The sequence below is a fragment of the Clostridium guangxiense genome, assembly GCF_021043395.1.
GTDB classification, from domain to species: domain Bacteria; phylum Bacillota; class Clostridia; order Clostridiales; family Clostridiaceae; genus Clostridium_S; species Clostridium_S guangxiense.
On record NZ_JAJNKE010000019.1, the window covers coordinates 26,216 to 72,782 of the forward strand.

Annotated in this window: 39 protein-coding genes; 33 read left to right on the forward strand and 6 right to left on the reverse strand. The window is 29.3% G+C overall.

Annotated features, from left to right (window positions below; all coding sequences use genetic code 11):
• Window positions 1-297 precede the first annotated feature (297 nt).
• The 3 genes from LQK79_RS11965 (at window position 298) to LQK79_RS11975 (ending at window position 4,439) form a co-directional block, all read left to right on the forward strand.
• Window positions 298-1,143, forward strand: a complete 846-nt coding sequence (locus LQK79_RS11965; protein ID WP_231016710.1) for a hypothetical protein — start codon at window positions 298-300, stop codon at window positions 1,141-1,143.
• A gap of 150 nt (window positions 1,144-1,293) precedes the next feature.
• On the forward strand, window positions 1,294-3,078 hold the full coding sequence (locus LQK79_RS11970; RefSeq protein WP_231016711.1) for a tetratricopeptide repeat-containing glycosyltransferase family 2 protein: 1,785 nt from the start codon (window positions 1,294-1,296) through the stop codon (window positions 3,076-3,078).
• Window positions 3,079-3,209: 131 nt separating this feature from the next.
• A complete protein-coding gene (locus tag LQK79_RS11975; protein ID WP_198149949.1) occupies window positions 3,210-4,439 on the forward strand; it encodes a deoxyguanosinetriphosphate triphosphohydrolase family protein in 1,230 nt (409 codons plus the stop codon).
• Window positions 4,440-4,632: 193 nt separating this feature from the next.
• On the opposite strand, the gene LQK79_RS11980 is transcribed toward LQK79_RS11975, so the two are convergent.
• Window positions 4,633-5,058 carry a GtrA family protein gene (locus tag LQK79_RS11980; protein WP_231016712.1) on the reverse strand — a complete coding sequence of 142 codons (426 nt, stop codon included), beginning with the start codon at window positions 5,056-5,058 and terminating at the stop codon, window positions 4,633-4,635.
• 265 nt (window positions 5,059-5,323) lie between these two features.
• Between LQK79_RS11980 and galT the strand changes: the two genes are divergently transcribed.
• Window positions 5,324-6,313 (forward strand): galactose-1-phosphate uridylyltransferase, encoded by a 990-nt coding sequence (galT, locus tag LQK79_RS11985; protein ID WP_053241540.1) that lies wholly within the window; start codon window positions 5,324-5,326, stop codon window positions 6,311-6,313.
• A gap of 163 nt (window positions 6,314-6,476) precedes the next feature.
• Window positions 6,477-7,640 carry a galactokinase gene (locus LQK79_RS11990; protein ID WP_231016713.1) on the forward strand — a complete coding sequence of 388 codons (1,164 nt, stop codon included), beginning with the start codon at window positions 6,477-6,479 and terminating at the stop codon, window positions 7,638-7,640.
• A gap of 125 nt (window positions 7,641-7,765) precedes the next feature.
• Here the strand turns inward: LQK79_RS11990 and galE are convergent, their stop codons facing one another.
• Complete coding sequence (galE, locus tag LQK79_RS11995; RefSeq protein WP_053241539.1) at window positions 7,766-8,755, reverse strand: UDP-glucose 4-epimerase GalE; 990 nt, start codon at window positions 8,753-8,755, stop codon at window positions 7,766-7,768.
• 347 nt (window positions 8,756-9,102) lie between these two features.
• Here galE and LQK79_RS12000 point away from each other — a divergent pair, with 347 nt between their 5' ends.
• The 4 genes from LQK79_RS12000 to LQK79_RS12015 all read left to right on the forward strand — a co-directional run bounded on the left by LQK79_RS12000 (window position 9,103) and on the right by LQK79_RS12015 (window position 13,078).
• On the forward strand, window positions 9,103-10,119 hold the full coding sequence (locus LQK79_RS12000; protein ID WP_231016714.1) for a LacI family DNA-binding transcriptional regulator: 1,017 nt from the start codon (window positions 9,103-9,105) through the stop codon (window positions 10,117-10,119).
• 162 nt (window positions 10,120-10,281) lie between these two features.
• Window positions 10,282-10,926 (forward strand): polyprenyl diphosphate synthase, encoded by a 645-nt coding sequence (gene uppS, locus LQK79_RS12005; RefSeq protein ID WP_231016715.1) that lies wholly within the window; start codon window positions 10,282-10,284, stop codon window positions 10,924-10,926.
• A gap of 250 nt (window positions 10,927-11,176) precedes the next feature.
• Complete coding sequence (locus LQK79_RS12010; protein WP_231016716.1) at window positions 11,177-11,926, forward strand: HAD hydrolase family protein; 750 nt, start codon at window positions 11,177-11,179, stop codon at window positions 11,924-11,926.
• 21 nt (window positions 11,927-11,947) lie between these two features.
• Window positions 11,948-13,078 carry a glycoside hydrolase family 113 gene (locus LQK79_RS12015; RefSeq protein WP_053241535.1) on the forward strand — a complete coding sequence of 377 codons (1,131 nt, stop codon included), beginning with the start codon at window positions 11,948-11,950 and terminating at the stop codon, window positions 13,076-13,078.
• A gap of 104 nt (window positions 13,079-13,182) precedes the next feature.
• Here LQK79_RS12015 and LQK79_RS12020 read toward each other — a convergent pair whose 3' ends face one another.
• Window positions 13,183-13,938: a sulfite exporter TauE/SafE family protein gene (locus LQK79_RS12020; RefSeq protein WP_407928532.1), complete on the reverse strand. Its 756-nt coding sequence runs from the start codon at window positions 13,936-13,938 to the stop codon at window positions 13,183-13,185.
• A gap of 89 nt (window positions 13,939-14,027) precedes the next feature.
• Window positions 14,028-15,914 carry an LTA synthase family protein gene (locus tag LQK79_RS12025; protein WP_231016717.1) on the reverse strand — a complete coding sequence of 629 codons (1,887 nt, stop codon included), beginning with the start codon at window positions 15,912-15,914 and terminating at the stop codon, window positions 14,028-14,030.
• Between the two features lie 134 nt (window positions 15,915-16,048).
• Here LQK79_RS12025 and LQK79_RS12030 point away from each other — a divergent pair, with 134 nt between their 5' ends.
• The 5 genes from LQK79_RS12030 (at window position 16,049) to LQK79_RS12050 (ending at window position 20,183) form a co-directional block, all read left to right on the forward strand.
• A complete protein-coding gene (locus LQK79_RS12030; protein ID WP_231016718.1) occupies window positions 16,049-16,432 on the forward strand; it encodes a hypothetical protein in 384 nt (127 codons plus the stop codon).
• 24 nt (window positions 16,433-16,456) lie between these two features.
• Window positions 16,457-17,869 carry a 23S rRNA (uracil(1939)-C(5))-methyltransferase RlmD gene (rlmD, locus tag LQK79_RS12035; protein ID WP_231016719.1) on the forward strand — a complete coding sequence of 471 codons (1,413 nt, stop codon included), beginning with the start codon at window positions 16,457-16,459 and terminating at the stop codon, window positions 17,867-17,869.
• Window positions 17,870-18,051: 182 nt separating this feature from the next.
• Window positions 18,052-19,461, forward strand: a complete 1,410-nt coding sequence (locus tag LQK79_RS12040; RefSeq protein ID WP_231016720.1) for a hypothetical protein — start codon at window positions 18,052-18,054, stop codon at window positions 19,459-19,461.
• An 84-nt stretch (window positions 19,462-19,545) separates the two neighbouring features.
• Window positions 19,546-19,707 (forward strand): hypothetical protein, encoded by a 162-nt coding sequence (locus LQK79_RS12045; protein WP_231016721.1) that lies wholly within the window; start codon window positions 19,546-19,548, stop codon window positions 19,705-19,707.
• A gap of 86 nt (window positions 19,708-19,793) precedes the next feature.
• A complete protein-coding gene (locus LQK79_RS12050; protein ID WP_231016722.1) occupies window positions 19,794-20,183 on the forward strand; it encodes a hypothetical protein in 390 nt (129 codons plus the stop codon).
• A 98-nt stretch (window positions 20,184-20,281) separates the two neighbouring features.
• On the opposite strand, the gene LQK79_RS12055 is transcribed toward LQK79_RS12050, so the two are convergent.
• Window positions 20,282-20,614 carry a helix-turn-helix domain-containing protein gene (locus LQK79_RS12055; protein WP_231016723.1) on the reverse strand — a complete coding sequence of 111 codons (333 nt, stop codon included), beginning with the start codon at window positions 20,612-20,614 and terminating at the stop codon, window positions 20,282-20,284.
• 160 nt (window positions 20,615-20,774) lie between these two features.
• On the opposite strand from LQK79_RS12055, the gene LQK79_RS12060 reads away from it, so the two are divergent.
• From LQK79_RS12060 to LQK79_RS12070, 3 genes are read left to right on the forward strand one after another with little or no spacing between them, the layout of a single operon-like run.
• Window positions 20,775-23,969: a helicase-related protein gene (locus tag LQK79_RS12060; RefSeq protein ID WP_231016724.1), complete on the forward strand. Its 3,195-nt coding sequence runs from the start codon at window positions 20,775-20,777 to the stop codon at window positions 23,967-23,969.
• Between the two features lie 2 nt (window positions 23,970-23,971).
• Window positions 23,972-27,493 (forward strand): Eco57I restriction-modification methylase domain-containing protein, encoded by a 3,522-nt coding sequence (locus tag LQK79_RS12065; protein WP_231016725.1) that lies wholly within the window; start codon window positions 23,972-23,974, stop codon window positions 27,491-27,493.
• A 4-nt stretch (window positions 27,494-27,497) separates the two neighbouring features.
• The gene (locus LQK79_RS12070) at window positions 27,498-27,719 is read left to right on the forward strand and encodes a YdbC family protein (protein ID WP_231016726.1); all 222 of its coding nucleotides are present in this window, start codon (window positions 27,498-27,500) and stop codon (window positions 27,717-27,719) included.
• Between the two features lie 98 nt (window positions 27,720-27,817).
• On the opposite strand, the gene LQK79_RS12075 is transcribed toward LQK79_RS12070, so the two are convergent.
• Window positions 27,818-28,078 (reverse strand): hypothetical protein, encoded by a 261-nt coding sequence (locus LQK79_RS12075; protein ID WP_231016727.1) that lies wholly within the window; start codon window positions 28,076-28,078, stop codon window positions 27,818-27,820.
• A 262-nt stretch (window positions 28,079-28,340) separates the two neighbouring features.
• Here LQK79_RS12075 and LQK79_RS12080 point away from each other — a divergent pair, with 262 nt between their 5' ends.
• The 16 genes from LQK79_RS12080 (at window position 28,341) to LQK79_RS12155 (ending at window position 46,495) form a co-directional block, all read left to right on the forward strand.
• Window positions 28,341-31,841 carry an RNA dependent RNA polymerase gene (locus LQK79_RS12080; protein ID WP_231016728.1) on the forward strand — a complete coding sequence of 1,167 codons (3,501 nt, stop codon included), beginning with the start codon at window positions 28,341-28,343 and terminating at the stop codon, window positions 31,839-31,841.
• Window positions 31,842-31,925: 84 nt separating this feature from the next.
• Complete coding sequence (locus LQK79_RS12085; RefSeq protein ID WP_231016729.1) at window positions 31,926-32,111, forward strand: hypothetical protein; 186 nt, start codon at window positions 31,926-31,928, stop codon at window positions 32,109-32,111.
• A 15-nt stretch (window positions 32,112-32,126) separates the two neighbouring features.
• Window positions 32,127-34,322 carry a hypothetical protein gene (locus tag LQK79_RS12090; RefSeq protein WP_231016730.1) on the forward strand — a complete coding sequence of 732 codons (2,196 nt, stop codon included), beginning with the start codon at window positions 32,127-32,129 and terminating at the stop codon, window positions 34,320-34,322.
• A 267-nt stretch (window positions 34,323-34,589) separates the two neighbouring features.
• Window positions 34,590-35,402, forward strand: a complete 813-nt coding sequence (locus LQK79_RS12095; protein ID WP_231016731.1) for a DUF3800 domain-containing protein — start codon at window positions 34,590-34,592, stop codon at window positions 35,400-35,402.
• A 340-nt stretch (window positions 35,403-35,742) separates the two neighbouring features.
• On the forward strand, window positions 35,743-36,606 hold the full coding sequence (locus LQK79_RS12100; protein WP_231016732.1) for a hypothetical protein: 864 nt from the start codon (window positions 35,743-35,745) through the stop codon (window positions 36,604-36,606).
• A 48-nt stretch (window positions 36,607-36,654) separates the two neighbouring features.
• Window positions 36,655-37,908 (forward strand): site-specific DNA-methyltransferase, encoded by a 1,254-nt coding sequence (locus tag LQK79_RS12105; RefSeq protein WP_231016733.1) that lies wholly within the window; start codon window positions 36,655-36,657, stop codon window positions 37,906-37,908.
• 99 nt (window positions 37,909-38,007) lie between these two features.
• Window positions 38,008-38,778, forward strand: a complete 771-nt coding sequence (locus LQK79_RS12110) for a virulence-related protein (RefSeq protein WP_231016734.1) — start codon at window positions 38,008-38,010, stop codon at window positions 38,776-38,778.
• Window positions 38,779-38,975: 197 nt separating this feature from the next.
• A complete protein-coding gene (locus tag LQK79_RS12115) occupies window positions 38,976-39,176 on the forward strand; it encodes a hypothetical protein (RefSeq protein WP_231016735.1) in 201 nt (66 codons plus the stop codon).
• An 86-nt stretch (window positions 39,177-39,262) separates the two neighbouring features.
• Window positions 39,263-40,123: a hypothetical protein gene (locus LQK79_RS12120; RefSeq protein WP_231016736.1), complete on the forward strand. Its 861-nt coding sequence runs from the start codon at window positions 39,263-39,265 to the stop codon at window positions 40,121-40,123.
• Between the two features lie 54 nt (window positions 40,124-40,177).
• On the forward strand, window positions 40,178-40,885 hold the full coding sequence (locus LQK79_RS12125; protein ID WP_231016737.1) for a helix-turn-helix domain-containing protein: 708 nt from the start codon (window positions 40,178-40,180) through the stop codon (window positions 40,883-40,885).
• A 258-nt stretch (window positions 40,886-41,143) separates the two neighbouring features.
• Window positions 41,144-41,992, forward strand: coding sequence for a tyrosine-type recombinase/integrase (locus tag LQK79_RS12130; RefSeq protein WP_231016738.1), 849 nt, complete (start codon window positions 41,144-41,146; stop codon window positions 41,990-41,992).
• A gap of 153 nt (window positions 41,993-42,145) precedes the next feature.
• A complete protein-coding gene (locus LQK79_RS12135; protein WP_231016739.1) occupies window positions 42,146-42,625 on the forward strand; it encodes a DUF6932 family protein in 480 nt (159 codons plus the stop codon).
• Window position 42,626: 1 nt separating this feature from the next.
• Window positions 42,627-43,571 carry a hypothetical protein gene (locus LQK79_RS12140; RefSeq protein ID WP_231016740.1) on the forward strand — a complete coding sequence of 315 codons (945 nt, stop codon included), beginning with the start codon at window positions 42,627-42,629 and terminating at the stop codon, window positions 43,569-43,571.
• Window positions 43,572-43,635: 64 nt separating this feature from the next.
• On the forward strand, window positions 43,636-45,231 hold the full coding sequence (gene terL / locus LQK79_RS12145) for a phage terminase large subunit (protein WP_231016741.1): 1,596 nt from the start codon (window positions 43,636-43,638) through the stop codon (window positions 45,229-45,231).
• Window positions 45,232-45,318: 87 nt separating this feature from the next.
• Window positions 45,319-46,062, forward strand: a complete 744-nt coding sequence (locus LQK79_RS12150; protein ID WP_231016742.1) for a hypothetical protein — start codon at window positions 45,319-45,321, stop codon at window positions 46,060-46,062.
• An 88-nt stretch (window positions 46,063-46,150) separates the two neighbouring features.
• On the forward strand, window positions 46,151-46,495 hold the full coding sequence (locus LQK79_RS12155; RefSeq protein WP_231016743.1) for a phage portal protein: 345 nt from the start codon (window positions 46,151-46,153) through the stop codon (window positions 46,493-46,495).
• Window positions 46,496-46,567: the final 72 nt, after the last annotated feature.

The window sequence follows — 46,567 nt, forward strand, 5'->3', positions numbered from 1 at the left end:
TTAGCATCAGTAGCAACAATCGGAAGAGTTGCTGCAGTCGGAACCGTAACTAGATTAAGTTCAGTAGGCACAATAGATAGATTAGCATCAGTAGCAACAATTGGAAGAGTTGCTGCAGTCGGCACAGTAACAAAATTAAGCTCAGTCGGGACAATAGATAGATTAGCATCAGTAGCCACAATCGGAAGAGTTGCCGCAGTCGGAACCGTAACTAGATTAAGTTCAGTAGGCACAATAGATAGATTAGCATCAGTAGCCACAATTGGAAGAGTTGCTGCAGTTGGAACAGTAACGAGGTTGAGCTCAGTAGGCACAATAGATAGATTAGCATCAGTAGCCACAATCGGAAGAGTTTCAGGAGTCGGCACCGTAACAAGGTTGAGCTCAGTCGGAACCATAGACAGATTGGCTTCCGTAGCAACAATTGGAAGAGTTGCCGCAGTCGGAACCGTAACTAGATTAAGTTCAGTAGGCACAATAGATAGATTAGCATCAGTAGCAACAATCGGAAGAGTTTCAGGAGTCGGCACAGTAACGAGGTTGAGCTCAGTAGGCACAATAGATAGATTAGCATCAGTAGCAACAATCGGAAGAGTTTCAGGAGTCGGCACAGTAACAAGATTAAGTTCAGTCGGAACCATAGACAGATTGGCTTCCGTAGCGACGATAGGTAAAGTCAGTGCAGTAGGCACTGTAACAAGGCTGAGTACGGTCGGCACAATAACAAGGTTAGAAACAATTGGCACTTTAAGTGCAGTGGGCACTTTAAGCGGAATAACTTCAACAGTATCAGTTGGTTTAGTTGATAGAGCATTTTATGCAACAGTTCAAACTAGAACTTTAACAAGTGCTACCCCAACATGGCTTAATTTGATTGATATATCTGGTTTCTCAGAAATGTCATGGTATTTGTTAAAAGCTCAGGCTTCGGGAAATGTAACTGTTCAACTTGGAGCAACTCCTAGCACGAATACAGCATTATATCCTTTAGTAATGATTAATGAGACTGCTACACTTGTTAATAATACACCTAAAGTTATAACAAGAGATTATTATATGAAATATGTTGCTGTTAGATTGGAAAGTAATGACGCAGCAACAACTAGTCAAGACATTACGGTTGTGTTTAATGCTAGATATTAATGGACAGACATCAATAATTCTATAAGATGTTTAAATTTTATAGGATTAATGCATTACGGCTAAATTATGATACCTCACATAATAATGTGAGGTACCTTTTTAAGCAGTTTTATAAATTTTCTATGTATAGCCTAAGGAGGGTCATATTTCATGAATAATGAAATAAGCTTATGCATGATTGTAAAAAATGAAGAAAAGTATTTATCACAATGTCTTAATAGTGTTAAAGATATAGTAGATGAAATCATTGTAGTTGATACAGGGTCAAGTGATAAAACTATAGATATAGCTAAAAGTTTTGGAGCGAAATTATATTATTTTAAATGGAATAATAATTTTAGTGAAGCAAGAAATGTATCTTTAAAATATGCTACTAAAGATTGGATACTAATAATGGATGCTGACGATGAATTTTGCAGTGAAGATAAGGTGAAATTTAAAGAGCTAGTGCAGCACTTGAATGAAAATGTAATCTACTATTTTGAAACTTTAAATTACTGTGGCAACAGACCTGATACCTCTAATATTAGTGTGAACTTAAATCCTAGACTGTTTAAAAATAACTATGGTTTCCTTTATGAAGGTGAGGTTCATAACCAACTTATAAATAATAGTCATGAGTGCAGAGGAACAAGCTGTCAAATAAGAATATATCACTATGGTTATCTTGAAAGCACTATGAAAGATAAGGATAAAAGACACAGGAATATAACTCTTTTAAAAGATCAAATAAGTAAAAATCCAAATGATGGGTACACTTACTTCAATCTTGGAAACGAGTATTATGCTTTGGGAGATAATGAAAAAGCCTTGGAGTTTTATTCTAAAGCTTATGAAGATTTTAGTTTGAACAAAGGATATTCTTTTGTACTAATAACTAGAATGATTATTGTAAATATAGATCTAAAGAAATACGATGATGCTCTTCAATTAGCAGATAAAGGTATTGAATATTATAGAATGTCTACAGATATATATTATTTAAAAGGAATTATATATGAAATTCAAGGTAAGTATACTATGGCAATAAGAGTTTTTGAAAAATGTATTAAAATAGGAAATCCACCCCCTGAGATTAAATTCATATATGGTACAGAAAGTTTTAAGTCATCTTATGAACTTGCAAATATTTATATGAAGCTTAAGGATTATAAGAGTGCTTTTAAATATTACGAAGATACAATAAGGGCAAAGCGAGATTCTGTAGAGTGTGTTTATAATATTTGCCATATATTAAAAGAAGAAAAAAGACCTATAGAAGAAATTAAAACTATAATTGAAAGACTTTTTTCAGAATATCCTAAAGCATATCAGATTATAGGTGATATATTTTTTAGTGAAGGATATTATGAAGTTGCTCTTGAGTATGAAAGAAAATGTGAAGAAGCAGGAATTGCCAATGAAGATTTAAAGATGTTTAAGTCAAACTGCCTTTTAAGAACTGGAAACTATGATGAATGTATAAAAATGAATAGCATGACAAAAGAAAGTATCTATTATATTAATTTTGTGATAAACAAAGTTACAGCATTTGTTTTAAATGAACAATATGAGGAGGCAGAAAAACTACTAGAAAGTATTAAGGAAGACGAAATAAATAGGGGAAATAAAAAAGAAGTTGAGGTATATGAACAGTTTATAAATTTGTTTGAGGGAAAAAAAATCAAGGTATTATCGGAGGATGAAAAAGAAAAAGGGTATACAAATATAATTTTTAAAATTTGTGATATTTTTCTTATAAATAAAGAATTCGATAAATTTGAACTGTCATTGGAACTTTTAAATTTAATAAGTGACAAAAATGTACTGAATATTTTGGGGGAATTGTATTATAAGCATGGATATATTGAGATGGCAAAAAAGGAGATATTGAGGTCCATAAAACTTTTTGATGTATATGATAATTATGGGTTGGATATATTAAAAGCAATGTGAATAATAATGGGTGAAGGGTTTTAATATGTGAGTAATTAAAATCTTTCACTCAAAATAGTTAATTTGATATATTAGCACTAAATTTTGTATACTATTAATATATAAATATATTGTAGAGAGGAGATGATGTTTTGCAGACAGGTAAATTTAAAAAGGTAGCTGCTAACATTGAAAATCCATTATGGAATAATTATATAAGCAGGAATGAAAATATTTATGAAAGAGAAATTGATATAGAAAGTGACTTTGAAAGGGATTATAGTAAAATTTTACATTGTACGGCATATAGACGGTTAAAGCATAAAACTCAGGTTTTCTTTGCAACAAATCATGATCATATATGCACTAGAATAGAACATGTAAATCATGTTGCAGCTGTAAGCTACAGTATATCAAAATTTATGGGACTTAATACAGAACTTTCTAATGCTATCGCAATTGGGCATGATTTGGGACATGCTCCATTTGGTCATGAGGGTGAGAGAATACTAAGAGAAGTAATAAAAGAAGAAATAAATGGTACATATTGGCATGAAAGAAATAGCCTTAAATTTGTAGATGAACTAGAAACTATAACCGATCAAATGGGAAATGAGAGAAATTTAAATATAACGTATGCAGTGAGAGACGGAATTATAAGTCACTGCGGTGAAGTCAATGAGAGCGCATTGTTTCCAAGACAAGAGTATATTGATTTAAATGAAATATCAAGACCAAATCAGTATTCCCCTTATACCTGGGAAGGGTGTGTTGTAAAAATATCAGATAAAATATCATATTTAGGACGAGATATAGAAGATGCACTTACTCTTAAAATATTATCAATAAAAAAGGTTGAAGAACTAAAAGAGATTATAGGTGAATATTCAAATCTTAATGTAGAAAATATAAATAACACTTTTTTCATGAATAAATTTACTGTAGATTTATGCGAGAATAGTTCCATTGAAGAAGGGCTTAGGTTTTCAGATAGGTGTTTACAGCTTTTAAACTCAATAAAGGAATTTAATTATGAAAATATATATAATCATAAAAGACTAGAACCCTTTAAAAAATATGTAAGACTTATAATTAAATCTATATATAGCACTCTTATTGATTTTTATAATGAAAGGAATATTTTTAAGGAACTTGAATTGGCAAGGAAAGATTATCCAGAGTTAATACATTCCTTTAAGGATTGGCTTATTAAATATTCTTTTGGTGAAGATAATAGATTTAGACCACAAAGTTATAAAAATAAGCCAATATACAACGTCGATACAAAGGAAGGTTACACAAGAGCAGTTGTCTATTACATAACTGGAATGACCGACAATTTCGCCATAAAGATTTTTCAAGAATTAATAAAATTTGAGTAATCATACGCGAGGTTTGGGCTTTAGCCCATTATCCTTCTATAATTACAAAAGAGAATTTTCTTAGGAACAGAGAAGAACAAATAAAAATTGCTAAAGTATAGGCGCGAGGTTTGGGCTTTAGCCCATTATCCTTCTATAACCACAATAAAGCACTCTGTAAATAAATATAGAAAATTTAGAAAAATGAACATATCTATTTTTTGAATATAATAAACTTACTTGCAAAATAATTAAATATAATTACAATTATATTTGCTATTATTTTTGCAATTAAGCTGTGCATTTTAATAATTTGAACACATAGAAACATAGTTCCTAAGTCCATGAAAAGAGATAAAATTCTAAATGTAAAAAAGGATATAGTTTCTTTTAATAAGGTGCTTAGATTTTTACTATAGCTTTTAAAAACAAATAGCTTGTTTGTTATAAATGCAAAAGCTACAGCGAAAACCCATGCGAATATAGAAGCAATCATATAATTAAAATTAAGTATATATGCAAAAAACCAGTAAGATACTAAATTGATTAAAGTAGTGAACCCTCCAAAAATGAGGTAAGATATTTTTTCAATATTGCTTTCGGTTAAATATTTATCCTTAATTTCATACAAAGTTTTCATGTGATACCACCTTAATTTTATTCTAAATAATAATATAACTTTTAAACAAAATGATGTCAAGAAAAATGAGTTCATATAGTAGCAGAAGAGAATAGTGGCATTTTTAAAATATGGCCAAAAACTAAAAAATTCTATTGAAAATGAATTCAACATCTGATATTATATAGATAAGAAATAGAAAAGGTTTTCTAAATATCCCTAAATAACTTTAAAATTTATTTTTTAAAATTATAGAAAAGGATTTCTAAATTAGGAGGAGAATACTATGGCAGAATTAAGATGGAACCCACTATTGGGAGATTGGACAATGGTGGCATCAAATAGACAAAATAGACCACAAATGCCTAAAGACTGGTGTCCATTTTGTCCAGGACCAGGAAAGAAGGTACCAGAACATTATGAGGTTTATGAATATGATAATGATTTTCCAGCATTATCAAAGGAACCACCAGAACCAGATACAGTAGGATCAAATTTCTATAAAACTGAAAAAGCTTATGGAAAATGTGAAGTAATCCTTTATTCACCTGAACATACTAAGACACTCAGCGAATTGCCTTTAGATCATATAAGAAAACTTGTAGATTTATGGAGTGAAAGATATACTGAATTAAGCAAAGATGAAAAAGTTAAATATATTTTTGAATTTGAAAATAGAGGAGAAGAAGTTGGGGTTACAATGCCTCATCCTCATGGACAGATATATGCATATTCTAAAATGCCTCTTAAAATTAAAACTGAGCTTAATTCATGTAAAAAGCATTATGAGGAAAATGACGAATGCTTAATATGTAGAATGAATAAAGAGGAACAAGAGTTTAAGAATAGAATAATAATTGAAAATGAAGATTTTTTAGCTTATTTACCATTCTTTACTGATTATCCCTATGGTATGTTTATAGTTAGCAAAAATCATATAAGCAAAATGGTAGACTTTGATGATAGAGAAAAGAATAATTTTGCTGATATTTTAAAAAAGGTGTCAGGAACTTTTGATTCTTTATTTGATAGAAGATTTCCTTATATGATGTGTATACATCAAGCTCCTGTTAATTCACCTGAGTATGGAAACTATGATGATTATTATCATTTTCATGTTGAATTTTATCCACCATTAAGATCAAAAGAGAAGATTAAATATTATGCATCGTCAGAAATGGGAGCCTGGGCAGCATGTAATCCAAGATCAGTTGAAGAAACTGCAGAAGAGTTAAAGGAAGCTTATAAGAAATATTTAAGTAAAAACGATAAATAATTAAATTAGTCAAAGTTTAGCTTATGCATGTTTCAAAAGGCTGCATTTAACACAGTACAGGACATGCATAAGCTTAAAATTAAATTAATAAAACTATAATGCAACAGAAGTTGGACATTTAAATATATTATTAATAAATTTTTATTAATTTGGAGGTAGCAGTATGGAAGTTTTAAAATTAGAAAAAAAATTCAAAGAAGTATATGGCTGTGACAGTGAATATGTATTTCATTCACCTGGTAGAATTAATCTTATTGGAGAGCATATAGACTACAATGGAGGATTTGTGTTTCCATGTGCTTTAGATTTTGGCACATATGCTATGGTAAAGATTAGAGATGATAATAAAGTTAATTTCGCTTCGACAAACTTTGAGTTAAAGGTTAACTGTGATTTAAACGATTTACACTATGAGAAAAAAGATGATTGGGCAAACTATCCTAAAGGTGTAATTAAGATGATGCAAGATAAAGGATACGGTGTGAAAGGAATGGATATACTTATAAGTGGTAACATACCAAATGGTGCAGGTCTTTCTTCATCAGCATCTCTTGAAGTTTTAGTAGGAGTTATAGTAAATAACTTATTTAACGATGGAAAGATTGATAGAGTAGAAATAGTAAAACTTTCTCAAAAGGCTGAAAACGAATTTATAGGTGTAAATTGTGGAATAATGGATCAATTTGCAGTGGGAATGGGGAAAAAGGACAAGGCAATACTTTTAAACTGTGAAACATGCGAATATGATTATGCGGATGTAAAGCTTTTAGATTATTCTATAGTTATAATGAATACTAACAAGAGAAGAGCTTTAAATGAGTCAAAGTACAATGAGAGAAGAGCAGAGTGTGAGAAAGCGCTTGAAATAATTAGAAAAGTTAAACCTGTGAAAAACTTATGTGAGATTAAGCCAGAGGAATTTGATGAACTTGAAAAACTTTTTACAGATGAAAATGTTAAAAATAGAGCTAAGCATTCAGTATATGAAAATGCAAGAGTTCTTAAAGCATTTGAATGTCTTAATAATGGAGACTTAACGGAGTTTGGAAGGCTCTTAATAGAATCTCATAATTCACTTAAGAATTTATATGAAGTTACAGGAAAAGAACTTGATACAATTGTTGAGGAAGCTCTTTTAGCTGATGGCTGTGATGGAGCTAGAATGACAGGTGCCGGTTTTGGAGGTTGTGCTATAGCTTTAGTCAAGAAGGATAAGATAGATAGTTTTATAGATAAAGTTAAGCCAAATTATACTAAGAGAATAGGATATGAACCGAGCTTTTATTTAAGTGGAATTGGTGAAGGCACACATCAAGTAAAAAGGTAAATTGCAATAAAATCATAAATAAACCATTGAGTTAAAGTAAAATAAAAGAGTGCAAAATTTTAGATTTTTGCACTCTTTTATCTTTTTTAATCTCTAAAGTAACCAGTTATTAAATTCTTTCAGTTTTATTTTTCGCTGTAGCCATGTGGATGACTGCTGTGCCATTTCCAAGCTGTAGCTATTATTGTTTCAAGGGAATTAAATTTAGGCTCCCAACCTAGTTCTTTAATAGCCTTTTCAGAAGAAGCTATTAGAGTAGCAGGATCACCAGCACGCCTTCCAGCAACTTCTGCCTTTATGTTTATTCCAGTAACTTTTCTTGCTACATCTATAACCTCTTTAACAGAAAAGCCTTTGCCATTTCCCAAATTGTATATTTTGCTGTCGCCGCCATTTTGAAGCCTTTGTAAAGCTAATAAATGTGCAGAAGCAAGGTCAGAAACATGTACATAATCTCTTACACACGATCCATCAGCAGTATTATAGTCATCACCAAAAATCATTATCTTTTCTCTTACACCTGAGGCAGCCTGTAATATTATTGGAATAAGATGACTTTCAGGGTTATGATCTTCTCCTATTTTGCCGTTTATGTGAGCACCGCAAGCGTTAAAATATCTTAAAGCTGTATATTTTATTCCATATGCTTTGTCACACCATTTTAATATCTTTTCAACAGCAAGTTTTGATTCACCATATGGATTAGTAGGGAAGGTTTTATCTTCTTCTTGTATAGGTGTATTTTCAGGTTCCCCGTAAGTAGCAGCGGTAGATGAAAATACAATGTATTTTACTCCATGTTTGTTCATTGCTTCTAAAAGCTTTATAACTGAATAAATGTTATTTTCAAAATACTTTAATGGTTTTTCTACACTTTCACCAACAAGAGAATTAGCAGCAAAATCTATTACAGCATCTATTTTATTTTCGGAAAAAACTTTGTCCAAAATTTCAGAATCTCTTAAATCGCCAATATAAAGTTTACCACCAAGTAAAGAGGACTTATGTCCAGTCTGAAGATTATCAAGAACAACAACTTCATGTTTATTTTCTAATAAATGAGCTACCATGTGGCTTCCTATATAACCAGCACCACCACAAACTAATACTTTCATTTTAAAACCTCCTAAATTAAATCATATAAGTGTAATAAAAGTTTTATTTATGTTCATAAATCTCAATTTCTAAGGGATTATGACTCATATATAGACTTAGTTAAAATTGCTCTACTATATTATAACATAATAGGCAATCCCAAATTTAAACATTAATAATTATTTTATTGAAGTTTTTGTTAATAAAATAAGAAATTCAGAAAAGGTTTTCTATTCATAAATATATTTTATCATATGTTTTACTTAAATTAAAGGGAAATCTTCATTATTTTTTGTTTGATGTATTTACAATTATAAAATTAACTAGTAAAATTTAAGAAAAGATTTTCTAGCGTGGGGGTCTACTTATGGCGGTAAATATTAAGGATGTTGCAAAAGAAGCAAATGTTTCAATGAGTACTGTATCTAGAGTTATAAATAATAATTATCCTGTAAAGGATGAAACAAGAAAAAGGGTTGAAGCAGCAATAGAAAAACTGAAATTTAGCCCTAACGTACTTGCTAGAGCGTTAATAAACCAAAATACTAAGACTATAGGAGTTTTAGTTCCAAGAATAGATAATTTGTTTTTTCCAACTGTTATAAAAGCTATAGAAACTTCACTTAAAAATAGTGGATATTCTATTTATCTTTGTGATACGGGAGATAAAGCAAATCAAGAGGTTATGTATATAAATTCACTTATAGCAAGGCAGGTTGATGGCATTATTTCTATTGATCCCAAAACTGAAAATATAAAAAATGGATTTTATGAAAGTGTTGGAAAAAATTTGCCCCTTGTTTGCATAAATGGATATAATAAAGACATAAAATGTAATTTTGTGCTGAATGATCAAGAAAGTGGCACAAAGCAGGCAATTAATTACTTATTAGAGCTTGGACATAAAAATATTATTTTTGTAAAAGGAAGAAAAAGTTATTCTTATGATTTAAAGAAAGAGGTTTATATAGATATTCTTAAAAAACATAAGCTCTTAAAAAATAAGCACATTGTAGATGTAGGCCAAGGAAACAGTTATGAGACTGTGTATGTAACTATGGATATTATGCTTAAGGAGTTAAGAAATATTCCTTTACCTACAGCAGTTTTTGCATGTAATGATCTAATGGCATTAGGAGTTCTTAATGCATGTAAGAGATTAAATTATGATGTTCCAAAAGATGTATCAATAATTGGGTTTGATAATATTGTTATATCAAGCCTTGTAGAACCACAAATAACCACTGTAGATCAAAATATGTATAAGCTCGGAGAAAATGCTGCTAAAATGTTGTTAGATGTAATAAATAATAAAAATCAGCAAACTAGTATTATAACATTAAATACAAAACTTATAATAAGGGATAGCTGCAGAAAGGTTTAAGATTTGATTAAATTATGAGTTTAATGCTTTAATTTAAAGTGATAGAAATTTTTTATACTTCTGATTTCAAATAGAAATGTGTGCCTTATATTGAATAAGTATTATTACTATAGTCAATACTATCTAAATAAATGTTTATACAATATTTAAGGTGGGGTTAATTTGAGATTACCAAAACATATAGGAATAATTCCAGATGGAAATAGAAGATGGGCACAGTCAAAGGGCATACCAAAAGAAATGGGTTATAAAAATGGTATAAATCCGGGATTTTGCCTTTTTAAGCTATGTGAAAAAGTTGGAATAAGTGAAATTACATATTATGGTTTTACAGTAGATAATACAAAAAGACCTAGAGAACAGAGAATTGCGTTTACAAATGCATGCATGAATTCAGTAGATGTTCTTTCAAAAGAAAACGCATCACTTCTTGTGGTAGGAAATAGAGATTCAAAAATGTTTCCAGAAAAATTAAATTATTATACAGAAAGGAAACAGTTTGGGAGTGGTGGAATAAAGGTAAACTTTCTAGTTAATTATAGCTGGCAGTGGGATTTGGGCCAAATAATTAATAGAGAGAACATTGATACAAAAAATATAATGAATAATATAGCATCTAAAAATGTATCTAGAGTAGATTTGATAATTAGATGGGGTGGTAGAAGAAGATTAAGTGGATTTTTACCAGTTCAATCAGCCTATGCGGATTTTTATGTTATAGATGATTATTGGCCAGATTTTAGAGAGGAACATTTTTATGAAGCACTAGAATGGTACGATAAACAAGATATAACATTAGGAGGCTAGATAATCAGTGATAAATCTAGTTCAAATTAAATATTTATTAAAGCAATATGTTATATGAAGTTAAAAAAATGTAACACTATTGATTTACTTATTTACTATATTATAAAAAAATAGTATTATAGTATTGGATTTACCTGTTTTTTATAAAAACAACAAGCTATTTTGTATATTTTTAAGTGAAAAGTAATATAATGTAAAAATAAGTATTTTTAGATATTTAAATGTAGTATGCTAATGGGGGTATAGATACATGGAGTACAGTGGACTAGTACTTGATATTGATAATTTCAAGTTTTTAGATAAAAATAAATTTATAAATAAAATTCAGGTTTTAAAATGCTTAGTTGATAAGGATATACCTGTAGTACTATACACAGATGGTGATCCTAAGCTTGTGGAAAGTGCGATGCGCGATCTTCATATAAAAGAACCTGCTATAGTTATGGAGGGGGCTAAAGTTTATTCGCCGTTTCAGTGTGAATATAGTTTTGACTTTCATTTGTCTATAAAAACCGTTAAGGAGCTTTGTTTGTGGGCTAAAGAAAGGGATATATGCTTTGAACTTATTACGGATAATGGAAAAATAAATTATGAAAAGTGGTCAGTAGAAGTGAAAAGCTTTTTGCTCAATTGCCCAATGATTGATTGTCCTAGTGTTTTAGAAGTTATTATGTATACATCAAATGAGGAAATTAAGAATGAGCTATCAAAGTTTATTTCAAAGCATTATTTGGAGTGCTGTTCACGCATTTGTGAAGATAAAGTGATTTTTATAAATTCAAGGGTTGATAAAGGGATAACTTTAAGATGCCTTGCAAAAAAGAAAAAGTGGAATCTGAAAAATTTTATAGCTATAGGACAATATCCTAAGGATGTTTCTTTGTTTGAAGAAGTTGGTCTTGGAATTTCAGTTGATGAAGAAAATGCAGAAGCTGGAAAAAATATAGAAAAAAGCAACAAGATGGATGTTTTAAATGAATGTATAAGTAATTATTTTTAATTTAGAGAGGCAGAATTTTTGATGAAGAAACTTAAAAAAATAAGTGTTTTGTTTGTTATTATTATTTTTATTGCAGGAGTAATATGCTATAAAAATCCGGATACTAGGGGATACTTTAATAATAAGTTAAATAAATTTGAAGGCAAAACTTTAAATAAGGAGTTTAAAAGCAAAATAAAGTCAGCTAATCTTTCAACAGATTATAAAATTGACCAAGCTATAAGTGATGTAGATAAATTTCACTTAAACACTGTAAATGTACCTGTCATTGTAGATATAAAAAATCTTAAATCAGATACTATGAAGGTAAATGAAGAAAGTGAAGAAAAAGCCATAGAGCTTATAAAGAAATTAAATAAAAAGGGCATAAATGTTATTTTAGAACCATATCCATGGATAGCAAATGGAGTACTTGAGGAAACTAGTTGGAAACCAAAATCAATTAATACTTTTTTTTGGAATTGGAAGAATGATGTATTAAAAAAACTTATTGATGATATAGCAGTTCCGTATCACGTAGATGCTATGAATGTCGCATCTAATTATGTTTATATTGAATATGCTCAAAATTATTGGTGCGATACAATAAATTTTGTTAGAAAATATTATAAAGGATTAGTTACATATAGAACACCATATTGGTACACGGCGTCATGGGATAAAAAAACCCAGGAGAATTACAATAAAAAACTTAATAATAAGTTGTTCTCTAAAGTTGATTTTATATCTATATCAGCTTATTTTGAGCTTACCGATAGGGAAACAAATTCTGTAGAAGAACTTTCAAATGCAATTAATAAAACAGAAATATACTATAGAAATCAAAATGTCAAACAAGAGATAAAAAATTTTCATGATAAGTGGAAAAAGCCAATTTTCTTTGGAGAACTGGGTTTTCCAAGACAAACCGGTGCATCAATTCAACCTTGGAATCCTGCGCCTGTAAAAGTACTAGATGGTAAAAAAATAGTATCAAAGGAAAATGGTCAGGAGCAGGCAAATTGTTTTGAAGCATATAGAATGAATTTTGAATACGAAAAGTGGTTCCTAGGTTTTTCAATATTTGCTGTAGGTGATAAGAGCAGTGATAAAATGTATTATCCAAGTAGTGAAAGTACAAAGGTAATAAACAAATGGTACAATTATAAATAAACAGCTAGAAACTAGAGATTGTAAAATCCAAGTTTATATGAATGAATTTAGTATTAGCAATTTCAATATTTCATGCTGTCTATCTATAAATAAGTTTTCTGTTTTTATTGAATAATCAGTGAATAAATCATTTTTACAGCAACACCTAAAGACATGCATATGAATATAGGTTTTATGAGTTTGCTTCCCTTATTTAGTGCTATTTTAGTTCCTAAGTTAGCACCTAAAATCATTGCAGAAGCTGTTATAAGTCCCAAATAAAAATAAATTTGGCTGTGCAGTGCAAATATTATGAGTGCAGACACGTTACTAGTAAGATTTAAGATTTTTGAATTTCCACTTGCATTTATGTAGTTATAGCCATATATTTTTATCATTCCAAATATGAGAAAGGAACCTGTGCCTGGACCAAAAAAGCCATCGTAAAATCCAAGGCAAAAGGCAAGGAGTATTCCTAGAAATATATTTTTTCTGGTAATACCCTTGAAGTTGTCCTCCATTCCTAACTTTCTTGAAAATAAGCTGTATATTCCAACAAATAATATTAATATAAGTACAATGATTCTGATCAAATTTTCATCTATTTTGAGTACTGTATACACTCCCAGCATAGAGCCTATAAACGAAAAAGGTATAAGGTATTTTAAAAGCTTAAAGTTAACTTTTCCGTTTTTAAAATATTGAAAGCCGCTGACAATCGCACCTGAGGTTGAAGAAAATTTATTTGTACCTAAAGCTATATGCGATGGTATGCCACATAGTATGTAGGAGGGGAGACTTATAAGACCGCCGCCTCCTGCAATGGAGTCCACGGCTGCGGCTGCAAAGCAGGCTAAAAAGAGAAATATGATTATACTTATAGAGAATTTAGTGTGATTTAGGTATATAGCGTTGATGCTGCTTAAATTAAAAATGTAGTTCAAAATTAGCACTTCCTATCTTTTGCATATTATTTTTCAGTTTCAAATTTTTTTATAAGATTGTGGTTTAATATGTCATCTGAATACTGAAGATTTAATAGTGTTTTGTCTTTGAGGTTTTTAAGTTTTTTAGTCTCTGGAACTGCTTTGCCTGTTTTTATATCGTAGTAGGTGTTAGTCCAGGATATATAAAATGTATTTCCATCAGTAAAGGAGCCATTTCTAAACATTACAGTTTCATTTTTCGTATTAAATAAATCATGTCCAAGCAAATATTTTTCAGGTAAACCAAACATATTTGCTATAGTTGGATATATATCAATTTGTCCTGTATAGGAATGATTTGTACCTTTATATTGATCCTTTGGAAAATGCATTAACATTGGTACCTTTTGAAGCTGAAACCAGTCCAGGTCAGTAGGCTTTTTTATTCCTTCAAAATTGTAAAGTTCATTAATTTTATCCTTAGGTATAGCGTAGTGATCTCCATAAAGCATTAGTATTGAATTGTCCAGCATACCGCTCTTTTCAAGCTTATCAAGAAAAATTCCAAGTTGAGCATCTGTGTAATGTATGCCTTTAAGGTAATTGCCAGTAAGGGTACCTTCAAGTGATCCTACATTAAGATCATTACCATAGCCTTTAACATCATCATAAGGATAATGGCTGCTTAGGGTTATTAAAAATGAGTAAAATGGCTGTTTGAACTTTTGCATCTTTGTGAAAGATTGATTTAAAAAAGATTTGTCACTTAAACCGAGCCCAACAGTTTCATTTAAATTATATGATTTTTCTCCCCAAAAGTCATCAAACTTTTCAGCCTTATACATAACATTTCTATTCCAAAAGCCTTCTCTATATCCATGCAGTACAGAAGTATAATAATTTTTATCATTCATTTCTTTTGCAAGGGAACTGTAAGTGTTTCCAGCATACATATAATATACTGCACCAGAAGAAGCGGGGTATAGAGAATTATTTGTCAAAAATTCTGCATCAGAGGTGTTACCAGAGGCAACTTGGTAAAAGAAATTATCGAAATATAGAGATTTTTTAAGCCATCTATTTAAATTTGGAGTTATTTCTTGACCGTTTACTTTAGCATTTATGACAAATTGCTGCAAAGCTTCAACCTGAATCATTATAAGGTTTTTGCCTTTTCCTATACTTTTCATATTAGTTGTAGATGTAGAACTGTTTTTAGTTAAATAGGTTTTTATTTTATTTTCTTTTTCAGGAGATATTTTTTTTAGGCTCATAATTTTGTTTGAAGCAACATTGTATATATCCAGTATGTGAAAGTTAATATCGCCTAAGAACTTTGCTATATATACTCTATTGTACATTGTTGTTATAAGTCTTGGTTGCTCAACAGACATTTTATATATTGATAGTCCATTTAAAACAATTCCTATGATAAAAACAATTATAAAAGAGGCAAGTCTTTTTAAAATGGGTGTTTGGTTTCTATCACATTTTTTATAAAGTATTAGAAGTGGTATGAGGATAAAAACGTCTGCAAGGTATAAAAAATCTTTTGCTTTTATTAAATCTGCCACACTTGATTTTACACCACCTAGCATAACGCCATTTCTAAGTACCCCAACGGAAATTACATCTTTAAAATATCTAAAATAAACGGTATCCGCAATTAGAATTAAGCTTATTACTATGTTTGCTATGTATAAAAATCTGGTTCTTCCTTTGCTTTTGAAAATTAAAGAAATGCCTATTAAACATATAATTGAATATATGATTGGTTTGATTACCAGCTTGTAATCGAAGTATTCAGGTGAAATTGACTTATCACACATGACCAATTTAAAGGTGAGTATTGCTAAAAAAAGAAAAATGTCAATGTAGCTAAGTAAAAGTTTTAGCGGACTTATTTTTAACTTATTTGAATTATTGTTCATTGTTGTGCCTCCAGACCAAAATTTTAATATAAAGTAAATAATTTATTAAGTGTATTTACATATAAAGCATAGTGGTGCATAATAAAACATGTGCTATTTATTAATATTATATTATACATTTAGGAGGAATTAAAATGTCAGATGAAAATAAATATTCAGAGGAACAAGCTCCTGATGAAGTTTTAGAAGAAAATAAATCTGAACAAGAGTCAAAAGAGGAAGCAACAGAAGAAATGTTAGAGGAACTAACCGATGTTACTTCAGAAAAAATTCCATTTCCAAGAGTTATTTATTCAGTATTTGTTGACCAAGTTGTGCTTTTTGCATTATCAGGCATACTTCTTTTAATTACAGGATTTGTACTTAAAAATGTGTTCTATTTTTATATAAAAGATGTTACTGCAATGTATTTCTTGATTTATGCAATATGTAACATATTATATACACTTATAATGCTAGGTTCAAAGAAAAATGCTACTGTTGGGTATATACTAGGTGGATTTAAAATATCAAAATAAAGTTAAATTAGGAGTAAGTATTACATGAAAAAGAATGGAGTATACGATTTTTTAATAGAAGATATAGAATTTCCAGCTGAAGGAATAGCAATGTGCGATGATAAAAAGGTATATATAAAAGGAGCTGTTCCTGGACAAAAAGTAACTGCCAGAATAACAAAAAAGCGTGAAAAGTATGCAAAAGGTAAGCTGCTTCAAGTTGTAGAAAATTTACCAGAAGCAGTACAGCCTGCATGTTCTGATTTTGGAAACTGCGGCGGCTGCATATATCAATTTTTAACTTATGAAGATCAGCTTAAGCTTAAAGAAAAACAGGTTCTTGATCTTTTTAAAAAAGCAGACATAGAAGGCTTTAAATATGAAGGAATACTTGGCAGTCCAGAGGCTTTTGAATACAGAAATAAAATGGAGTACACCTTTGGCGATCTTGAAAAGGATGGTGAACTTACTCTTGGTCTTCACGCAAAAAACAGCAGCTTTTCTATAATAAATACAAGTAGCTGCAAAATTGTCGATGATGACTTTAACACTATTTTGAATGCAGTTGTAACTTATTTCAGAGAAAAAAAGCTTCCATACTATAAAGTTTTAAAACACACTGGTTATCTTAGAAATCTTTTAGTAAGAAAGGCTAAGAACACTGGTGAAATACTAATTGGAATAGTTACAACCTCTCAAATTGATTTTGATTTAGAAGAAATTAATTCTAAACTTCAAGGCATAAACTACAAAGGTACTCTTAAAGGAATACTACATATTGTAAATGATGGTCTTGCAGATATGGTTCGTGCTGATAAGATAAATGTATTATTTGGTAAGGATTACATAATAGAAAATCTTCTTGGCCTTAAGTTTAAGATTTCTCCATTTTCCTTTTTCCAAACAAATTCTAAGGGTGCTGAAAGGCTATACAGCACTGTAATGGAATTTTTGGGCGACGCCTCAAACAAAACTGTCTTTGACCTTTACTGTGGTACTGGAACTATAGGTCAGCTTGCAGCCTCCAGTGCACAAAAGGTAATAGGCATAGAATTAATAGAAGAAGCAGTAGAGGCAGCCAAGGAAAATGCAGCATTTAACAATATTTCAAACTGCACCTTTATAGCAGGCGATGTTGCAAAGGTTATAACAGAGATCAAGGATAAGCCAGATGCTATAATTCTTGATCCTCCAAGACCTGGCGTTCATCCGAGTGCTATGCGATATGTCATAGAATTTAATGCTCCTACTATAGTTTATGTTTCCTGCAACCCAAAAACACTTGTGGATGACCTTGGCGTGCTTCTTGCTAAGGGGTATAGTATGGAGAAGGTTAAAGTGGTGGATATGTTCCCACAAACAGGGCACGTGGAGACGTGCGTACTACTATATAATAAGGAGTATTACGATAAGGAAATTAAGGGGAAGGTTAAGGCTGAAGTGGTAACGGAAGTTTAGAATAGAATTAAATAAAGATTTATGTATAATAAAGAGCATTCAATCAATTTTATTGGTTGAGTGCTTTTTATTATGGATAAATGTTTTTTTAAGTGTTAATTTTGGTTTAAGACTAACTAGATATTTTTGGTATAATAAATTATAGTAAAAGTTTATTTGAAAAAATGTGAGGAGATAATATAATGAACAAAAGTTCAGAATATCAAGAATTAGCTGAAGAGATATATCAAATAAAGTATGGATTATCAAATTATAAAAGAGAAGAAAATATAAAATCTATTAAGGCACAGTTTTATAAAATAGAAAAAGATTTAAAAGATTATTTGCAAATCAATATTAATGGATATGATATTCAACAAAAAGTTAATTTGATAAAGCTGGTTTATGAATTTAATCATTTTTATTATTCCAGAGAAAAGATAATAAAGTTTTTTAGTATAAATTTTGAAAAATTAAAGAGTAATAATGTTGATAGTGTTTTAAGTATGTTTTCTAAATTTAATAAAGGAAAAAGTATAAATAAAAAATACCTAAATGATTTAGAAAGATGTGTACCGATAATAGTAAATACCAAAGAGAGTAGAGAAAATACTATTAAATTAATTGAAAAACAAATTAGTAATGAAGAAAGAAATGTAGTTAAAGTATTGGGCGAAAATACCATTTCTACTGAATTATTATCAGATTTAAAAAAATACTATTTCAGAGTAAATACTTCTAAACAATATTGGGAATACATTGCATACATAAGTGATATGAATATGGGAATGGCTGAGTGTTATTGTGATTTTTTAGGGAAATTAAGATACAAATTAATTGAATGTAATTTAATTGAAAATGAAAAAAAAGAAATATATAATGATTTATTAATGTTCTTAAAAGCTATTAAGGAGCAAACGGTTGAAACTAGGAAAAAAAGTTTATATGAACGAGATTTATTAGCACTATTTTATATTAAGATAAATAAGGCTGATATTGCTAAAACATTAAAATATGTAGAAAAGTTACACAATTTCATAGAAAAACAAATAAGAAATTTTAATTTATATGGGTATAATGAAAGACCTAACTTGAATAATAGAAAAATAACTAATATATGTAGTGATGTGTTGGTTGGGAAGAATAAAATAACAAAATCAGATATACGAATTCTTCAAATGGATAATAAAGAAAAGGTGCCAGTATTATTAAATAGATACGAAAAAAAATTAGCAATGGTAAATAATAAAGTAAAATTCAAAAAAATGGCATTAAGAGAGATTTATATTGATAAAGAGAGCAAGAAAATGAAGGACTTAAAAGATTTTAAAAATAAATACAAACTAAAAAATATAAGTATAAATTCTATAATTAAAAAAATTATGAATGACAATAAAATTTCTTATAGAGAAGAAATATATATAAATACTTTAATGAATAGGGGGATTGCTTTAGAGATAGGAGTTATAGATGATTTGATGAATATTAACAGGATAGATATCATTATAACTGACGTTATATTAGAAATATACTCAATGAATAATATTTTAGAGATACAAAAAAGTATTAAAATATTATTTTTGAAATTAAATAATATTTTAATAGATAGATAAAAACGAAAAAAAGAGGAGCTTTTTTATTGCTTTATAATTAATAATAAAATAAGTTATAATCTAATAAAAGGGGGTGTATTAACGATGAATAGAAAAGATATTATTGAACGGTTATTAGAATTAGGAGAAGATAAGCAAGAATTAAGAAAAATGAAAAAGGATGAACTTGAAGAATTGTTAGAAGAGTATACTGATGAATCAACAATGTACCCTAATGGTAGGGATTATGATGCTGAAGACTATTGATTATTTTTTAGTGCATATAGAAGTCATTTAAATGAAAATTGTCTTAAATAATGGAAATAAAATTAATTATAGGTTGGAGGTAAACTATGGGTAAAGAAAATGAGGTAGTAAAAGTATCAGATCTAAAAGAATTGGCAAGTAAAGATATAAATATTAAAGAATTAACAAGACAGGCATCTGCTGTGGCAGAGCTACTGAATAGATTAAACATAAAGGAAGCTACATTTAGAAATGGTAATTATTATAAAGAAGATTCAGAACAAAGGAAGAGAATGATTGTAACCGAAGGGATAATAGTTGAAGAAAGGGAAAATACTTATAGTATAACAATAGCAAAAGATAATATTGATGAGAACGGAGTGATTGAAGAATTAGAAAAAAATAATACTCAAAAATCGATTGCAGCATTTTTAAATCATACCCAACCATGGGTATCAGAGAAAAAGAACTGCTGTAATGAAGGGCTTGTCAAGTAAATTGTGTAAGTTATTTGAATGGACAAAATATAAAATTATTTTATTCAAAATAAGCATTCAATCTTTTAAAAGTTTGAGTGCTTTTATTATTTCTAAATTTATTTTTTATTTACATTAATTATGGCTTTGGATGTTTCAATGATAAGTTTAAAATCTAATTCATTACAATTCTTGGTTAAATTAGCTAATTCATCTTTTAAGTATTCTTTAGATTTATATATAGAATCTAAAAGTATTAAATCAGGTGTAATCCCAAGTGTATTGCATATTTTTACAAGAGTTGGAAGGCTTAATTTTGTTGTTCCACATTCTATGTGACTCACATGTTCTTTTGACATATCAATCATTTCTGCAAGTTTTTCTTGAGAGATATTTAATTTTAATCTTTCTTCTTTTATCCTAATTCCAATCTTTTTATAATCTAATTCCATAACCAAATCCATCCTTTTATATAAGTTTAGCAATTTCAATAATTTTTAAGAATGAACTGTATAAGCATAATGCTTATGATAGGTTGATTAATAGTAAAAAAAGTAATAAAATTGGAGTTGAACTATGTAGACATGTTGCTTATGAAAGGTGGTAAAATTATTGGAACATCATAATGATTTGACATTTTTTACAAATGAACCAGATAGAAATTTATACGATAGATTTTCAAAAATATTAAAATCAAATACAAAATTTTTTGATGTACTTGTAGGTTATTTCAGAACTAGTGGCTTTTATTTAATGTATCCTGCTATGGAAGACATAGAGAATATAAGAATATTGGTTGGTTTAAATGTAGATGGAAAAACCGTTCAAATAATTCAAAAGTCAAAAGAAGAACAATTATCTTTTGAAATGTCTCATAAAGAAGTAAAGGGCGAATTTAAGGATAATATACAGGGTGAAATGGAAAATTCAGAAGATAGTTTTAAGGTTGAGCAAGGAATTAAAATTTTTATTAAATGGTTACAATCTGGAAAACTTCAAATGAGAATATTTCCTGAAAGTCCTATTCATGCAAAAGTTTATATTATGAGAAAAGATATGAACAAGTGTCCAGATAGCTATGGATCAGTTATAACAGGTTCAAGTAATTTTTCACAGGCAGGTCTTGTGAATAATCTGGAATTTAATGTTGAACTTAAAGACAGCAGGGATGTAGATTTTGCTTTAGAAAAGTTTGAAGAATTATGGAGTAGAAGCATTGATATAACGGAAGAATACATAGAAACAATTAATAAGGATACATGGATTAGAGATGATATAACACCCTATGAATTATTTCTAAAAACTCTTTACGAATATTTTAAGGAAGAAATCAATGAAGATAAAAACGATGTATGGGTTGAAATGCTTCCTGAAAATTTTATGAAACTTCAATATCAAACTGATGCTGTAATACAGGCAAAAAAGACATTAGATTCTTATGATGGAGTGTTTATTTCGGATGTAGTTGGACTTGGAAAAACTTATATTTGTGCAATGCTTATGCAAAGATTAAAGGGAAGGAAACTTGTAATATGTCCACCTGTACTTAAAGATTACTGGGAAAAAACCTTACATCAATTTGAGGTATCAGCTGAAGTTGAATCTCTTGGAAAACTTGATGATATTATTAATGATAATGATATTATGAAAAATACAAGATATGTTTTTATAGATGAAGCACATAGATTTAGAAATGGAAAGACAGAGAGTTTTCAAAAACTTCATGAGATTTGTTACAACAAAAAAGTAGTATTAATTACAGCAACACCCCAGAATAATTTTTCAACAGATATAGCAAATCAAATATATTTATTCCAACCTAAAAACAACAGTACCATAATACCAAATGATAAAAATCTTGAAGCATTTTTTAATAAATTAGATAGCCAACTTAAAAAATTAGAGAGAGGTACAAAAGAATACTCTGATAAATTAAAAGCAAATTCAGAAATAATAAGAGACCAAGTTCTTAGAAATGTAATGATAAGAAGAACACGTAAGGAAATAACAGAATTTTACAAGGATGACCTTGAAAGACAAGGACTTAGATTTCCACAACTTAGTACACCTGAAAAAATAGTTTACATATACAAAGACGAGATTGAAAAGGTATTTAATTATACAATTTCAGTTATTAAAAGTATGAATTATTCAAGATATCAACCACTTACATATCTTAAAAAGATAGATAAGGACATAGCATCTCAAATGGTATCACAAAAAAATATGGGTGGATTTATGAAATCTATTCTTATTAAAAGGCTGGAAAGTAGCTTTGAAGCCTTTAAGAAAACTTTAAATAGATTTATAAAATCGTATGAGCAATTTATAGATATGTGTTCAAAAGGTGATGTTTATATAAGTAAAAAGATAGATGTTTATGACCTTTTAGATAATGGTGATGACGAAAAACTGATGGAGTTTGTTGATGAGGATAGAGTTCAGCACTATAAAACAAATGAATTTCGTGAAGACTTTATTTCAGCATTAAAGCAGGACTTATTATTCTTAAAACTACTTCAAGATCAGTGGGAAGAAATAATTGATGATCCAAAGAAAGAACAATTCTTACTTGAACTTGAAAATAATAAAACGCTTAAGAATAAAAAAATTATTATTTTCACCGAATCTAAAGAAACTGCTGAGTATATAGGATTGTATTTAGAAGAAAAATATCCCGAAAAGGTGCTCGCATTTAGTGGACAAGGTTCAAGACATGAAAGAGATGAAATTGAAGCAAATTTTAATCCTAATTATCAAGGTAAGAAAAAGGATGATATCCAATATTTGATTACAACCGATGTACTTGCAGAAGGAATTAATCTTCATCGTGCAAATATAATTGTGAATTATGATTTGCCTTGGAATCCAACGAAGATAATGCAGAGAGTAGGACGTATAAATCGTGTAGGAACGGAACATGACAGGATTTATGTATTTAACTTTTTCCCAGCAGCTCAGGCGAATGCAGAGCTATCAATGGAAGAAAATATTATTTTAAAAATACAAGCTTTTCATGACACATTAGGAGAAGATTTTAAATACTTGTCAGAAGATGAGGAGGTTTCATCTCACAAATTATATCAAAAATTAAATAGTAATGACATTTTTGATGAGAGTGATGTTTATGGAGAATCTGAACTTGAATATTTAAGTCTCATAAGAAAAATAAGAGATACTGACGAAAAGCTTTTTGAAAAAGTAAAGAAATTACCTAAAAAATCTAAGAGTAGCAGAAGAATTCAAGGTATAAAAAGTAGTGTAACATTATCATTTCTTAGAAAGGGTAGTTTAAAAAAGTTTTATGCAACTGATGGTCAAAAAATAAGAGAATTAACATTTATTGAAGCTATGAAATATCTGAAATGTACTCAGGAAGAAAAAAAGTTAAAAGTTCAAAAAGAATACTTTGAACATTTAAAGCTTAATAAAGAAAAATTTGAAGATATATTTGATGAAGAAATATTTGTAAATACTACAAATGCCACTAAGACGACAGGTAATGATGCAAAAATTATAAAAATATTAAAGGGTATATTTAAAATATGTAAAGCATTTACTGATGAACAGGAAAAGAAAATAAAACAATTGCAAGAACTTTGGGAAGATGGAAATATACCTGCAAGTATAAGCAAAGAAGTTGTAAAAGTAACAAAGAATATGAATGACCCAATAAAGATTTATTACGAAATAGAGAATCTTGTGCCAGAAAATTACTTTGAGAAAAGAGAAAATAAACAAAAGAAAAACATTGAAGGGAATATAAAAGTTATTCTTTCAGAGTATTTACAAAGGGGTGAGGAGTAGGTATGATTTCAGCAAAACTTCAGCTACTAAAGGAAACATTTGAAAGTAAATTTGATATAGATAAATTTAAAAGATTTACACGAGAGTTTTTTAATGAACCAGAAATGCTTTCAGCAAAGCGACATATTGGAATATGGAAAGAATACGAGAATAATATTTTATCATATAGTGATATTGCTAAATTTAATGATTCAGAAGGAAATAAAATAATTATTCTTGCAGTTGAATTAAAAAGCGAAAAGGGAGTAGAGAGAGCCAGAAGTATTCAAAGAAACTTCATTTCAAAAATACTTGATAAGCAAGGTTGTGAAGCAGCTATAGTAGCATTTTATTCAGAAGAGGACGTTAACTGGAGGCTTTCTTTTGTAAGACTTGATTATACATTTAAGGAAAAAGGACTTGAATTGGACTTAACACCTGCCAAGAGATATTCTTATCTTGTAGGTGAGAATGAGACAAGCCATACAGCACAGAAACAATTGTATCCTATATTTGAGAATGACAAGGATAATCCTAAGCTTGATGAAATAGAAGCTGCATTTAGTGTTGAAAAGGTTACTAAAGACTTCTTTGAACAATACAAAAATAAATATTATGATCTGAAAGAATATCTTGAGAAAGATGAAGCATTTATCAACGAATCATTAGTATTAGGTTTTGAAGTTAATAAATTTTCAGAGCAATTTGCTAAAAAGCTTATGGGACAACTTGCCTTCTTATATTTTCTTCAGAAAAAAGGGTGGCTTGGTGTTAGGATAATGCCACAAAATCATAGCATAGAAAAAGCGCAGTTTATGGAAATATATAATGCGGTAGATGATAAGCATAAAGAAATATTAAAAAAGTTATTTATTAATGGAAAAGATGGCAAAGTAAAGTTGGCAATTAAAGCGTTTTATTCTATAGAAGCTGAAGAAGCAAATTTGTTATCTGATTGTTTTATAAACTCTGAATTTAATATGCCTTGGGGAAGCGGAGATAAAAAATTTATAAGAGGAATTTATGACTTTTGTAATAGCTATAAAAATAAAAATTTTTTTGATGATTATTTAGAACCATTTTTTTACGAGGCTCTAAATAAAAGGAGAAAGAATCAATACTATAAAAACTTTAATTGTAAAATTCCATTCCTTAATGGAGGATTATTTGAACCGTTAGAGGGTTATCATTGGAAGCAAGCTAAATTTGAAATTCCCAATAGTATTTTTTCAAATATTGATGAAAAAGGTAGAGAAGCAGATGGTATATTAGATATATTTGATAGATATAATTTTACAATGAATGAAGATGAGCCACTTGAAAAAGAAGTAGCTGTAGATCCAGAAATGTTAGGAAAGATATTTGAAAATTTGCTTGATGGAAAAGACAGAAAGTCTAAAGGAGCTTTTTATACCCCAAGAGAAATAGTTCATTATATGTGCCAAGAGAGTCTAACAAACTACCTTGTAAATAAAGTTAATGTACCTTATGCGGATATAAGAGAATTTATTCTTTATGGAGAATTGATTAGAGATGCAGACAATAGAAGTAATGTTGGATATGGAAAAGAATTTACAATAAAACAGACTGTTTTTGATAAAATAGTCCAAATTGATGAAGCACTAAAAAATATAAGGGTAGCTGATCCAGCAGTTGGTTCAGGAGCATTTCCACTTGGAATGCTTAATGAAATTGTAAGAGCTAGAAATAATATTACAGAATATTTAGTTAGGTTGGATAAAACTAATAAGTTGGATAGAAAATACGGAGAATTATTTATAAGAAAGTGGCGTTCTCAATATAAAATGAAATGGGATACTATTAAAAATTGTATTTTTGCTGTTGATATAGAACCAAGTGCAGTTGATATTGCAAAACTTAGATTATGGCTTTCAGTAGTTGTAGAACAGGAGATTGATGAAGAAAATGTAGAACCACACCCACTACCGAATTTAGATTGTAATATAATGGTTGGTAACAGTCTTGTAGATGAATATGAAGGAATAAAATTGTTTGATGAAAGTTTGCTTCATAAATATAAGAATAATAATTTAAAAGAAGAATCAGAAACATATAGTCAAATTGCTAGCACCATGCAAATGAGCTTGTTAATTGATCATTCTGATGATATGCTTAAAGAAATGTTCGAATATCAAGACATGTTGTTTGGTGAAGATGATGAAACTAAAAAGAAACAAATAAAAGTAAAGATTGATAAAATAAGAGATGATTTAATTGAGTACAAATTAACTAAGGATGGTAATAGAGAGGGACTTAAAAAATATGAAGAAATGAAAAAATTAAAGATGAAACCTTATTTTATTTGGGAATTAGAATTTGCTAAAGTATTTAAAGATAATGGAGGATTTGATGTAGTAATTGGCAATCCTCCATATGGTGCGAAATTCGATAAGAAGAATAAAAATTTCTTACAAAAAAAGTATCCATCTGTACCTGATTATGAATCAGCTGATTATTTTGTATGTAAAACTGAAGAACTTTTAAGAAGTAAAGGTATAATCAGTTATATAATACCTAATACCATATTGGCTAATGTATTTGCAGAGAAAATTAGAAAACAAATTATAAATAATTGGAGATTTATTAATGTTGATAATTTATCAACTATAGATGTATTTGAATCTGCAACTGTTAGAAATTGTATTTTGACATTGCTAAAAGAACATAATTCAAATTTTAACTGCAAATTTATAAACGCTAAGATAGATAATTCGGTGTACATAATTGATAAAATTAAAATTGTATCAAAGGATTACTTGAATGATAATATAGATAATTGGCTAAATATATTTTATCATGATGAAGAAACTATAAGTATAATTAATAAAATAAAGAAGTTAAGTACACCATTGAGCCAATTTACAGAAATATCACAAGGTCTTATACCTTATGATAAATATAGAGGGCATAGTAAGGAAACCATAAAAAATAGAATATGGCATTCAAACTTTAAAAAAGATGATACTTATAGAATGGAACTTCAAGGTAAGGATTTGAACAGATATAGTATAAGATGGAATGGAAAGACTTGGATAAGCTACGGAGAATGGTTGGCAGCACCACGAAAAAAAGAGTTTTTTACAGAACCAAGAATACTAATTCGAGAAATAACTAACCCAAGAATTTTGGCGAGCTATACTTGTGAAGAATATTATAATACACCGTCAATAATTAATATAATAAATTTTAATAGCATAAATTCTAAATATGTTTTAGGATTAATAAATTCAAAATTAATTTCATTTTATCATAACAATACATCTTCAAAAGCGAACAAAGGTATATTCCCTAAAATTCTTGTTAATGATGTTAGAAACATACCAATAGTCTTATCCAATGAGAAAACTATGAATTTTATGATTGAACTTGTTGAACAAGCACTATCTATGAATCAAGAAGAAAATGAAAAAGTGGATAAAATGAAATTAGATAGTAAAATTGATAATTTGGTATACAAAATATATGAATTGAGTGATGAAGAGATTAATAAAGTAGAGAACTATTTTAAAAAAAAGGAGGCATAATGAAATGCCAGACATTAAATTTGAAATTAAAGAAACTACAGGAACTATTTCAGAATCACCAAAAGGCTGGAAGAAAGAATTGAATCTAATTTCTTGGAATGATAAAGAGCCTAAATATGATTTAAGAGATTGGGATTCTGAACATAAGAAAATGGGTAAAGGTATTACTTTAACAGCAGAAGAATTGAAAAAGCTTAAAGAAATACTTGATGAGATGGATTTATAAATGTAAAAACACTAGGTACTTTCAAGAGGCATCTAGTGTTTTTGCATTTATAAAGATTAATATTTTTTTAGAGTAAAGGTGCGTTTTTCTACTAATTGCTATAAGTTATCTTCAATCCAATCTTTTACAGATGATTGTTTTCTAATATTTGATGGCAATTCATCATGAATTAATTTTTCGATTTTTTTGCCATTAGATGTTGAAGAAGCTATTTTATTAATCATATATAATACTTCATATCCTTCATGTCTATTAAATAATGTACTATCTGGCTCACCAGAAACTTTAGGATCATCATTTTCATAGGCTGTCCATGAATAGTCATCATAGACCATGTCTGATTTTTTGTATAAAGCCATTTAAAAAAACCTCCTTATTATTAGAATGTACCCTTACTGTAGTAAAAAACATCAACAACCATATTATAACATAATATATAATAATTTTAATAAGATGCAAATATATATAGTAAGTTTTAGCGTCAGATACAGCAGTATTTGGTGTTTTATTTTGTCTAAAAATATTTAAATAGAAAGCATCAAGGAGTATAATTTAATTATTGCGAAATTTTAGAAAAAACAATTTTTATATAGATATACAACAGGATGGGGGTACAAGTATATGATTTCAAAACGACAATATCACATATGGCAGTATAAACTTGATGATATTTATGAAAATGATGGAAAGCTTATGGTTAACTTTTCAGAAGAAGAAGCTATAAATACCAGTGAAACATTAATGCTATATATTTTAAATGAGAAAATAAGAGAGCGTAATTATGATGACGCTATTGAATATAAAGCTGATGATAATGGTAATGAGATGAGGGTAAAGAAAAATTTTGCTCCAATAATTACTGTGGAAACAGGCAGAAGCAGAAAAAAAGAAACCAATGAAAAACTTCAAAGGCTTTTAAATGAAGGTTTCTATATTAATACTGAACCATTGGGACATTTTGTATTTTTAGATAATGTGCTTTCAGGTTCACAGAATAAAGAATGCAGGCAGATATTCATTTATGAAGACTACTATGAAAAACTTAAAGAATACATTTCTCTAGGAAAAGAGCCTGCTAAATGTACAATTTCAAAGAATCTTACTAGAAATGCATTAACTACAACGGATGTTTATTTAGTTCCTACAGATATGAAAAAGCTGGGTATTTGCATTATTCCTGATTGTGAAGTTCCTGTTTATGAAACTGTAAATATAATAAAGCCATATACTCGTACTCCAGAAGAAGAAAAGAAGTTTGAAGAATTGCAGCAGTGGATTGAGGAGCGGGATAATTATAATAAGGTTTTAAAGGAAGTAAAAGAAAGCATTAATTCTGATGAGTGTAAATTAGAAAAAGTAACAAAAGAAAATCGTCAAAAATCAACATATAAAACTGTAAATCAGTGGAAGGATGAAGGCAGAAAAGTTAAAGTTGAAGAATTAGGAACTCCTAAAGCTAGGATTTATGTTGATAAGAGTGGAAAGTATTTTGCTCTATATATTGAGGAACAGACAGAAGAATTTGCTGAAGAAGAAACAACAGAAATACCTATTACAGAATGGTCTACAGGATTACAGCTTGTAACTGAAGAAAATCATGAATGCAAGGAAGTTGTATTTGATGGCATGGGGATTATTTCAAAGGAGCTTGGTGATGAATTTAAGAAGTTTCTTGAAGTTAATTATCCTATTACAGGATATCAGTTAAGGATTCCAGCAGTTAAAGGATTTTTTCCAGTGGTGGATTTTCATTCATATTTTAAAAAGCATAACATTGAGTTTATTACTGATATGTGGGGACAGGAACATAAGGTCAGTGAGATTGACATTCTTACAACTGAGTCAACTTTTAAGGCTAAGTTAAATGTAATAGGTGTTAAGGATGATGGTTCTGAAAAGAAAGAATGGATGTTTAAAAGCATTGATGAATATAAAGATTTACTAATTAAATATGGTTATGATGTCATTGGTATTTCTAATTTTGCAAAGCCAGTGGAAGAGGAATTTAGACGTGCTACATATCAGCTATGGCTTGCTTTAGATGTAAGAAAACTGGACATGCTTGCATTAGGAAATATCCAAGGCGATATGATTCATAAGGTTTTAAGTATTTATAGAAAAGATGAAATTGAGTGGGAAGATATAAAGTATATTGAAACCTTTTTAAATTTAATCCAAAAAGAAAATGCTGAAAGTAACCTTGCAAAGCAATGTGCCGATGCCATTCATGCTCTTCGTTTAAATAAAAAAATGGTCTTTGATAGGAAGGTTATTCAGACTATTAAAGATGTTATTAATAAAAAAATTGATGATATGTGTATGGGCAGATTTTATGTAAAAGGAAAATATCTTTATGTTACACAAGATATTCTTGCTTTTTTAAGATATGCAGGTGCTGATAATAGAGAGCTGTGGGAGTATTCAGGATTCCTTGGTAAAAGACAATTTTATTGTGGTGGAAAAATTATGGGAAGAAATTTGCTGGCAAGGAATCCTATAATGAGTTATTCGGAAATAACAAAGGCTGATTTTGTTGATTATACTGGTGAAGATTCAGAGTTTATCAAACATATGGACAACATAGTTCAGATGCCACTTGGAACTGAACCAGATAGACTTTCAGGAAATGATAAAGATGGCGATGAAGTTCTAGTTTTATCTACAGATATTAATTTTAAAGAAACACATATAGAGTTTATGCAACACTATAATTTCATAGTAAGCAAAGAAGATAGTGATAATTATGGGAAAAATTTATTAGAAGTTATAAATGAAAAATTACAAGTACATTTTAATAATAGATTTCCAGATAAAGATGTTGTAACTATTGAAGATTTTGTTGTTCCATCATTAGTTCAGGTAAATGATGAGGATAAGGCTACAGCTCCGAGTAAAGAATGGAATAAAGGAAGTGTCGTTCAGTTTATTTTAGATTCAGAAGATAGAACAGGAGTTATTACTGATATAAATACTGCAATTGAAAATGTAGCTAATAATGAGGAGGACTTGCTTAAATATGCTTTGCCTATTGCAATTATGAAAGACCTTCAAGGTAAGATGATTGATGCTAGTAAGAGTGGATTATTTGATCAGGTTGTTATTCCAAAGGTTATTAAATTAAAGTATAGAAAGAAACCGCAGTTTATGTATTTCAAGGATGGAAATGAATTTAATAAAGATTACTCGACAATGTCAGCACTAGATTTTTTCTCGGCAAGAATGCAGAAATTTAAAGAATATGTAAATACGGTTATGAGAGAAAAAACGAATGCTAAAATAAGAGGACAACATTTTGAAAATATATACAACTATTTAATGAATCCAGAGCTTGATGGAGAAGTTGTGCAGAATATTATTGAAGGCTTAGATAAGGTTTATTCAGATTTTATAAAGGAAAATAGAACACTAGCTATATTAAAATCGCATATTAATCCTTACTCCAATGATGATAGATATAAAAGGGAACGTGAAATTGTAGACCAGAAATACAAGGTTTTGTATGAGAAAACAAAGAAAGCGGCAGAGGCTGTTTGTAACTGTCCATCACTTCTTGCGACAGCTGCTGTACGTATGACTTATATAAATTCAAAATATAATAATCAAAATGATAATTATTCCTTCTGTTGGATTGTTGCTCCTGAAGGAATTCTTCAAAATATTAAAATGCATGAAGATAAAGAAAAAATATATGTGGTTAAAGCTAATAAAGGAGAAGAAGACGTTTTTGAATGGCTTGGAGAATATTATAAAACCAAGGTTTTTAATGGGGAGTATCCATTAAAGTTTGATGAGGAAAAGGATATGAGTATTTCCAAAGATTATTTAAGAAAAGAAGGAGAGGAGCTTTCAGATATTTGTGACCTTAAGATTACTATTATGGGAGTTGAAAAAGGAAAAGCAGAAGAAGTTTCAAAGGAGATGCTTGGAAAGCCTTATAAATTATTTGTTACTGAAAATAATTGGATTGGTATTGACGGAAATATGAGTATTAAGGAAAAAGAAACTTTATCTTCAGGAATAGATTTAAGAAAATATATTGGTCATGATATTATAGTAAAAGAAATTATTACAGCAAAGGATTCTCAAACTATAATAAAAGTAATTGCAGACGTAAAGGGATAGACAGCCAGCGAAGCTGGCTTAGGGTGGACAATGCAAGCTTATAATGTATTGTTACACACTAAGATACAGGAGGTCATGAACAATATGAATAATGAAACAATTGTAATTACGCAGGAAAGAATGGCTGGTTGGCTTATGTTTAACAGATTCCATAAAGTAGATGAGAAGGCTGACTTGAAAGATTTAAATAGAAAAATTTTTATCTTTAAGGATTCTCCAAAACTGCGTGAGACTATGGTTAAATATAATCAATTTAAAGAATTGATTTAAGACTGGAGGATCATAATGGATGGGGAGCAAAACAAAAAAGTTATAATTGAAGATTTTGAATATAAACGTGAATACAAAAAGAAAACTTCTGCTGATGGTACAACATATATTGACGCTGGAGAATATACTCAATGGACAACTAAAATTGAAGTTTCAGTATTAAAACCTGATGAAATAGTTCATATGAATAATGATATAGAAGGCTTTGCTAAGGATGTAAAAGATAAATTCAGAGGACTATTTGATGCCAGACATAATCCGATTACTGAAGGACAAATAAATTTTAGTTATGATGCAACAGTAAGTATAATGGGAGAAGTTAAAAATCCTGATAAAATAACAATAATACCTGCAAAAGCTGGCTTTGGAAAATCAAGCTACATTTACTCTTTTCTGAGCACACTTTGCAAACATATTAAAATGGATGCATTAAGCAAGTTTTCTAAGCAAGGAGTCATAATTGTTACTGATAAAATAGATGTTTTGAGACAGCTTGAAAAAGATATTTATAATGACATGAAATATTATCATGAGGGTAAGTATAAAACAAAATATACATATATACTTGAAGCATGGAATAAAAATTCTTTCAGAGATGAAATATGCAAAAATGAAGCTGCTGAAAAATATGAGTATGGTATGTGTAGTCCTATGGAATGTCCTTATTATAATAACTGTAAAATGAGCTATCAGAAAAGAAGACAAGTGTATAGTCCAATTTTACTTATAACTAATGCTAGATTTAAACAGTATCAGGAAAGAATTGATGAATACAGAACTTGGATTGATAAAGAAGGAAATAATCAAGAAAGAGACATTGTTATTATAGATGAAAAACCATCAATAATTGACAGCTATAAAATTGATACAAATTTATTTTCTTCATTAAAGAAAACTGTTGAAGAAATAAAATCAGATGACACAGAAATAAAGAGTGATAAGGAATTTTTATTAAAGGAATTGATAGATAATGAAAATGAAGTCTTAAGTCTGAGAAATACAATGACTGATTATAGAAATTGTATTTACTGCGGAACTAAAGAAAAAGTATTTACAGAGGAGTTCAATGAAAAATGGGAAAATCTTATTGGTTATAAAAACATTGACCTTTTGAACGCAATTGAAAAAATGTTTACGCAGGGGGCGTTGTGGTGCAATGCAGATATACCTTATTTTAAAACACTAGGGATTAAGAATTTCAATTATACTGGGTTTAAAACATATATATTTGATGCTACAGCAGAATTAGATCCAGATTATGATGATGAGAGATTTCAATTTTTAAATATTGCTGATTATAAAAACTATGAGAATGTTAAATTTCATATTTTTAGAGATAAAATGATGAATATGAGCAGAAGTGCTTTAGATTTAAAAAAGCATTATTGGAAAAATAAAGCTGTTGCTGAGTGGATAAACAAAAAATTCAATGAAAAAACCTATGTTGTAAGTTATAAGGCTAATGTAAAAGTTATTTCTCAGTATTTAAAAAATAAAGATACCCTTATATTTATTGATAAAGATGAAGAGAAACAGGTAATTCCTCATTTTGGAGATACAAAGGGAAGCAATGAATTTAAAGATGCTAAAAATATGGTTCAAATAGGTTGGAATAAGGCTCCTTCAGATGAATATTTAGCACAATGTTTAAGTAGAAATGCTAAGTATGAAAAGTTGTTTGAGCCGCAAGAAAATAAAGCTGCAAGAACAGCAGAGGTGCTTGAGAATGAGAATGGATATTTTAGAAAATATGATGAAGCCAATATTTATATGTGGCGTAAAATGGCAGTTGAATTTGAGCAAGAAGTATTTAGAACATGTGTAAGAGATTTTTCTGCTGATAATGCGGTTGATATTTATATATTTAAGCCTGATGGTAAAATATTAGACCTCATAGTCCAAAGATTTAAAAAGTGCAAAATGAATAGTATTTATAGTGTACCAGAGGAATTCAATGAAGAAAAAATTCTTGGAAGGCAAAATGCTGATGGCAATGATAATAAGATACAAGCATTTGTGAAATGGGTCAAAAATGAATGGACAGGCAGTAAAATAAGCATTAAGGATATAAAAGCTAAGTTTGAAATGAGTAATAAGTATTGGGAAAAAGTAAGTTCAAATCAAGTAGTAAAGGATATTAAAAAAAATCGTAATATAAAAGTTAAGAGAGAAGGTAAAGGTAGTAATCAAGTTAATTATTGGTATATTTAATTTTATATGGTTTTAGACTCCCCCATAATCAGTATATATATTTATACATAATAGTAGGGGTTCTAAGGATATTAAGTATATTATTGTAAAATAGTGCTGAATAATATTAGAATAAAAATAATAAAGTTAATTATACGTCAGGGGGGTTTGGGGGATGGACGTAGGCTTTGCAATTTGAGAAGCCCTCAAGGCTGAACAAACTGCAAAGGATGGTGATAAGTCCCCCAAGTAAGTAACAAACTAAATTTTGATAAGCAGGTGAATGGAGTGCAAAATATATACCATTTATATTTAGATGAAAGTGAAACTCATGACTTAGATTCAAATAAAAGTTGGATAAATAGAATTTTTTGTATAGCAGGTATTATAGTTAAGAAAGAAGATAATGAAGACATACTATCAAAAAAATTAAATCAAATTAAAGTAGATATTTGGGGAGACTTGCCTAATCCTACAGGATTAATTTTACATGAAAAGGATATAAGATTTGCTCAAAATGGTTTTAATAAGTACAAGCTTAATGAAATAAGTAGTGAATATCACAGATTTAGAGCAAGACGATATTCAAAAATTTTATATAAAGGTCTTGGTGATTTAATTAGTTCAGATAAAATAACTGTTATTGGAGGATGCATTGTATTAGATGAACTTATTAAATATTATAGTGAAGAGATATTAACAGATCAATATCTAGTTGCTACACAGATTATTTTAGAAAATTTCTGTCATTTTCTACAAAAGAATAACGGAATAGGATATGTATTTTATGAATCAAGAGAAGAGCATCAAAATAAAGATATTAGAATGAGGTTTAACCAAATAAAAACCATGGGAACTATGTATATTAGTCCTTATGCAATGCAACGTAATTTAATTCATATCGATTTCCCATCTAAGAGCGAAAATGTTGCAGGATTACAGGTCGCAGACTTTTTACCTAATAATATTGTTAGAAAGGTAAGTGGAGGGCTGTATAATAAAAAAATGCATGAATTTAATTTATATCAGCCTATAAGAAAATCAAGATATGATGGAGGATTTAAATTATTTAATAGATTTGGAATTAAAATCATGCCTTAAATGCCTTAAATTTTAAAAATATTGTATAAAAGATATTTACAATACATATAATAAAATGTATAATAAAAATACGAGGGATTGAGGGGCAATGTATGTCGATACACATGATTTAGTTCATGAAAACCTAGAGTATAGAGATATATTTGAATGTTTTGAAGCCTACTAGCTAACCCTTGTTTTTTATTATACGTTAATTTTAATGTTAATTGGTCATAATCCTCAACGTCAGCGAAGCTGACATTGAGTGAAAAAAGCAAAAATATTAGTAATAAATTACAACTGTCTATTCAAATATGAGTAGGCAGTTTTTTTATGCCTAAAATTAAGGAGGAGTCACGTAATGTATAACAATATAAAGTTAACAATTTCAGAAAAAACAAAAAATCATATAAAGAATAACCTTTTTGCTAAAATTATATTTTCTTATAAAAATTTAACTAAGGCAGAAAGAGAGATTCTTCAAGAATTAAATCCAGAATATATGGCAGCGTATTATACCATTTACAACAAAATAAATTCTGAAGTAGAAGCACAGAATAGCATAGCTTGGATTAAAAGAGTCTATTGTTTTCTTTGGCATGAACTTAAAGGTTGGAAAAAGCTAAAACGTGAGTGGACAGAAATACATAATAAAAATCTTATTACAATAAGAAAAGATTTAGAACTATCAGGAGATGAGATACTAAATGAAGACCAAATAACAAAAGAAGAATATGAGAATTTAATGTATCTTCAGGAACAGATTGATATGTGTGATAAAAGTATAGAGCATATTAAAGGATTATTTATTTCTTTAAACAATAAACTAATAGAATGCTGCAAGTATATAGAAAATATATCCTTTGACAATTTCTGTTCACTTATTGGAATAAATAGAGTTACAGCACTTAAAAATATTGAAGATGATTCTGATTATATTAAAGATGGTTATTTCCCTTATTACTATAGTTTATTATGGTGGGGGATAGAAGATGCTAGAGAGGAAGATAGCTGGAAAAGTAACAGAAATGGTATGCCATATTTTTACCTTTGCACAGAAGCATTTATATTTGAATTAGATAGAAATAAAGAAGCTAAGAAAAAAGTTGATGATTACTTAATCTATGATATGGGACTTGGAAGTAGTATGGTTACATTAAAAACGAATCAAAATGGTGAGCAAAGTATTGAAAAATATTATCCACCATTGAAAGCTATTAAGTAGAAGTGTCTATATTTAGATGCTTCTTTTATTTTGAGAGGAGAGGTTGTATTGAAATTCAAAAAAATAAAAATAGACAAACTTAAACATGCTGAATATAATCCACGTAAGGATTTAAAAGCTGGTGATGCAGAATTTGAAAAAATAAAAAACAGCATTAATGAATTTGGTTATTGTGAGCCTATTATTGTAAACAGTGATATGACTATTGTTGGAGGTCATCAAAGAGCAAAAGTTTTAAAAGAACTTGGTTATGATGAAGTGGAATGTGTTGTAATTGATATTGATAAAACTAAGGAGAAAGCATTAAATGTTGCTTTAAATAAAATATCAGGTGATTGGGACTTAGAAGCATTGGCAAAATTACTGGATGATTTAAAGGTCGAAGATTATAATGTGGAACTTACAGGTTTTGATATGAATGAAGCTGAGAAATTATGGGATGAATACATAGCTAAAGATGAACAGCAAAAGGAAGAAGAAATCCCTGAGCCACCAGAAGAACCTGTAATTAAAGCAGGAGATATTATTATACTAGGCAAGCATAGGATTATTTGCGGTGATGCAACTAAAACTGATGATATTGAGAAGTTAATGAATGGCAAAAAGGCAAAGCTTACTGTTGTAGATCCTCCTTATGGAATTTCATATGTTGGTAAAACTGAAGATGCTTTAACTATTGAAAATGACAATTTAAATGATGAAGAATTCTATAATTTTTTACTTGAAGCATTTAAAAGAGTTTATGAAATATCAGATGATGGTGCAAGTATGTATATATTCCATGCAGATGCAAAAGGCTTAATTTTTAGACAAGCATTTGTTGATTCAGGCTTTAAACATTCACAATGCTGTATTTGGGTGAAAAATACTTTTGTAATGGGAAGACAGCCGTACCAATGGCAACATGAACCTGCTTTGTTTGGATGGAAACCTACAGGCTCACATTATTGGAATGGAGACAGAAAGCAGAGTACAGTTTGGAATTTTGACAAGCCTGCAAGAAATGACATTCATCCTACAATGAAGCCAGTTCCTCTTATTGAATATATTATAAAGAATTCTAGTAAATACGGTGATATTGTTGTAGATACATTTCTTGGAAGTGGGACTACATTAATTGCAGCAGACAATACTGATAGAATTTGTTATGGCTCAGAACTTGATCCTAAATATGCACAGGTTATTGTGGAAAGATGGATTAATTATAAGGATGGAATAAATGGTGATGATGTTATTATTGAAAGAGAAGGACAGCAAATAAAATTTTCGGAATTAAAAAGTAAGCAGTTAGTAGAAGAATAAATTCTATTAATTGCTTTTTATTATCCCCTTAATTGTATTGACTTAATGTGCTTGTAGAGTGATTAATGTACACAACAAATACATTGGAGGGATTTTATTATGGATAGAAAAGAAATCGTAAAAGTTTTAAGTGAGCATTTTGGAGTTAAGGCTGAATATATGGGAGTACCAAGCTTTGCATACCAAATCGAAACTGAAGGAGAAACTTACACAATTGATAAAGTTGGGAAGATTACAAATGCAAAAGGCTCAGAATTAGAACTTGAGGCTATATTAAAGCCAGCAGTTAAAATTCAAGAGCAGGAAGAAAAGAATGTTATTGAGGAGAATGCAGAAACAGAACCTCAAATTATATCAGTCCCAATATTAGGTCATACGGGAATAAGCCTAAAAAATCTAGTGAATATGATATACAGCAAACATGAACTTATTCAGAAATCTTTAGGGATTGAAGAAAACATAGTAGCCGAGGATTTTATAAAAGAACTTAATGAAGCAAAGATTTCTAATACAGATGATTTTCAAAAGGCGATAGCTGGAAAACAAAGCTGCATACAGATTGAGTTTAACTTTGAAGAACAGAAAATCAGTTTTAACTTTATAAAAGCTAAAGTAGAGAATATTACAGCATATACTCAATTTATAGAACTTTTAAATCAGAGTGCAAAAAAATTAAAACATGCTTCAGCAAAGGTCAGCTCCACTGATAATCCAAAGTTTACATTCAGAGTTTTTTTAATAAGGCTTGGTATGATAGGAGATGAATATAAAACTGCAAGAAAAATATTACTTGAAAAATTAGAAGGTAATGCTGCTTTTAGATATGGAAAACCTGAAAAGAAAATTGAAGATCCAACTGGGGAGCAATAAGCTTCCCTTTTTTCTTGGCTTTGTAAGGGCTTGTGTTGCGATATTAATTGATAGGTAGGGCATTTGCTTTACCTTCTTTTTTATTGAGACACAGGCGAAGGTATAAATGGTTAGATAGATATATATTTCAACTTTACTTTTAGGTTGGTTCAGAGGTAATGTACTAGCTGATTCAATATTGAAAGGTGAAGTTATTGATGAAAACTGAATATTTGATTAAGGAAACTTTGAAAGGCTTACTTGCTACAGCTAAGGAAAAGTTATGTGTGCTTGGAAAAGAAGATGCTAAGGAGGATTTAAAAAAGCTGAGAGAAGTATATGAAGATTTGGTTTTATTCTGGGGATTGGATGAGGAGATGATTGATGAGTTTGATGAAAAGATTGGGATATTGAAGTAAGTAGGAAGGGGCTGAAGAAGCTCCTTTTTAGGTTGTACGTTTCCTTTTGTTGGTATAAAATTATCAGTGAAAGGGGATGAAAGTATATGAACAACTTTGATTGGGGTAAAATTGATTTAAACTTATTCAATATTGATAAGATTGAAAATAAAGTTAATGCTGATAAACTATTTATTAGCTTTTTATTAGTAATTGAGAGAAATAAAGCTAATATAAGAAAAGAATTCACTATTGAAGAAATAGTAAATTTAATTCCTAAAGGTACTGCTGGTATAAATAATTATTCAACATATGGATTTTCAATAATGAGTATGTTTTCAAATCAAAAAGATAGAGATTATTTTATATTTGCAAATTCTAACCTACAAGACGAGTTTGCAGCTATATGTAATAATAATCATGATAGGGATAATTATTATTGGAAAAAATATTGTTTAAATGAGAAAGTAAAAATTAATCCAGAATATATTAAAGTAGGTGTAGATGATATGGAAAAGTCTGTAGCTGGGACTAATGAAAAAATATTTGCTTCATTTTTTAATGATAAGTATGGTGAAGGTATATTAAAAGGAAAATGCGTTTATAAAGATGATGAGGAGAATGTATCTATATCTGTTGATAATTCTATTGATTTTCAAAATAAAAAAGTATTGGTAGAAGTTGATTCGGGAAATGAAGCTAAACTTATTGTAGGACAATATGTATTATTAAATTTACTTTGTAACGAGGATAAAGATGTTTTATTTGTAGTTGTACATTATTATAAAGATAAAAAAGGTAACCCTTATAATCCAGAAAGAACAATTTCTAATCTTAAACTTATAAATAAAAAGATATATGCAAACAATGGAATAAAATTCAAAGTATTTAATAAAGGTGGATTTGAGAAATTTTGTAAAGACAATAAAAGCATTAATTCTTTGATTAAAAAATTATATGAATTATAGATATAAAAATATTGAGCCAAAAACAAGGCTCTTTTTTAGTTTGGAGGTGAGGTGATGAAAAATAATAGAAAGGCTTTAACCAAATATGAAACCAATGTTGAGCCGAGGTTCACTGAAATAAAGAAATGGATAATTGAAGGACTTACAGATGAACAAATTGCTGAAAGGCTTGATATTCATGTATCTATGATATATGAGTATAAGAAAAAGCATCCTGAATTTGCAGAGGTTATAGACAGAAAATCCAAATGGGAAACCCATATATTGCCGAGACTTAAAGACATTCAGCAGTGGTGTGAGGATGGATTAACTAATCAAGTTATATGCAGTAGGTTAGATATACCCGAAAGCACATGGTATGAGTATCAAAATAAATACCCAATTCTTTTAGAGTTAGTGCGGATGTCCAAGTCTGTTATGGATACAAAAGTTGAAAATGCACTTTTGAATTCTGCTCTTGGATATGATTATGAAGAAATTAAAACTATTGTTGAAGAAGATAAAAATGGAAAGAAAAGAACAAGAATAGAGAAGACTAAGAAGCATATGCCTGCGAATCCAGCAGCTCAAGCTTTTTGGTTGAAGAACCGTAAACGTGATGAATGGAACGAAAGAAAAGAAATTGTATTTGATACAAAGGCTCAGGAAGAAGAAAGAAAAAGGCTGTTCCTTGATATGATAAAGGATGATGCTTTTGATGCAGATTATTCTATAGCAAATGAAGAAATATCAGAATTAAAAGAACCTGAAATTACAGAATAAACGGATGAAGGATTTATTGATGAAACTGATAATAACGATTATAATGGTGATGAAAAGAATTCAATAGAAATATAAATGCTGGAGCATAACTAATAAATATTATGTATCCAGTTTTTTTATAGATAAATGCTTTTTAACCCTTTAAGAATGGCTTAAAACCGTTGGAAAATCTAAGAAACTCACAACATAACTGCAGTTATGTATTGAGATTAATTCCTTTCAGAGGTATCATGTAACCAATGAAAGAAGGTGCTTTATATGAGCTATATCAACGGTTTTAAAGGATATTTACAGGCAAAAGATAAAAGTATAAATACTGTTTCTTGCTATGTAAGAGATACGAAGGCTTTTATAGCTTGGTACGAAAGCAGAACGGATGCAGGTATTGAAAAGGTTATTGAACTGGACTTGGTGGAATATAAAAAGCATTTGCAGAGTTCAGGCGAAGCAGTTATAACAATCAACCGTAAACTCGCCAGTATAAATTCATTTTTAAAGTATTTGAAGCAAGAAGGCATTGTTAATGAAGTAATTGCAGTTTCAGTTATAAAAGACAAGGATAAACGGCAGTTTAAAGGGCTTGCAGATAAAGAATTATGGAAACTTAGGAATGAAATACACCGAGAAGGAAACCTAATGCATATATGTATTATAGAGATATTACTTCAAACAGGTATTAGAGTAAGTGAATTGGTTAATATTAAGCTTTCAGATATAAAAATATCCGATAGAAAAGGCAGTTTACAGGTCATTGGTAAAGGTAATGCCAAGAGAACTGTTCCATTAAATAAGGATGCAAGGAAATCTGTTAATAAATACCTAGAAGTAAGGCAAGATGATGGCTCAGACTACTTATTCATAGGTCAAAGAGGAGCAATAAAACGAAATGCAGTGAACCTTATATTAGAAGGCTACGGAGAAAGGCTTAAAATCAAGGTAACTCCTCATATGATAAGGCATACACTTGGATATAACCTAGTTAAAAAGAATATTCCTATAACAACTATTCAGCAAATATTAGGGCATGAGAGCGTTACAACTACAAATCTATATACTCAAACCCCAGAAGATGATATGGTTAAGGCTTTGGAAGGCTTGGAGTGGTAGAAACCATTCCTTTTTTTATTGCATTCAGGGGAGGGGTACTTCTATATAAAAAAATTGCCCGTCAGTAAATGTTGTGAAAATTTTTTTGACATTTTTACATTAAAACTTTATATTATATATTATAATAGGTATACGAGGGGAGAATTAAAGTGTATGTTTAATGAAGATGGGTTATTAGAAGCAGGTATACATAACTATTCTGTTAGTGATTTTAAAAATAATTTTATAAATTACTTTAATACTTCTCAGACTAGAAGTATTATTTATAAAAATACAATAATGTGGTTAAAATTAATAAATGAGAAAGTAATGTTGCCTGAAGAAATATGGTTTGATGGAAGCTATGTTACTAGCAAAATTAATCCAAATGATTTAGATGTTGTTTTGTTTTTTGATAGAGCAAGTTTTACAAAAGAGAAGTTTCTAGAGTTTCAAAAGCTTCAAGCTCAATGTAAACAGTATAAATGTGATGCATATATGTGTTTTCTTAATAATAAAAATGCAATTTGGAATGATATTAATGGAAGAAATTATTGGAGAGGACAATTTGGCTTTGACAGGCAAGATAGACCTAAAGGAATAATCAAAATTGAGGGTAAAGAATTAAGTGTAGAAATTAAGGAGGTGAGTTAGTGTGAATAGTGAAAGATATAAGTCTATTGATAGGAAAATAAAAGAAACAGAAGAACAAATTACATTAATAGCAAAAGCTTTTAGTACTGACTCGCTTGATTATATGATTTTAAATGAGCAATTAAATAAAAGATTAGAAAATCTAAAATATCAAAAACAGATATTAGTTGATGCGTATTTAAAAGAGTCAGTTAAATTGATTATTTCGGGTGAAAATGTAAAGAAAGGTAAAATATCTTCAAGAGTATTGGTTGCAGTATTAGATGGATTTCAATCAATTGCGGATAGTATTGCTAATTCGTTAATCAATGAGCCTACTTCTTCAGGTAAAATACCTGCAAATGTTTTAAAACAAACAGACTTGGAATTAGTTAATATATTTGAAGGATCTTTTGGGGTTGAATTAGAGTCAAATATAGAAGATAATTTAATGGTTGATAATGCTGTAATTACTGAAACATTAGATAAACTATTTAATTTATTAAGTTCAGCAGATGATAATGACAAAGTCTTTGATGAAATCTCTGAGTTAGGGTCAAGAACGTTAAATCATTATAAAACATGGCTAAAAGATATATCTGAATACGGTGTTGAAGTACAATTGGAAAGAAAAAATCAATACGCAGAGAATTATTCATGGAAAATGAAAAGAGATAAGTTACCTTCTCTTTTAAATTCCTTAGATAACTTGAAGGATGAGTTTACAGAAGAATTAGAGATTGTTGGTAAAATAACTGGACTAAATTTAAGAAAAGAAACGTTTGAGTTTATTTGTAATACAGAGGAAGTAATTTCAGGTAGAGGTAAGTATGAAATTATTGAAAATAATAAGCATTTGTTGGGTGAAACTGTAAAATTAAAACTAATAAAAAATGTTACAAGAAACTTGTCTACAGGTAGAGAAAAGATAATATGGTTTTTAAAAGATATTATAAGTGAAAAATAGGGAATAGAGATAAATATATTAAGTCACTATGAAAAATAGTGACTTTTGTGTTAGAGGTGATATAGTGAAAAATTTATATAGTCAACAGAACCAAATGTTATACTGCTATATGCAAAAATACTTTTCGCCACCCAAAATAAAGCAGCTTATAAAAGAATTTTCATTCTCAGAACTTCGTAAGCTTTTAGGTGAGATGGATATAGAATTCTTTGCTCTCTGTTATTTTCCGAAATACTTTGACCGTAAGTTTGGAAAATTCCACAGGGAGCTTTTTGCTGAATTAAAATATATGTTAAACAATAAAGGGTTGATTGAAGCTTTTGGATTGCCGAGAGAGCATGGTAAAAGTACAATCAACTCTTTTTTATTTCCGCTGTATTCTACACTTTATAATAAATCACAGTTTACATTAATTATATCAGCGACAGAACAGATTGCAGTTCCATTTCTTGATATGATTAAAGGAGAGCTTGAAGAAAACCAAATGCTTATTGATGATTTTGGCATTCAAAAAGGAAACAGATGGAATAATAATGAGATATGGATTAAAACTAAAGGTGGTATTGATTCCTGCATAATGATTAGGGGAATTGATGGTTCACTAAGAGGTATACATTATAAGCAATACAGACCAACATTGGTATTGCTGGATGATTTATTAAAAGATGATACTGCAAAATCAGAAACTAAACGTGAACAAGTTAAATCTACTTTTACAGATGTTGTTATTCCGATAGGCACAAAGAATACCAATATATTAGTTGTTGGTACTATTTTAAATGAAGAAGATTTAATGGCTGAACTACTTAAAGGAAAAATTCCAGGAGTTAGGAGCATTAAAAAATCAGCTGTTTTAAGTTTTGCTGAAAGAGATGACCTTTGGGCAGAGTGGCAAGTAAAATATAATAATTTACAGGATGAAGATAGAATTCAAACAGCTCTATCTTTTTTTTATGCCCATAAAAATGAAATGCTAGAAGGAACAGAAATATTGTGGGATGAATATTTGGACTATTATTATTTAATGTGTAAGAAGCAAAGCATGGGTGAGAAAAGTTTCTATAAGGAAATGCAGAATGACCCAAGAAGTACAGATGATTACATATTTCAAGAAATTAAGTATTGGGATAAGCTTCCTGATTTTGAGGATATGGAAATAGTAATGTATATTGATCCAGCTATAAAAGCAGGTAAACGTAATGATTATTCAGCAATAACTATATTAGCAAGGCACAGAAAAACTAGGCAGATGTATGTGGTTGATGGTTCAATATATAAATTACTTCCTGATGATTTATTTCAAGTGGTAGTAGAAAAGTTAAGAAATTATTCTGTAGAAAAAATAGGATTTGAAACAGTACAGGCACAGAGCTATATAAAACAAAAACTTGAGGAAGAACTATGGAAGAATAAGATTTATGTTCCTGTGGAAGGCATTAATTCTAAAGGTCAGAAACATGAAAGAATTATAAGTCTTGAGCCTGATGTTAAAAATGGGCATATCCTGTTCAATTCTTCCAATATAGGTTATAATAATCAAGTGAAAGATTACAATAAGAATTGCAAACATGATGATGCTCCTGATAGCCTTTATGGAGCCGTACAATTAGTTCAGGGAGTAAAAAAAATAAGATTTTTTGATAGAAGCTTATTATTTTAAATTCATGGAATGTTAACAAAATATACTTTAAAATATAACCTCAAAATTTGTATATATTAATGTAATAAATTTTATGGAGGTATTGAAATGCAAAAGGAAAAAATTATTAATAAGCTTGAAGAACTGAGAGTATTACCATTGAAATCAGATTCACATCTTTATGTAAGATATCCAAACAAAACAATAGGGGAAGCTGCTAAAGAAGAAGCAAAAAATTATGGTAGAAATCAGAAAGAAAGACCTGCTATTGCAATTGTAGAAGTTGTTTTATCTATAAATAGGAAGTATGCAACTCATGTAGAGCCACATATAATTAGATTAGAAAAAACTGATTTAGCAACTTTTAAACAGTTAGAAGAAAAAATAAATACATATTCAAGAGAGCAATTTTATAGCTATTGGGGACACCATGATTCTAGAAAATATGGTATTATGATTAATTTACTTAAAGCTATAAATATTTTAAGAGATAAGTATAAGATTGAAGATGATTATGCTCTTATGAATAAGTGGGCAGTTGATGCAAATGTTGATAAATATAGTGAAGATATTATTGGCAGCATAAGAAATGTAGGCTTAGCTACATTTCAACATTTAAGAATGAACTTTGGAGTAGATACTGTAAAACCAGATAGACAAGTAAAAGAGGTTTTAAAAAGAGAATTTGGATTTATAGGTAGTGATAAAAAAACAATTCTTGCAGTAGAACAAATTTCTAAGATTAGTGGATACTCAACAATTGAGCTGGATCAAATATTTGTAAATTATGGCTCAGGGTATTATGAAACTCCTAAAAGTGAAATAAAACCAAGTTTTGTTTGTAATAAATAATATATTAAATATTTAGAGTAAAAATCCTTGCATTGGTGTTGAAATGTAAGGATTTTTTTATGTCTATTTTAAGAATGGAGATGTTAATATGCAAATAACAGAAAATTTAATATTACAATGTTTAAATGAACTAAATAAGAACTACATAAACAAGCAGATTTATAAAAAATACTATGAAGGAAACCATGCTATTTTAAGTAATTATACTATGCAGGACAGCAGGAGCAACATGAAACTTGTTTTCAACTTTCCCCGTAAATTTGTTGATAATGAGGTAGGGTATTTACTAGGAAAATCTGTGAATTATGTATCTAAATCTGATGATGAAGAAATTATAAATGCTATTGATTTAAACACAAGTCATTGGGATAAGGAACATAATATTAATCTCCGTAAGCAGTCTGAAATCTTTGGAGAAAGCTATGAACTATAAATGCTAACATAAGATTGTAGGAAAATGATCATATAAGAATGTATGAAAAATAGCCTAGATAAGTTATAATTA

Coding starts and splice junctions, on each gene's coding strand:
- LQK79_RS12110 (WP_231016734.1), top strand. CDS start 38,008: ATGGATAGAAAAGAAATCGTAAAAGTTTTAAGTGAGCATTTTGGAGTT.
- galT (WP_053241540.1), top strand. CDS start 5,324: ATGGCAGAATTAAGATGGAACCCACTATTGGGAGATTGGACAATGGTG.
- LQK79_RS12045 (WP_231016721.1), top strand. CDS start 19,546: ATGAATAGAAAAGATATTATTGAACGGTTATTAGAATTAGGAGAAGAT.
- LQK79_RS12080 (WP_231016728.1), top strand. CDS start 28,341: ATGATTTCAAAACGACAATATCACATATGGCAGTATAAACTTGATGAT.
- LQK79_RS12065 (WP_231016725.1), top strand. CDS start 23,972: ATGATTTCAGCAAAACTTCAGCTACTAAAGGAAACATTTGAAAGTAAA.
- LQK79_RS12115 (WP_231016735.1), top strand. CDS start 38,976: ATGAAAACTGAATATTTGATTAAGGAAACTTTGAAAGGCTTACTTGCT.
- LQK79_RS12000 (WP_231016714.1), top strand. CDS start 9,103: ATGGCGGTAAATATTAAGGATGTTGCAAAAGAAGCAAATGTTTCAATG.
- LQK79_RS11990 (WP_231016713.1), top strand. CDS start 6,477: ATGGAAGTTTTAAAATTAGAAAAAAAATTCAAAGAAGTATATGGCTGT.
- LQK79_RS11970 (WP_231016711.1), top strand. CDS start 1,294: ATGAATAATGAAATAAGCTTATGCATGATTGTAAAAAATGAAGAAAAG.
- galE (WP_053241539.1), bottom strand. CDS start 8,755: ATGAAAGTATTAGTTTGTGGTGGTGCTGGTTATATAGGAAGCCACATG.
- LQK79_RS12150 (WP_231016742.1), top strand. CDS start 45,319: ATGCAAAAGGAAAAAATTATTAATAAGCTTGAAGAACTGAGAGTATTA.
- LQK79_RS12130 (WP_231016738.1), top strand. CDS start 41,144: ATGAGCTATATCAACGGTTTTAAAGGATATTTACAGGCAAAAGATAAA.
- LQK79_RS12070 (WP_231016726.1), top strand. CDS start 27,498: ATGCCAGACATTAAATTTGAAATTAAAGAAACTACAGGAACTATTTCA.
- LQK79_RS12010 (WP_231016716.1), top strand. CDS start 11,177: ATGGAGTACAGTGGACTAGTACTTGATATTGATAATTTCAAGTTTTTA.
- LQK79_RS12125 (WP_231016737.1), top strand. CDS start 40,178: ATGAAAAATAATAGAAAGGCTTTAACCAAATATGAAACCAATGTTGAG.
- LQK79_RS12055 (WP_231016723.1), bottom strand. CDS start 20,614: ATGGAATTAGATTATAAAAAGATTGGAATTAGGATAAAAGAAGAAAGA.
- rlmD (WP_231016719.1), top strand. CDS start 16,457: ATGAAAAAGAATGGAGTATACGATTTTTTAATAGAAGATATAGAATTT.
- LQK79_RS12075 (WP_231016727.1), bottom strand. CDS start 28,078: ATGGCTTTATACAAAAAATCAGACATGGTCTATGATGACTATTCATGG.
- LQK79_RS12050 (WP_231016722.1), top strand. CDS start 19,794: ATGGGTAAAGAAAATGAGGTAGTAAAAGTATCAGATCTAAAAGAATTG.
- LQK79_RS12015 (WP_053241535.1), top strand. CDS start 11,948: ATGAAGAAACTTAAAAAAATAAGTGTTTTGTTTGTTATTATTATTTTT.
- LQK79_RS11980 (WP_231016712.1), bottom strand. CDS start 5,058: ATGAAAACTTTGTATGAAATTAAGGATAAATATTTAACCGAAAGCAAT.
- LQK79_RS12030 (WP_231016718.1), top strand. CDS start 16,049: ATGTCAGATGAAAATAAATATTCAGAGGAACAAGCTCCTGATGAAGTT.
- LQK79_RS12120 (WP_231016736.1), top strand. CDS start 39,263: ATGAACAACTTTGATTGGGGTAAAATTGATTTAAACTTATTCAATATT.
- LQK79_RS12025 (WP_231016717.1), bottom strand. CDS start 15,914: ATGAACAATAATTCAAATAAGTTAAAAATAAGTCCGCTAAAACTTTTA.
- LQK79_RS12155 (WP_231016743.1), top strand. CDS start 46,151: ATGCAAATAACAGAAAATTTAATATTACAATGTTTAAATGAACTAAAT.
- LQK79_RS12040 (WP_231016720.1), top strand. CDS start 18,052: ATGAACAAAAGTTCAGAATATCAAGAATTAGCTGAAGAGATATATCAA.
- LQK79_RS12135 (WP_231016739.1), top strand. CDS start 42,146: ATGTTTAATGAAGATGGGTTATTAGAAGCAGGTATACATAACTATTCT.
- LQK79_RS12085 (WP_231016729.1), top strand. CDS start 31,926: ATGAATAATGAAACAATTGTAATTACGCAGGAAAGAATGGCTGGTTGG.
- LQK79_RS12090 (WP_231016730.1), top strand. CDS start 32,127: ATGGATGGGGAGCAAAACAAAAAAGTTATAATTGAAGATTTTGAATAT.
- LQK79_RS12100 (WP_231016732.1), top strand. CDS start 35,743: ATGTATAACAATATAAAGTTAACAATTTCAGAAAAAACAAAAAATCAT.